Below are 57671 nucleotides of genomic sequence, written 5' to 3'. Positions count from 1 at the left end.
AAAATGCTTGAGAAAGAAGTTAACGTCAGAGATAGTTTGCACTCAAAACAGCCTGGGGGCGGCAGCGATCCGAATAGTTTTGATTGTAAAGAAACATGGTATCCCATCCATTACCTAGAGGACTTAGACAAATCAAAACCAACGCCTTTTACAGTGCTGGGAAGAGATATTGTAATTTGGTGGGATAGACTTGCCCAATCTTGGAGAAGCTTTGAAGACCAGTGTCCTCATCGTTTAGCACCGTTGTCTGAAGGCAGAATTAGTGACGATGGGCTTTTGGAATGTCCCTATCACGGTTGGGCTTTTTCTGGAGATGGGAATTGTCAAAGGATTCCTCAACAAGTCGAAGGTGGAACAGCAGAGACATCAAAACGAGCTTGTGTGGCATCATTACCAACTATTGAGAAGCAAGGACTACTGTTTGTATACGTTGGTGAATATGAAAATGCTGCCAAAACCGAAGTCCCAATAATTGAACCATTAGAAGAATCTCCAGAAGGATGGGTTGTAATTAATACATTTAGAGATGTACCTTATGATGCATTAACCCTATTAGAAAATATACTAGACCCTAGCCACATATCGTTTACACATCATAAAACGGTAGGAAATAGGGCAAATGCAGCACCTCTGGAACTTGAAGTGATTGAATCTGGGAAACATGGATTCAAAGGGATTTGGAAACAAGGTTTGAAACCAGGGCAATCAGGAGAGTTATCTACAACCTTCGTCGCTCCAAGTTTAATGTGGCACGACATCAACTCCCAGCGCGGCAGAATTCTAACCGTTGTTTATGCTACACCCATACGTAAAGGAGAATGTCGTGTATTTGCACGTTTTCCTTTTAAGTTTCCTTCTAAACTTCCAGGTTGGTTTATTAAGCTCAGACCGCGTTGGTATTACCACATTGGACAAAATGGTGTTTTAGAAGACGATCAAATTTTTCTCCACTATCAGGAAAGGTATCTTGAAGCTAAAGGAGGTAGCCCGAACTTTACTAAAGCCTTTTACCTTCCAACCAAAGCAGATAGTTTTGTATTTGAACTGCGTCAGTGGGTAAACCAATATAACGCTGAACCATTTGGCAAAGAGACTTTTTCTCCCCCATTGGCAAAGTCCGTGCTGCTGGAGAGGTATCATTCTCATACGGAAAAATGTGCTAGTTGTAGCTCGGCGCTTTCTATTATTGAGCGATTGAGATTTGGGAGTGGAGTTGCAACAGTACTTACTTTGGCTTGGACTCCAATGCTTTTTTTATTTTTTCAGACAACATCAGTTGTAGTAGTTGTGATTGAAACTCTAGCTCCCTTAATCTTTGCACTAGCATGGATCGGACTAAGTAAGTTAGTTATTCAGTTTTATGATGGACGAACCTTACCCCCACGAAACCGACCGGAAAAAAACTGAAATCCAATAATACCAGAATAATATGACTAAGCTGATCTTAATTACAGGCATAAGTAAAGGTCTAGGTTATGCGATGACCGAGGGTTTTATTCAACAGGGACATACTGTTATTGGTTGCGCTCGTTCATCAGATGCTATCGATAAAATACAGCATAAGTATGGTGCGCCCAATGATTTCACATCTGTAGATGTGGCAAATGAACAACTTGTAAAAAAATGGGCCCAAGACGTACTTCAAAAATATTCACCGCCAGATATAGTGATAAATAATGCAGCAATTACTAATTACCTAGCACCTTTGTGGGAAATACCATCTGAAGAATTTTCTGAGCTTATAGATATCAATATCAAAGGAGTAGCGAATATAATTCGCCATTTCGTACCAGCAATGGTGAAAAACAAACGGGGTATTATTGTTAACTTTAGTTCTGGCTGGGGACGTTCGACTTCAGCCCAAGTAGCACCATACTGTGCTTCTAAGTGGGCAATAGAAGGATTAACTCGTTCTTTGGCACAAGAATTGCCAACTGGTATGGCAGCTATACCCCTCAATCCAGGTATTATTCATACAGATATGCTTTCTATTAGCTTTGGAGAAGAAGCTGCTAATTATACACCCGTGTCCGATTGGGTATTGAAAGCTGTTCCATTTATTCTCAATTTAAAACCCAAAGATAACGGCATTCCCTTGACTATACATTAAAGAGTGAATTTCAATTGCGTAGGCGTAGCCCGTCGTAGACATCGTTGCAATTAGGAGCCGACAGTTGAATTATCGAAGAATTACGTGAATACTGATATCAATTTACATTGAAGCTGCACAGAAAAGAGCTTCAAGAATAAAGTCATAGGAAGTTAAAGAAATAACACGCTCTGTTGTCAGATTACTGGTAACCTCGTGGAGGCGATCGCCTTCAATAGTACAGAAGTATTACTTTGATTCAGTTCTGAAAGCTTTGTATTCGGAATAGAAATGGTATTAGTGAAGTACTACAGGACTTGCGCAACTGGCACAGTGCGATCGCAATGACTCAATCTATGCTACAAATAGTTGCAATAAACTATTTGGTTTGTAAACTAAAAGTTGCATAATATGGCAAGTAGAGAAGATATGGAAGAGGTCGTGATGTTACCACTGACAGAAGTAGGTTCTATAAAATGGACAGCTGCGCGTGGGCAAAAAATGCGTGAGTTGCGTGGCGATATACCGTTGTTGAATTTATCCAAAAGGCTTACTGAATTTGAAGTAGATATTTCTCGCCAGTACTTGAACAGGATGGAGACAAATACAGATGTCAAAAACGCTTCTCCAGAAGTCCTTACTGCTTTGTGTAAAATATTTGGCTGTACATTAGCTGAGTTACTGTGCTTGAAATCAACCAAAATTGTGCAATTAGGGGTTGATGTTTGTAACTAAAAGTTGCACAATAAGCATCAAGGAGAGCAACCTACTTTCCTCAAACACGAAATCCGAGAGCAACTAAATTAAAACTTCAGTGCGGCAAAAGTAGCCAAAGCTAACCCGGAGTGGCCGGAAGTAAACTTCTAACGATCGCTAATAGTGTACTGGGTAAGTTCGACCCATCGCTGTTGCAGAATGATAGCTACATTCTCCGGTTAGAAGTTGCTGATAATGGTGGCCACATCAGTTATGTAGAGAATGGCACGCTTGTAAAGCTGAAATGCTTATAGTTAAACAGTTTGCAATTGTTTGCGTAATTCATGCCGGGGTTTGGTCATCAAGGGATAAATTTTTGGGCAAACCTACATCATCTTCCTATCTGCGATCGCCGCTTCTGATGCCATTAATGCTCAATGGGCATTACATGTAATACCGTTTCACTTTAAAGTTGATACAAATAGGAGGCAGGGGCAATAGTGTCAAATCTATCTTTTGCGCTAGTCAGCCAGTCGGTTGCTGAAGAGTGAAAACCGCTAATTGAGCGGCGAAAGCACGCTTGAAGGCGGGCCGCGCTTCACCACGGGCGACATAGGTAGAGAGATTTGGATAGTCGTCCAGCATACCCGAGTCTTTCAACCTGAGCAGCACTTCCACCATCATCAGGTCGCCTGCGCTGAATGCACCATCGAGCCAGTCGGCATCTCCAAGGTGACTGGAAAGTTCTAGGAGCCGGTTACGGATGCGACCTTCGACGACACGCAGGCGATGCTCGTACCAGGCCTCATCACGCTCTAAGTACGCGGCCATTTCCCGATCAACGATTGGCGGCTCCATCGTGTTAAGTGCGGCAAACATCCATGCGATCGCTCGCGTTCGACTATTGGCATCGTCTGGCAACAGCCCTGTATGGCGCTCCGCGATATGGAACACGATCGCCCCCGACTCGAACAGGGCGAGATCGCCATCCTCATAGGTTGGAATTTGCCCGAAAGGATGAAGCGCACGGTGCGCGGGTTGCTTCATCTCACTGAACGAAACAAGACGAACGTTGTAAGGTTGGCCCACTTCTTCGAGCGCCCAGCGAACGCGCATGTCACGCGCCAGTCCCTTGCCGCCATCAGGCGACCGTTCAAAGGCAGTAATAGTGGGTGTCATTGTCAGGGTCATGGTGATTTCTCTTTTTGGTTCAATTTTCTGCTTTGGGTGTGTGTGAATGGCACGCTTGTAAAGCTGAAAGCTCGTCTGGGCAGGGTGTTGGGGGTAGGGTGTTGGGTGTAGGGAAAAATCAAGAAAAGTGAACAGGGTGCAGGTTGTATTGGGTGTGGGGTGTAGGGAAATTAAGACAGACACTCCGGGTGGGGCTTTTACCTGCCTTGCGAAATAAGGATTTTTCGTGCGCGTGGGGCGAGGCTTTAAACCTGCACCCACTCAGCCACTCAGCCACTCAGCCACTCAGCCACTCAGCCACACCCCACACCCCACACCCTGTTTCTAGTAAATATGAGTGGGGATACAAATAAATTTCTGACTTACTACACCCACTCAGCCACACCCCACACCCAAAAGCCTTATATATAATGGGTTTGCCGTTAACAAGCGTGCCATTCGGGTGTGTGTTTTGTCCGACAACAACAGCAACTCTAGATATCAGCGTCAAAGCTGGTATTAAAAGCACCGACGGAACTATCGCAAAAAAACAGATGTAACACTATTATTAATAGTGTTACATTTTGCGCGGCTTGCATTGCGTCCTCATTTCATATCTCACGTCTTAAAATGTGGATTCCCTTACCCTTTGCTGATGTTTTTAATGTCTTCCTCTAGAAGTTCAGGTGCAGGAAAATCTGGCAGACCTTCTGTAGATTCATTAAACTGGATATCTTCTGGCCAATCGTCAGGATTTTGGTAAAGCCATTCTAGGTTTGCAATAACTTTCTTAGTATCCCAGTCCCACCAACGCAGTTTCAGCAGACGTTCAACTGTTTCAGGTCTGAATCGAGAGCGGATAACCTTAGCTGGGTTGCCTACAGCAACCGTATAATCAGGGATATCACTGGCAACAACTGCCTGAGAGCCGATGACTGCTCCGTTGCCAATCTTAACTCCTGACAAAATGGTTGCACCGTAGCCAATCCATACATCATTTCCAATTGAAGTAGTACCTTTGTGGCGTACTTCGTCACGCCGTTCTGCAAACTGGGTTTGAGAGAGAGGGAAGAACAGGCGAAATGGATAAGTAGTCGCCCTAGTAATGTGATGCTCTCCGCCACCGAAGATAGTAATATCTTTTGCTAGAGAGCAATATTTACCAATCTCAATTCTCTCATCAGGAAACCACAACGCAAAGGTAATGGAGTTGTCACAGGCGGTATATTCTCCAACACTCACTCGGCTGTCTTTGACTATCGATGCTAACCATAGAAGCGGAGATTTGTAGGTGTGATAAGCCATAGCTAAACTCCTTTATTTAGACTTACGCATTCTATAGATATATCTTTCGACTGCAAACAAACCTCGATCTCGACAAGCAATACGTGCATTGGTGGCACGGCCAACGATAATTTCTTCGAGAGCGTCCCATTCGTTATTAACTCTTACTTTACTCATCTGTTGTTCTAGTCCTAAATTTTATAGTTGGAAAAACTCTTTCAATAAACTGCATATATGCAGTGAGGTGATTGAAATAGGTGCAAAGCCCGATTAAAACCTAATTCAGGCGTTAAGGTTTTTGCTTAAAACACCACTCCAGAATCACTGAATCTTGTAAATTCCAAATTCTCAATTCTAAGTGAGAATCGCATTAATAATAGTGGCGTTTTGATTGAGATAAGGAGGATCGATCATCTCTCGATGAACACCATAGGCATAATGATTGATTCGTTCTCTTCTTGTAGCTTGTATCCAATCATCTTCGTAATCGTAGTTTCCCTCAGCACGTATAAGATGAATATTTCCCTCAATTTGCAAATTTTTTAGGTCTGAATGCCAGAGAAAATTAAAGTATTCCCAAACTTGATTGTAGGTGCGATCGCGTAACTTTTGGTTATCCATAAAGTAACGTCTTAATTCCTGACGTTTGGGATTTAATAAGAAACCATCAACACCTTCTATGATTTCTGACATTTGGGCTTGTTTAGCTTCACGACCGTCTCTGTAAGTATCTAATAAAATCACATCAGAAACTATGCGATCGCGACTTTCTAACTTTTGAGCCATCAACATTGCCAAAAAACCACCTGCTGAATGTCCCATCAATTTTATGTCTTGATTTGGTGCTAGGCTATCTATTAATTCTGCATATTTTTCTAAAGTTGCTTCATCGGCAATATATCTGAAAGTATAGATAGCATAATTTGTTAAATAATCAGCTAAATTTGCGTAAGCTGCTGCAAAACCAAGGGCTGGGGGAAATATAAAAATCGCTTTTTCTCGTGCTTTATTGAAAACTACATAAGGACGTTCTTTAGGTTGGATATTCATCTCTTTGAGGTAGATGATATACTCGCTCAATTCTGCTACTGTAGGTTTTTCATAAATTATTGACAAAGGAATGTCAATTTCCAGTTCTTGATAAATTAGTGCCATGAGATTCATGGCTTGTAATGAATGACCACCTATATCAAAGAAGTTATCATTTACTCCTACCTTTGATACTTGCAGAACTTGTTGCCAAATGTTTGCTAAAATACTTTCTGAGCGATTGCGTGGAGCTAAATATGGTGATTCTACTATCGATGTTTCATCGGGTTTTGGTAATTTTTTACGGTCTATCTTGCCATTCGGGTTTAATGGCATAGCTGACAACATTACAAAAGCTGAAGGTATCATGTAAGCTGGCAATTTATGCTGTAAGAAACGACGCAGATCGCTAGGGGTTAATGACTGGTCTTTTCTAACTACATAAGCTACTAACCGTTGGTTTTCATGCAGAATGACGACTGTTTGTTCTACTTGGGAATTAGTTTCTAAAACCGATTCTATTTCTCCTAATTCAATACGTAAGCCGCGCAGCTTGACCTGGTTATCGATCCGACCAAGATATTCAATATTTCCATTTGGTAAATAACGAGCTAAATCTCCAGTTTTATACAATTTGCCATTACCAAAGGGATTAAAAATAAATTTTTGGGTAGTTAATTCTGGTCGGTTGAGATAGCCTCTAGCTAAAGAAGCGCCCCCAATATGCAATTCTCCAGGAATGCCAATAGGAATTAGTTGGAGATGAGAATCGAGGATATAAATTTGGGTATTGGCAATGGGGCGACCAATAGGAACTATTTGATAATTAGACTGTGGCGTACACTGCCAGAAAGTGGCATCAACTGCTGTTTCTGTTGGGCCGTAAAAATTGTACAATTCACAATCAAACTGCTCAAAAAAGCGTTGAGTTAGTTCATAAGATAGTGCTTCTCCGCCACAAAATACTCGCTTTAAACAACGGCAGTTTTCTAAATTTGATTCTTGAAGAAAAACCCGCAGCATTGAGGGAACAAAATTGATTTGAGTAACTTGTTCTTGGGCAATTAAGTTAATCAAATAAGTAGTATCTTTATGACCTTCAGGTTTAGCTACTACTAAAGTAGCCCCAGCTATTAAAGACCAGAAGATTTCCCAGACTGAAACATCAAAACTAAAGGGAGTTATTTGTAAGATGCGATCGCTTGTTGTGAGTGGATAAGCATCAATCGTCCGCAATAAATTATTACAAATGCCTTGATGGATATTCATTACTCCCTTTGGCTTACCTGTCGAGCCAGAGGTATAAATGACATAAACTAAATTTTCCCATATCACTTGACTGATGGGATTCTGCTGACTATAGTTAGCAATTACCTGCCAATCACTATCTAAACACAGCACCTCGGCTTGATTTTCTGGTAAAGAATCTATTAAGGACTGCTGGGTAAGCAATATAGAAACTGCCGAATCTGAGAGCATATAAGCTAAACGTTCGGCTGGATAGCTAGGATCTAGAGGTACATAAGCTCCTCCTGCTTTTAAAATCCCTAATATTCCTATTACCATCTCCAGGGAACGCTCAACAAAAATTCCAACCAATACTTCTGGTTCTACGCCTTTTTCTCGCAAATAATGAGCTAATTTATTTGCTCGCTCATTCAACTGTTGGTAGGTTAATTTTTGACCTTCAAATATTACCGCAACTGCATCAGGGTTAAGTTTTACTTGTTCTTCAAATAGCTGATGGATACATTTATCTTGAGGATATGCAACTTCTGTGTTATTCCATTGAGTTAGTAATTGATAGCGTTCTTCAGGAGTTAGTAAATTAATATGTGACAATTGGCAATCGGGATTCTCAACTACTGCCTGAATTATTTGTAAAAAGTGACCGCTCATTCTGGCGATCGTCTCTTCTCGAAACAGATCGGCTTCGTATTCTATGACCAATCTTAAATCGTTGGCATCTTCAAACAGACTCCAGCTCAAATCGAATTGAGCCGTTCGTGGTTTCAGGGGGTATGCTTGATGTTCAATTCCCGGAATTTTCATCACTGCTTTACTATCTTTACTAAGCAGTGAAAACATCACATCGAATAAAGGATTTCGTGATAAATCTCGTTCTAAATCCAGGGCAGATACTAATTTATTAAAAGGATAATCACTATATTCATAAGCATCGAGGCAAGTATTTGTTACTTCTGCCAATGCTTCTTTAAAAGTTCCCGCTTCTGGGAGTGAAGTTCTTAAAGCTAGGGTGTTAACATAAAATCCGATTTGGTTTTCTAGGTCTGGATGATTGCGTCCAGAAATAGGTATACCAATGACTAAATCGTGCTGCCCTGTGTAACGGTAGAGTAATATTTTAAATAAAGTTAAAAGAGTTATAAATAGAGTTGTATTATTCCCAGCAGCAAAAGAGCGTAATTTATCGCCGATATTCTGACTGAAATTATAAGTATATACACCAGCTTGAGAAGATTTAAATTGCGGTCTAGGAAAGTCGGGAGATAAGTTGAGTATAGGTGGTTGTTCGGCAAAGCGATCGCACCAATAACTATGTTGTTCTTTTACCTCCTCACTTTCTAACCACTGATTTTGCCATGCAGCATAATCCTTATATTGCAATGGTAATGGAGGTAAGACGGGAGTTTTTTGCTGCGTGTAAGCAGAGTATAAAGTAACAAACTCTTGGAAAAGGATATCGAGCGATCGCGCATCCCCAATAATATGATGTATGGTCAAACCAAACAAAAATTCCTCTGACTCGATCTGCACTAATAAAACTTGCATCAGAGGTAACTTCTCTAAATCAAAGCGCGAGTTAGCTGATTCTTGAATTAAGGTATCAGCTACGGCCTCAACATCTTTTTGCCCTCTTAAATCTTGAAAATTTATTAATTTTTCTGTAGGCAATTTTTCATGCAAAATTTGCTGAATGTCACCTGCGACACTTGTAAAACTAGTTCGCAAAATTTCGTGACGACTCACAAGTTGTTGAAAAGCTTCTGTAAATGCCGAAATATCTAAGCTGCCATTGATTCTCATTGCCAGCCTAATATTGTAAGCGCTGGAATATTCATCTATATGGTGCAGAATCCACATCCGCCTTTGAGCGTGGGATACTTCGTAATATTGTTGATTCGGTAGTGACTTTATCATTTTTTTTGTCGTGATTGAATCAAATCAGCTTGAGCTTTTAAAGTATTTTGAGTAAATATTTCTCGTAATCGCAGTGCAACTCCAAAGCGATTGCGGATATGCGACACTAAGCGCATTGCTTTTAAACTATTTCCTCCTAATTCAAAAAATGACTGATTCGCGTCATTCACCTCTACCTCTAATAATTCACTCCAAATTGAAGCTAATAAAGCCTCTTGTTGATTAAGGTTAGTAATTTGATTGTTTGTTTGAAGAATATTTGCTTCTGTTTTTAGTAGTGCTAGGCGATTGATTTTACCATTTGGCAATAATGGAAAGTCAGCCAACTGCATCAAATAAGTTGGCTGCATATAAATCGGTAACACTTGTTTCAATTGGCTGCCGATCTGTTGATGATTTACAGCGTTTTTTGCTTGATAAAATGCAATGACTGTCACCGATTCTTCTTTTTTCTCTGCAATTACCAGTGCTTTTTCTACACCATCAATAGCAGCCAGTGCATCTTCAATTTCTCCCAACTCAATCCGTACTCCATTCAACTTCACTTGGTTATCGCTGCGTCCTATCACCTCCACCGTCAAATCGGGTAGCAGTCGTCCCAAGTCTCCTGTGCGGTAAACTACATCAGCGCCGTTATTCAAAGGATTGGGTACAAAAACAGAATTGGTTAAACTTTCATCTTGGTAATAGCCTTTTGTTAAATAAGGCGACTTGACAAAGATTTCTCCTACTTCTCCGACAGCACAGGGACGAGTTCCATCAATGATTGCAAACGCCGCCTCTGGCAATGTTTTCCCTCCAGGAACTCTGGCATAAGTGATTTTATTCGGGTCGGGAATTCGATAAAAATGTTTGACAAAAGTGGTTTCACTTGCCCCATAAATATTTACAAATTCTGTCTGAGAACCAAAAACTTGATGCCATTCGCACAATTCTTTGACAAATAAAGGTTCTCCTCCCAACACCAAAACTCGTAAATTCTTAAGCAATTGGTTAGCATTAGCTAAATTGCGACCAATATTTAAAAATAGGCGCATTACTGAAGGTACAGTATGTAGTAAGTTAATTTGCCATTCTCCCAATCTCAGTAATAAACGCTCCGAATCTTCGCGATCTATGCTATTAGGAATATAGAGAGTTCCTCCAGAACATAAAGTGACGAGAGTTTCTCTGAGATAAGCATCAAAGTTAATTTTTGCAATTTGCAGACAGCGCCAATTTTGATTAATTCCAAATTCTAGTTTTTCCCAATTGATGAAATGACGCAAACTGCCATGACTACCAAGTATGGCTTTGGGTTCACCTGTTGACCCGGAAGTGAACATAATATAGTTAGAATCATCAGCATCAGGTATAACTAAAGCTTTTCGATCGTTACTTGCGACTACAGGCAAGCATTGATAAATTGTGCCATTCCACTGATAGTATTGCTGAATTTCATGGGCAGTTGCGACTAATATATGAGGGGGTTTTGGTAATACTGCTAGTCGAAGTTTGATAGTCTCTAAATTTTCGCGATCGACCACTATCATGGTGGGGGATGTTTTAACCATCATACGTGAAGAACGTTCTTCTGGTTCATCCAAACGTAGAGGTAAATAAATTCCTCCAGCTTTAAATACTGCTAGCATTGCTAATACTTGACGATAATCTCCTTCAAGCATTACGCCACAAAGAATATCCTTTTGAATGCCTAAATCTTTAAAGATGTTAGCCCAAGAGTTAGTAAGTATATCTAATTCTAGATAACTAAATTCTCCACCCGGATAAATAATTGATGTTTTATCTGGTAAGGCTTTTACTTGGTCGATAAAATCATGGATAACTGTGCGTGTTTCTAAACGAGGAATTGGTTTGATAAAGCTTTCGATAAAAGATGTTTCTGCGGCTGACAAAAGAGGAATTTTACAAACTGGTTGGCTGGGATTCACTATCATTTCTAGAAGTAGTTTATCCAAATGTCTTAGAGCTTGTTGTATTCTCTCAGCTTGGAATATATCTGTGTTGTAAATTAGAGCTAAACTGAGTTCGTTGTTCTGTTCAAGAAAAACAAAAGAGAGGTCAAATTTGCTTGGAGAATTGAGCAAACCCAGGGATTTTATCTCTACTTCTTCTACAGGTTGACTAATGTTTTGCAGAAGTACCAACACATCGAACAATGGTGTGCGGTTAATTTCACTGGAATTTGCCAGTTCTTTTACCAAAATATCAAACGGATAAGCAGAATGTTCAAATGCCTCGGTAACAGTTTGACGAACTTTAATTAGCAGATTTTGATATCCTCGATCTGGTTCTATTTCGTCACGGATAACAACTGTATTCAAAAATTGGCTTGGAGATGCAAGTTGATAATTATTGCGAGTGGTAATTTCTGTACCAATAGTAATATCGTGCTGACCACTGTAGCGATAAAGTAATATTTTTACTGCCGCCACAAGTCCCATAAATAAAGTAGTTTCTGTTTGATTGCAAATCATTCGTAAACCAGAGACAATTTCTGGTTGGAATGTCCAGTTTAAACGAGAAACATTCAATGTTTTTATAGGAGGACGGCGGAAATCTGTAGGTAAGTGAACGCGGGGTAGTTGCCCATCGTTAAGTTGCTGTCGCCAGTAATATAGATGTTTTTTATGCTCTTGACTTGCTAAAATATTGCTTTGCCATGCTGCATTAGTATTCAACTCAATTTGTTGTAGTGAAATCTGGCTTTGTTGAGCATGAAATATTGCAGTTTTGTCTTGTTCTAGAAGATGTAAAGTGAAAGATTCATAACGTTGTGAAGGGTCACTAGCTATTGCCGCCAGGGTGCTAGTGTAATAATTGCCAATGGCGATCGCCTGTTCTTGACACAACTCGCTGGCATTGTATTTTAGGGTTAAATGTATCTGGGACGAAACGAGATCCAAAGTAAAGTGGACTCCCAGAGTGAAGTTTGTTTTTCCGAGAAATTTGCTATCTAATACCTGTAGACCTGGCAGCCCTAAGATACTTTGGTAAACGTGAAAATGGGTAAAGTTAAACGATGTTTCAAATAAAGGCTGACCGCCCAAATTCCACTGCAAATCAGCTAAGGGATATCGTCGGAAAGGTAGGGATTCTCGTTCAGCCTTGAATGTCTCTTGCATCAAGTCTATCCAAGTGCCTCCCAAGAGTTGTAAACGCAATGGCAAAGTATTCAGAAAAAGTCCCAATACTCGCTCTCCATCAGCTTCCTCTGGTCTACCATTAGATACCATACCTGTTAAGACATCAGACCGATCGAAAAGCACACTTAACACTTTCAGATGTGCGGCTAAAAGTACGCTTTTGAGGGTAACTTTTGCTTTATTTGCTACCTGTTTTAAAGCTTGAGAATCTTTTAGAGATAGGGTTACTTCTTGAGTACCCAATGCCCCTAATTCAGGTTCATGTAAGTGGTAGGATTGAGGCCAACGAGGCAACTTTGTAATAGTAATACCGTGAAGTTTTTCCAACCAATGTTGTCGGCACTCTGGGGAATTGAGAGCTTTTTGCTCCAAAGCAATAAAGTCTCGGAATGCGATCGCTCTTGGTGGATTGAGAGGTAGAATTTCTTCACCTAATAAGGATAAATATCTTTGCAGTAACTCAGTGAATAGTAAGCCTACACTCCATCCGTCGAGAATGGCGTGGTGTTCGATCAAAGTTAGCTGAAATGTCTCATCGCTGCGGCGATGAATATGAAAGCGTAATAGAGGAGGACTATCTAAACGAAAATTTTGTTTTCTTTCGGCTGCAAACCAAGCATTCAAAATACTTTCTTGGTCAGGGGCAGATAAATGGCGCAGATCCTCTACTACCAAAGGAACACGAACTATGCGCCTAACTAACTGCAACGGTTCACTGAAGTTGCTGACATCGAAGAAAGTCCGCAGTACAGAATGATTAGCAACAAGTTCTTGTACAGCTATCCGCCATTTTGATTCGTCGAAAACAACTCGCAGATAAAAACTGTTGACGTTGTGATAGACAGCAGAACCAGGACTGTACTCGCTGTGAAACAACATCCCCATCTGAAGTCTAGCAAGCGGATAAGCATCTTCAATATTGTCGGGTAACTTGAGGCGGTCTTGTTCAGAGACCAGAGCCAACGGCTGGATTTTTTCTGTGATTCTATTACTAGTCTTTGCTGTGGCGAGGTTTTGCGTCAGTTCGTAAATCGTCTGATGTAAAAACATCTGTTGAACTGAGAAGTGCAAACCTCTTTCTTTTGCTAGGGCTAAAACTTGAATACTGCGGATGGAATCGCCGCCTAAGACAAAGAAGTTGTCGTGGATACCAACTCGTTCCAGACCGAGAATCTCAGCCCAAATGTCGGCTAGTACCTGCTCTTCTAGAGTTCGAGGTGCGACAAAAGCTTTTTCCAAGTCGGCTCTAGTTGTTTGGGGTGCTGGTAGAGCGCGGCGGTCAACTTTGCCGTTGGATGTTAGCGGTAGTGCCTCCAACGTTACAAAGGCGGAGGGAATCATGTAGTCGGGAAGAGACTGTTTGAGGAAACTGCGTAGCCGTGGGACTAGCTGGCGAGTTAATTTACCCTGCAAAGGATTATTGGCATAGTGATTCCAAGGTTTGAGTTGGGGCGTTTCCTTAAGTAGAGGTAGTATTCCATGAGATATTAGCCCTAGCGATCGCCTGCTAAACACAACATCATAACAATCATTTGTCCCCGTATCCGACCAGCTAATGTCGATGCTGTAAGGTAACTCCTCACTCAAGCTCCAAAAGTCTTCAGGTTCTATCCCTTCTTGCTGGGTGAGAGCTTCTAAGTTTTGGAGTAGACCGCCGACTGTGGCTGGTTTTTCATCCCTTGCCAGTAGTTCTAAGAGCTTGACTTGTTGCCAAAGACGTGCATTGGGAACATTTTTGACGATCGCAATCTCTGGTGTCTCTAGTAAAAGTTGGCGAACCGAGGATAATGTCAACTCATCTTGCTGCCAGTCCCAACACTGAGGCTCGATTGAGGGAGAAACCCTGTCTCCTACATGGAGAATAACATCATAGCGGAACCGTGTTAGCTCATTGCGATCGCGACCTCGTTTGAGCTGAATTTGGACTTGGCTGATTTGCGGCAGATGTTGCACCAGAACATTAAAGAAGACCGGGTCAATTACCAGTTCTTGGTCTTCTTGGAGATTTTTTTGTACGCGCTGCCACCAATCTTCTGTAGGTAGCTCTTGGGATGTCTGGTACAGGATGACATCGGCATGGAAAGCTGACAGTAAGGGTAGACTACGCACATCCCCCACAAAGATAAAGCCCCCTGGCGCTACCATTTTCACTGCACCTTCTAAGACACTTACCAGATAATCAATGCTGGGAAAATACTGAACAACTGAGTTGAGGATAACTGCATCAAATGTTTTGGCTTCAAAACCCTCAAAGTCGTGGGCTGGTTTGTTGATTAGCTGCACCTGCGACCAAGGGCTGCCAGTTTTCTGCATTTCCATCTGCACATAACGGATAGCATTGTCGGAAATGTCAGTGCCACAGTAGCGCGAACATTGGGGAGCAATCCTAAACAGCAGCATCCCCGTACCGCTACCAATTTCCAGCACCCGTTGAGGCTGCAAAGCCAGAATCCGCTCAACAGTAGAGTCCAACCATTGACCCATTTGTTCTTGAGGAATCGGTAGACCTGTGTAGCTGTCGTTCCAGCCGATAATATTGAACGTTGAGTCTTGACTGGGAGCATTTTGGCGATAAGTATCGTTAAATACTTGTTGCCATTGTGATATTTGTTCGCTATGGGATTGGTTCTCAAATGCTTGATTTGAGGGTTTGGCAACTATATAAGCTACTAGGCGTTTGTCTCCTGGTTGGTCAGTTCGGGCGATCGCCACTGCCTCCCGCACCTCTGGATGTTTTAGCAGTGCAGCTTCAATTTCTCCCAATTCGATGCGGAAACCGCGAATTTTAACTTGATTATCGATGCGATCGAGATATTCAATGTCTCCATTTTCTAAATAGCGGGCTAGGTCGCCGGTTTTGTATAACCTTGCCTCTGGTTCGTCGCTAAACGGATTAGTAATGAACCGCTCTGCTGTCAGTTCTGGACGATTTAGATAGCCGCGAGCCAACCCAGCACCACCAACATACATCTCACCCCCGATTCCGATAGGTACAGGTTTTAGCTGTTCATCTAGAATGTACAATTGCAAATCGGGAATCGGGGAACCAATCAGGCTCTTGCTATTGTTAACATCTGCTTTTGTCAGTGGTCGATAGGTAACATGGACGGTTGTTTCGGTGATCCCGTACATATTTACTAATTGGGGAGAGCGATCGCCATATCGCTCAAACCAGGGCTTTAAGCTTTGCGGCTCCAGAGCTTCGCCACCGAAGATCGCTAGGCGTAAGCTGAGTTTCGATTCTTGATTTTCTGCCAGTTCTTCCACCCGGATCAGTTGGCGAAAAGCAGATGGCGTTTGGTTGAGAACCGTGACTTGCTCTTGGCGCAGCAAGTTGTGAAAAGCTGAGGAATCGCGGCTTACCCAGTAGGGGACGATCGCCAAACGTCCACCATACAGCAAAGCACTCCAGAGTTCCCAAACCGAAAAGTCGAAGGCAATTGAATGGAATAGTGTAAACACATCACTTGCACAAAAGTGATACCAAGACTGAGTAGCGGCAAATAAACGAGTCACATTTTGGTGATTAACTAATACACCCTTAGGTTTTCCTGTAGACCCAGAAGTGTAAATTACATAAGCCAAGTTATTTGGCTGGACACCACTAACTAGATTCTCCCGACTGCAAGAATTAATTACTTCCCAATCTGTGTCTAAACACACCACAATTGCCTGATTTTTTGGTATCGCCGTTAACAGCGACTTCTGAGCGAGCAACACTGGCACTGCTGCATCTTGAAGCGTGTAAGCCAGACGTTCTGCTGGATAGCTAGGGTCTAATGGCACATATGCTCCCCCAGCTTTTAAAATCCCCAACAGTCCTACTACCATTTCTAGGGAACGCTCTATGCAAATACCTACCAGTACCTCTGGTTTTACGCCTAGTGTTTGCAAGTAGCGTGCTAACTGATTAGCTTGCTCATTTAACTGCCGATAGGTCAATTGCTGATTTTCAAATACTAGCGCTACTGCATCGGGATTTTGCTCTACTTGCTCTTCAAATAGCTGATGGATACATTTATCTTGAGGATATTGAATTTCTGTATGATTCCATGTCAGTAATTGACTGCGTTCTTGTGTTGTTAGTATGTCAATTTCTGATAATTTCCGATCGGGATTTGCCGTAACAACTGTTAGAATTTGGAGAAAATGTCCCAGCATTCTCTGCACAAAATCTCCACCGAAAGCATCTTTTGGAAAAGTTACAGAAATAGAAGTATCTTGAGCATCAATTTCAAAAACTAGTTGAAAATTGTTTAATAAAGAACTGCGGCTACACAATCCCTCTTGAATCAGAGCGATATCAAAAATCGCTGCTGGATTTCCGCCTCTGGCAATAAATGTTTCCACAAGAGCGTTTACATCATAGCTTTGATGATGGTATCCTTCTTGTAGATTACTACGAGTTATTTTGAGTAAATCCTTAAATGAAATAAACTGTTGTCTGGAAAATCGGGAGAATATCAAGCTATCAGACTTGTCTAGGTTCAAAGCCCCCGTTGCCACAACAAACTCTTCTTGAGCAGTATATTTAAATATTAAAATTTTAATAGCTGATAGATATAAAGCCAGCTTGTTAACCGGAGAATTAGTAGTTAAATTGTAGATTTTCTCGCGTAAATCTCTATATATAAAAGCAGTTTTCTTGTCTCTAGATTCTATTGTATTATGAATTACCCCATTAACTAAAGGTGTTACTGGCTGGATTTCTCGCAGTTGTCTAATTTGGTAATCTATTGAAACAAGATGTGATTCCATCACTTCCATAAACTTCTCCGTACATTTGTGTTGCGCATTTAGAGCATATTTATAAAGTAAATATTGTCGGTATTACTTCATTATTGTTTATATCTAGTTTATATGGGTGGTTAAGAATATTAACTTCTAGTTTGAATACAGAAGGTATCATTTTTTTACTGAAATTAATAAAGGGAAAAATCATTATTTTTTTCGATTATTATTAATTTTATTAATATCAAAAAAATATTTATACGTTAAACAATCTGTAATAATATTTCGATCCTAAACTGGCTTTAAGTCTTAATAACGCAAAAATTACTCAACTTATTCTTTGGTCGAGTAGAATTTACCTATTAATTAAATTCTTAATTAACTATTGTGTTTGAAGAACTAGCTAGTAAATACTAGAACCATAGAGATTAAATTTACACCATAAGCGTTTGGGAAACAATAAGTAATTTAGAAAAATTTCATCTATTTTTGACACTAGGATTCAGCTGAGAGCCAAAATGCTTGTATGAATAGAATTGTATACAGTTCGCTTAGTTGTAAACTTTTTTTGAGTAGCGAGCGATCGCAAATTTATGCATACTCTATCTACTAAAGCTTACATAGCCACTAACACCAGGTTAATTAAATTGCTGGCGATCGCTCTAGGATATATAGTTATGTTGTTTTTCCTTTTTAGTCTAACTATGCTTCTACTCAAGCTAAGTTTAACACAACAGTTATTTTAACTATGATAATTGCGATCGATATTTCTGTATCGATTGCCTGCGAACTATTTAAGACAGTTAAGACAGTTAAGACATTTAAGACAGTTAAGACAGTTAAGACAGTTAAGGAAAAATAATTGATTGGTATTGCATATTTATCTTGGTAATGAGATTATATTTAAACTTAAATAGCAAAAAAATCCCAAATCATATATAGTATTTATGTACTACTAAGTTACATAAGTTGTAAAATGAGAAGTTAGCCTGTGTAGATAAATCTCTAAAAAATTTAATGATAAAAGTTATAAAGTTTTTCTGTATCAAACGGCTAATTCTGTAAGTTAATTTATAGATTTTATGTTGCTCGGACGAATGCGCCGTTGTTTTGGTTAATAAGTAATTTTGCCATAAACAATTTTTTGTAACATAACTTAAATAACTATGATGATTTCCATAACTGCCTACAAATTATTTATAAACCTATAAAAACAAACTTCTATAGATAAAATCAGATAAAATCTAGTTTCAAGTAATGAGAATGCAAGCTTTACAAAAATATAAAGTAGTAAGACACAAATATTGAGTCAAGTAATTACCTACCACTTGCCAAAATAAAGTATATGCATATCCCTCAAACCAAGAAACTCATCGAAACTCATTTGTATGAAAAATCGCCTCAGAAACCTGAGCAAGAAGGAATATTGAAAAATTCAATCAGTTTTGGTGGGCAATTAGAAGATAGCTGGCGGACTCTTTCAGAAGTATTGAATGATGCTGCCAAGTGTGAAAATCAAGGAATCACATATATTAGAAATGACGAAACCGAATATTTTCAGAGTTATAAAGATTTATATAACGATGCCCTCACTATTTTAGATGGACTTTATCAGCACGGACTGACATTAGGGGATAAAGTTATATTGCAAATTGGTAGAAGTCAAGATTTTATTCCCGCACTCTGGGCTTGTTTTTTAGGTGGAATTATTCCTGCACCTCTGAGCATTGCTCCCAATTACGATATAAAAAATGCCGCAGTTAAAAAACTTGAGAATGTCTGGCAGATTTTAGATCGACCTATTATATTATCCGATTGTGAATTAATTAGCGAAATAGAAAAACTAACTACTCAATCTAATTTAGAAGGATTGCAAGTAGTATCGATAGATGATTTACGAAGTCATCAATCTCCATCAAACCAACATTCGGCTGATGAATTACCTCATCTTGCACCACTAGATCCGGCATTATTACTATTTACTTCTGGTAGTACAGGTCTACCCAAGGGTGTGATGTTGCACCATCGTAACCTTTTATCCATGTCCGCTGGTACAGTGCGGATGAATAATTTTACACAACAAGAAGTTACGCTAAATTGGATGCCCTTAGACCATGTGGGGGCGATAGTATTCTTAGGAATTATGGCTGTGGATTTGGCTTGTCATCAAATTCATGTGCCAATTGAATTGATTCTGCGTCAACCACTCAAATGGTTAGACTTGATTCAAAAGCATCAAGTCAGTATCTCTTGGGCCCCTAACTTTGCATTCTCCTTAATTAATCAGTACGCCCAAGAACTTAACCAGTCTTGCTATGACCTCTCCTCAATCAAATTTTTAGTGAATGCAGGAGAGCAAGTTTCGGTCAAAACTATTCGCTTGTTTTTAGAACTTCTAGAAAAACATCAATTGCGAGATAGAGTAATTAAACCAGCATTTGGGATGACTGAATCTTGTTCTGGAATTACTTGGTCAGCAGGTTTAAGCAAAGATGAACTGATAGAAGAAAATAGTTTTGTATCTTTAGGACAGCCGATTCCTGGAGCTACTATTCGGATTATTGACCAAGAGAAGAATGTTTTGCCAGAAGGTGAAATTGGACGACTTCAGATTAAAGGCCCTTCTGTGACTGAAGGATATTATAATAACCCCGAATTAAATCAAGAAGTTTTTCAAGATAGAGGTTGGTTTACTACGGGTGATTTAGGTTATCTGCACAATGGTGAGTTAGTTATTACTGGTAGAGAAAAACAAGAAATTATTATTAACGGCATTAACTATTTTGCCCATGAAATTGAAACAACGATAGAAGAATTAGATGGTGTAGCTATTTCATATACGGCTGCTTTTGCAGTTTTCGACCATAATAGAGAAACAGATTTATTAGTTATTACTTTTAGTCCAGAATCAAATAATCTTGAGCATTCGGTAAAATTAGTCAGACAAATTCGCAGCCATTTAACCCAGAAAGTAGGAATTGCGCCTGCTTATGTCATAGCCTTGGAGGCTGAGTTAGTTCCGAAAACATCTATTGGTAAAGTTCAAAAAGCTAAATTAAAAAAAGATTTTGAACAGGGATTATTTGCCGATCGCATCCAAGCAATCAATGAATCTTTAGCTAGCGATCGCCAAAACAACCCCAGCTTACCACAGTCTGAAAATGAACGCCAAATTGCAGCCGTTTGGTGTGAAGTTTTGCAACTTTTTTCAGTCGGTTTACACGATAACTTCTTTGAATTGGGAGGTCATTCTCTACACCTAATTCGCGTCCAAAATCAATTAGAAAAACTTTTTGGTCGCCAGCTACCTCTAGCTGAAATGTTTAAAAATTCTACAGTTGCCACATTAGCTCATTTCTTAACTGAAGAATCTAATTCCACAACAGCTATAGAAGAAACAAGTCGCAAACGTGCTGAAAACCGTTCGCGTCATCATGACACTCATGATATTGCCATTATTGGCATGGCTGGTCGATTTCCTGGAGCTAACAACATTGATAGTTTCTGGGAAAATCTCAAAAACGGTGTCGAAACAATATCTTTCTTTTCAGAAGAAGAATTACTAGAGTCGGGAGTTTCTCCTGAACTTTTTCAGCAGCCTAATTATGTCAAAGCCAGACCAATTCTTGATAAAGCAGAGTGTTTTGATAGCGACTTCTTTGGATACACAGACAGAGAAGCAGAATTGCTCGACCCACAGCAACGTTTACTGCTCCAATCTAGCTGGGAGTGTTTAGAAAACGCCGGCTACAATCCTATCTCATATCAGGGAGCGATCGGAATGTTTGCTGGAGCAAGCATGAACACTTATTTTATCAATAACTGTTATCCAAATCGCGGTCAATTAGATAGCAATGACAAATTGCAACCCTTCACATTAGATTCGATGGGAGGGTTCCAAACAATGGTGGCTAACGATAAAGACTATGTGACGACGCGGATTTCTTATAAATTAAATCTGCGCGGCCCTAGCGTCAACGTCCAAACAGCCTGTTCCACCGGACTAGTAGTTGTGCATCTGGCTTGTCAAAGTTTGCTCAATGGTGAAAGTGACATGGCTTTAGCTGGAGCAGCTTCTGTCAACTCTCCCCAAAAGATCGGTTATTTGTATCAAGAAGGTTTGATTGTTTCTCCAGATGGGCATTGTCGCGCCTTTGATACCCAAGCCAATGGTACTATTTTTGGCAGTGGCGTTGGGGTAGTTTTACTCAAGAGATTAACAGATGCTCTAGCAGATAGCGATCGCATCTACGCTGTGATTAAAGGATCTGCTATCAATAACGATGGTGGCACAAAACTGGGATTTGCAGCTCCAGGAGGAGAAGGTCAGACTTCAGTCGCAGCCGAAGCACTAGCCTTTGCCGGAGTCGAGGCTGATACTATTGGCTTTGTAGAAGCTCATGGCACAGGTACAAAACTCGGAGACCCCATTGAAATCGATGCCTTGGCTAGAGCATACAGCGCCGCACATCAGGGCGAGTGTGCTTTGGGGTCTGTGAAGACAAATATCGGACACATGCAAATTGCTTCTGGTATTGTTGGTCTTATCAAAGCTGCTCTAGCTCTCAAACATCAAATTATTCCCCCGACTCTACACTTCAATACTCCCAACCCCCAAATTGATTTTTCCAAGACTCCTTTTTATGTCAATACCGCAGCCATCCCCTGGACTGCAAAGCAACAAGATGGTAAAGAATTGCCTCGACGCGCTGGGGTTAACTCTTTAGGAATTGGTGGCGTAAATGCTCATATCGTGTTAGAAGAAGCTCCCGCCATTAATCTCCAGCCCAATGACATCAAACGTCCCCAGCATTTACTCACACTCTCTGCCAGAACCGAACAAGCTTTGGGAGATTTAGCAAAAAGCTATGCAGAATTTCTCGAAAATCATCCTGAAAGCGATATCTGTGATGTCGCATTCACAGCCAATACTAGCCGAGTTAAATTCAGGAATCGTTTGGCGATAACTGGTTCTGAAATTGATGATTTTGTCACTAAATTGCATCAGTTTGGACAACAAGATATAGAGTCAGTAATTCACGCTCAAGTTGATGAAAAGCAGCCTCCCAAAATTGCCTTCTTGTTTACAGGACAAGGTTCTCAATATCCGGGAATGGCTCATCAACTCTATCAAACTCAACCAACTTTCCGGCGAACTTTAGACCAATGTGAAACGATATATCAAGAACTCACTGGTAAATCTTTACTGCAAGTTATATTTGCTAATTCCGATGCAGCTTTAAATCGTACATCTTATACCCAACCAGCTTTATTTGTTGTTGAAGTAGCACTGGCTCAATTATGGCGTTCTTGGGGCATTCAGCCGACTGCTGTTTTAGGACACAGTTTGGGTGAATATGCTGCTGCTTGTTTTGCAGGAATTTTTGATATTGAAAGTGGTTTAAAACTAATCGTACGCAGAGCAAATTTAATTGGGGAATTACCCGCAGAGCAAGGAGCAATGGCAGCCATTTTTCTTGATGAAAAATCTGTGCGCCAATTGTGCAGAAATCAGGGAATAAAAATTGCGATTGCAGCCATCAACGCCGAACAACATACAGTGATTTCCGGCGAACAAAAAATTATTCAACACCTTTGCGAACACTTTAGCAACGAAGGAATTAAAGTTCGCCAAATCAAAGTTTCTCATGCTTTTCACTCACCACTAATCGCACCCGTATGCGAAGAATTTAAAAATACTCTGCAAGAAATTGACTTTGCCAAACCTCAAATTCCCATCATCTCTAACTTGACAGGAGAAATTGCAGATGACAGCATTGTTACTCCTGAGTATTGGATTCAGCATTTGTTGCATACTGTGCAATTTCATCAAGGAGTTTTGTCTCTGCAATCTTTAGGTTGTGATACTTTTATTGAAATTGGCCCGCAACCTATTTTATTAGGAATTATCCAATCATCGATATCTTTATCTGACCCCCTAATATTACCGAGTTTACGCTCAGGATTTTCTAATTGGGAAGTTCTACTAGAAAGCCTTGGCAAACTTTATGTACGTGGTGCAGATATCGATTGGTTTGGTATTGATAAAGATTACCAACCTCGAAGATGCGCTTTACCAACTTATCCTTTTCAGCAACGCCGACATTGGATTCCTTTAAAGACTCAAGTATCGATTTCAGAAGAATCAGCTGTTGTCAAGATGCTGTCTCAAAAAGATACAAAAAGCTTGATGCAGACTTTACTAGAAACTGGCAATTATTCTGAAGGTGAAAAACAAACTTTATCAACAATTGTTCAACAATTAATTCAGCTACATCATCAAGACACTGGTAATTCTAATTTTGAAAACTTACTTTACCAGTTGGAATGGTTGCCTTATGCTTTATCAGCTAGCAAATTACAAAATCTAGAAACAATTCAAACTGCTTTAGATTCTTATTTGGGAGAACAAATAAAATTCGCACAATTTACAGGAGTTTCTCTAGCTTTTTCAAAGATGGAAAAACTCAGTGCAGACTTTATTGTGCAAGCTTTAAAAGATTTGCAACTATTTCAAATCAATACTATCTTCTCTTCAGAAAATAGTTTTCGTCAAGCTGGCATTAAAGAGGAGCATAGATTGCTGTGGCAACATTGCCTGAATATATTGGCAGAAACAGGCATTTTAGAAAAACAGGGTTCTAACTGGAAAATCATCAGTGAACCGCGACAATCCGATCCCGATCTAACAGTAGAAGATTTGATTGTTCAGTACCCAAATGCTCGTGTAGAATTAACACTGTTTAGGCGAGTTGCTGGCAATCTTGCAGCCATACTTACAGGTAAAATTTCTCCTTTATCCATTTTATTTTCTCAAGATGGGCAAATTGGAGCCGCAGAGTTTTATAAAGATACATCTTGGGCAGAAGTTCTCAACCTTGGTATCTCTAAAACTGTTGAACTTTTATTAGCCAAGTATTCTCAACTTGAACCAATCAGAATTCTAGAAATTGGTGCGGGAACTGGAGCCACTACCCATCAAATTCTCTCAGCTTGCGCTTCTGGTAAAATCACTTACACATTTACTGATATCTCGCCATTCTTTTTAGAAACTGCTAGAGATACTTTTGCTCAATTTTCCTTCATCGAATACAAAGTTTTGGACATAGAAAAAGACCCCGAACTTCAAGGTTTTTCACCCAATTCTTACGATTTGATTATTGCGGCAAATGTATTGCATTCTACGCAGGATTTACAAAGAGAAACCTTACCCCACATTCGAGGTTTGCTGCGTCCTGGAGGACATTTATTACTCCTAGAACTTACCAATCAGTCGCGGTGGATTGATTTGATATTTGGTGTGGCTCAAGGTTGGTGGCGGTTTAGCGAGCGCAATTTACGCCCAGACCATCCCATCATTACAGCATCTACTTGGCAATCTATCCTCTTAGAATCTGGCTTTGCTCAAGCTGAATTTATTTCTCCTGACGAAAAAATTGGCAGTCCTTTATTTCAGCAAAGTATTATTGTTGCCCAAAATACCGATCGAACTAGCGATATTTCGGGTAATTGGCTAATTTTTACCGATGAAAGCGACAATCTAGCTGTAGCAATTCAACAGCAACTAATAAAAGATTGTGGTGATTGTGCGATCGCCAATTCTAAAAATAGCTCTGAGCTAGAAACATGGTTAGCTTCATCTCCATCTTTGCGTGGGATTATTTATCTTGTAAATGCTGATGAAAGCCAGCAATATGAGTCTACTTTATTTAATCGCTGTAGCAATTTCTTAAATCTTCTCCAGGCGATTAAAAAAATACCATTACCGCCTAAATTATTCCTCGTCACCCAAGGCGGTCAACCTTTTAAATTAGATCGGCCCTCTTTTGTGATTCAATCTCCCCTTTGGGCTTTGGGGCGCGTGATGGCGCTAGAAGAACCAGAATTATGGGGGGGAATGATAGACCTCGACCCCCACGCCGATATTGCTCAAAATCTTGCCGCTTTACTCTCAGGATTGACAAATGTCACGGAAGATCATCTTCTCTTCCGCAACAGTCAAGCTTACGTTGCGCGTCTTTCTCCCCAAGAATCTCTACCGACAAAACCAGTCACTATCCAAGCTCAAGCAACCTATTTGATTACAGGAGGTATTGGTCATCTAGGGTTGCAACTTGCCCAGCATCTAGTTGATTTGGGTGCGAAAAATTTGATTTTGACTACGCGCCGCCAATTTCCATCACGATCTGAGTGGGAGTCACAAACCGAATTTGCAGAAATTATTCAAAATCTCAGAACTTTAGAACAAAGAGGAGCATCTGTAGAAGTTTGTCAGGCAGATGTTGGAGATTTTGAGCAAATGTCCCGCATCTTTGCTAATATCCAAAAAACATCTCATCCACTACGAGGTATTTTCCATCTCGCCGGAGTATCAGGACGCAAAGTTAGATTAAGCGAATGTACATTAGACGATCTCGCAGAGGTTTTTCAGGCTAAAGTTCGCGGTTCTTGGAATTTACACGAGTTATCTTTAGCAACGCAATTAGACTACTTTGTATTTTTCTCTTCCGCAGGTGCAATTTGGGGAGCCAAAGAGCAAGGTTTATACGATGCTGCTAATCATCTAATGGATGCATTAGCTCATTTACGTCATCTTCAAGGATTACCTGCTACTAGTTTGAATTGGGCATTATTAGCTGGAAACGGCATAGTTTCTCAAGAATATGAAGATTGGCTCAAACAAATTGGTATGAAAGAAATTCCTCTGAACAAAGCTTTGGCAGCGATGACCGCAATAATGGGGTCTGGAAAAACGCAAATTTTACTAGCTGATGTAGATTGGGTACAGTTCAAAAACATTTATCAATTTCATGGTAATAAACCTCTTTTAAATAAATTAGGACAAACCCAAGTTGATGTTAAATCAATTAAAGAATCAAGTAGTTCGCGCCGTTTGATAGAAGAGATTCCCCCAGGAGAACGTCGAGAACATTTATTTACATACGTTGGGAAACAAGTAGCTACTATTTTAGGGATAAAGGAGATACCTAATCCAGATCGAGGATTCTTAGAAATGGGAATTGATTCTTTACTTTCTATAGAATTAAAGAATCGTTTAGAAAAAGGATTGGAGATTTCTTTACCTGCTTCTCTAATATTTGATTTTCCCAATATTACAAAATTGGTTGATTATTTAATGGAACAGGTTTTTGGTTGGCAGGTTAATGTATCTGCAAATGTTGCTCCTATTCAGCAGGAGGTTGATGAGGATTTAATTTTACAAGAGCTTGCAGATTTAGAGGCTTTTTTGGGTAATTCGTAATTATTCGTAATTAATTCAGGTTTATGGATATATCAGATAACGACAAGTCTATCCAAGCGAGAGTGTTTAAGGCACTGAATGAAGCGAAGGAGAAATTAAAGGCTGTTGAAGCTCAACAAAGCGAACCGATCGCAGTTGTTGGTTTGGGTTGTCGTTTTGGTAAAAATATTTCTACTCCTGAAGGATTTTGGTCTTTTCTGAAAGCTGGTGGTAATACACTCAGAGATATCCCTGGCGATCGCTGGAATATCCCTGATTTTTATGACTCAGACCGTGGTAAACCTGGCAGAATCTATATATCTCAAGGTGGTTTTCTTGATGATGTCTCGATGTTCGATCCGCACTTTTTCGGGATTGCACCGCGAGAAGCTTTGCATATCGATCCCCAGCAAAGATTACTCTTAGAAGTTGCCTATGAGGCGTTAGAAGATGCTGCTATGGCTGCCCCTAACGCCAGAATCGGCAAAACTGGCGTTTTTATTGGCATCACAAACAACGATTATGCTCGTCTGATTGCACCAGGAGGAGATTATAACACAGTTGGTGCTTATCATATCTCTGGCAACCATCTAAATGCTGCTGCCGGACGCATTTCTTATCTTTTGAATCTCAATGGCCCCAGTCTGGCGATCGATACGGCGTGTTCTTCTTCGTTGGTAGCAGTTCATCTGGCGTGCCGTTCTTTACGGGCGCAGGAATGCCGACAAGCGTTGGTGGGGGGAGTGAACTTAATTCTCACGCCGGAAGTGCCGATCGCATTGTGCAAAAATCAGATGTTAGCTGCTGACGGTAGGTGCAAAACCTTTGACGAAAGCGCTGATGGGTTTGGGATTGGTGAGGGGTGCGGAGTTGTCGTTTTAAAAAGATTGAGTGAAGCCTTAGAAGATGGCGATCGCATTTGGGCGTTAATTCGGGGAACAGCCGTAAATAACGATGGTGCGAGTGGCGGCTTTACAGTTCCTAACGGCCCGATGCAGACAGATTTAATTCGTGAGGCTCTCGCTGACGCTCGTTTAAGCGCCGATGCTATCGATTATATCGAGGCTCACGGTACTGGTACATCTTTGGGAGATCCCATTGAAATTAAAGCGATGGCTGATGCTTTGTGCATCAATCGCTCTCCATCTCAACCTTTGTTAGTCGGTTCGCTCAAAACAAATCTCGGTCATCTGGCGGCGGCGGCAGGAATTTCTGGTTTGATCAAGACTGTATTATCTATCTACCATGCTGAAATGCCGGCTCATCTCAATTTGCAAAAACCAAATCCTCATATTAATTGGGATAGCTTACCGTTAGATGTGGTGACACAAACTCGTCCTTGGACTGTTAACAATGGCAAGATGAAAGCAGCCGGAGTCAGTTCATTTGGAGCATCGGGAACTAATGCTCATGTTATCTTGAGCGAACCTCCACAAGTACAATCTGCGACTACAAATACATTTCCTGTACTGGTTACTCTGTCTGCTAAAGATGATGAACGTTTGCGTCTATTAGCTGCTAACTTCGTTGATTATATTGACCAAAAAGGTGATGTTAACTTAACTGATATCGCTTTTTCTCTAAATACAGGTCGTTTTCACCATCAACAAAGATTATCTTTATTAGTTTCCAACACTGCCAATTTTCGAGAACAGCTTCAGGCTTTTGCTAGCAATAATAGTCGAGAAACTAATATTATTCACAACGAGGTACAAACAAATCCCAAAATCGCTTTTGTTTGCAATGATGTCAAGATATTCTCTGGGATTGGGAAAGAATTTTTTGTCAATGAACCTGTATTTCGTGATGCTTTGATTCGATCCGATCGCCTATTCCAAAATTATTTAAATTTCTCTCTAGAAGACTTACTCGATAAAAATCAAAATATAGACGATCCTTTATATGTTCAACCAGCAGTATTCACTCTCCAATATGCTCTTTGTGAACTCTGGAAATCTTGGGGAATTCGCCCTTCGGCAATTTTCGGTTATGGTTCGGGCGAGTATATTGCTGCTCAACAAGCTGGAGTTTTTTCGCTGGAGGATGCAGTTAAGTTAGTTGCAACTCGCGCTCAATTATCTGGAGAAAGCAAATTTTTAGCTTTTAAAAAAGTAGCTGAAGAAGTTTTTTATAACAATCCGCAACTCACTTTAATTTCCAGTTTGAATGGTGAAGTTGTGAGTAATTCTATTAAAACTGCGGCTTACTGGGTGCAACAGCTACGTCAATCAGGCAATATTGATAAAGGAATTGCCACTCTGCATCAGATGGGTTATAAAATATTTCTAGAAATTGGAAATCAGCCTACTTTAGCTAATATAGAGCGTAGTAATTTACCTACGAATGAAATCCTTTGCTTATGTAGTTTAGCGAAAGATTGCAGTAATTATCAGCAAATACAAACAGTCTTAGCCGAACTGTATGTACGAGGTATAAATATTAATTGGAAAGAATTTCATCGTTCTCGCTCAGGGCAGAAAATTAGTTTACCCAATTCTCCTTTTCTTCGCAAACGCTACTGGATAGACTCTGCTACTAAATCCGATCGCCCTCATTCTGGACATCCTTTACTAGGCGATCGCTTCTCCTCTCCTCTATCTTCTATTCAATATCGAGCTAGTATTAGTCAAAATAGCCCTGCATTTTTAGCAGAACATCAAGTTTTTGAGAAACCGATATTTCCCGGTGCAGCATTTATCGAAATGGCGTTAGCGGCGACAGAAAGTCAAGCAGTAAGTTTAGAAAATATTGAATTTAAAAAAGCATTATTACTGCAACAACAAGAAGATACACTACAACTAATTATTGACCGAAATAACTTTCAGATATATCATCAAAGTAATAATAGCTGGGATGAACTTGTTAGCGGAAAAATTGAGGATTTAAAGTCACTAAATGTAAATCGCCAAAATTTAGCACAATTAGCTGCTAATTATCCAGAACAGGTTGATATTAATTCATTTTATGAAACCTACCAAAAATCGGGAGTCAATTACGGTAGAAGCTTTCAAATAATCAATCAGCTTAAATCTGGTAAAAATAGTGCATTTGCTGAAATAAAATTAACAAATAGTCAGAGTTTAGAAGCGAAAAATTATCGTTTTCATCCGGCGATGTTGGATGCTTGTTTTCAGGCGATCGCTGCGATTTTATTTCAGCAAGAATCATCTGTAACTTATGTACCAGTCCGCATTGCTAAATTTCAATTCTTCAACTCTCCAGGTAATAGCGTTATCAGTACGGCTCGACTAACTAAAAGTTCTGATAATTTTATTATCTCTAATATTGATATATATTCAGAACAAGGCGATCTAATAGTAGCAATTACAGGATTTGAACTCAAATCTGTTCAGCGCCAAGAACTTATCCACCATGAAAGTCAAGCTCAATCTTACTTAGAAGAATGGATTCCCTTAACACCTTTATTACCCGATGGAAAAGATTATTTACTAAGTCCTGATGTCATTAAAACTCAAGTCCAACCACAGGAATTAGAACAGCAATTGGCAAATAAATTGTCCCAATACGAACGCTTGCTTGAAGAGATGGAAGGTTTAAGCGTAAGTTATATATGGGAAGGTTTAAAAGAGCTTAATTGGCAACCAGAATTAGGTCAAATTTATCAAGAAGAACAAATTGCTGTTCGAGGTGGAGTAGTTGATTTTTATCGCCCTTTATTATCGCGGTGTTTAGATATTCTAGCGGAGGAGGGTATTCTTAATCTGCAAAAAAATGACTGGTTATTCACCAAAGAACCAGAGATACTTGCATCTCAATTGCAAGTCCAAAACCTCCGCAGCGAATTTTCTGATTATCTGGCAGAAATTAATTTAATAGAACGTTGTGGTTCGGCTTTAGCTGCGGTAATGCGTCGCCAAATTGAGCCGTTAGAATTATTATTTCCTCAAGGCGATTTGAATGCGATCGCATCTGTATATTCTGATGCGGCTGGTGCTAAGTTGATGAATGAACTAGTTGCAGCCACAATTAAATGTGCAGTAGCAAATTTACCAATAAGTCGTCAGCTACGAATCCTCGAAATTGGAGGCGGAACGGGTTCTGCTACCGCAGGAATTTTACCACATTTACCTCCACAAATTGAATATGTATTTACCGATATTTCTTCTAGTTTTTTAACCAGAGCCAAAGAAAGTTTTAGTGATTATCCCTTCATTGAATATCAAACTTTAGATATTGAAAAAAATCCCCTGACTCAAGGTTTTCTCCCAGGAAGTTTTGATATTATTATCGCTGCTAACGTTCTTCATGCCACAACAGATATTAACAAAACACTTGAAAATGTCCGTTCTCTAATAGCTCCTGATGCTCTACTAATACTATTAGAAAGTACTGGGGGGCGTCGTTGGGTAGATTTAACCTTTGGTTTAACAGAGGGATGGTGGTTATGTAGTCAAGATCCACTCCGAAATGGTTATCCTTTAGTAGATACAGAAAATTGGCAAAATTTACTCGCTAATCATGGATTTGTAGAAGTTAACGTCATCGAACCAACCAAACCAGAGACACGCAATCTATTACGACAAAGCGTCATAATTGCTAAAGAAAATGGCGATCCTAAGTCTGTTTCTCATGAATTAATCTTTGCCGATAATAAAGGAATTGGTCGCAGTTTAATCGCCCCATTCCAACAAAGGGGAGTTGCTTGTTCTCTCATTTTGCCTGAAGAAATCGATCCTGATAACGCCGACAATTATCTATCACTATTACAAAACCTTTTAACGCCAGAAACTCGTGAAATAATCTACCTCTGGCCCTTACAAGAAATAGAAGGCGAAATTTATCAAGCAGTAGAGATTCATTGTAGACGTTTCCTATTTTTACTTCAGGCATTATTACAACAAGAAAATCCACCTGCACTTATTCTTATCACTCAAGGTTCTGTCCCAGCAAAAGAAATCACCACCTTAACTTCTCCAGCCCAATCTTCGTTATTGGGAATCGCTTTGAGCTTAGTTCTAGAGCATCCCGAACTAAATTTTAGAGCAATTGATTTAGATCCTCACGCCCAAGATTTAGGAGAAAAATTATTTAGAGAAATTTACAGCAATACCCAAGAAAACCGTATCGCTTTGCGGGGCGAACAACGCTTTTCTCCGCGTTTGGTAGAGCGCAAACTAGCAGATGGTAACATCAATTTCCGTCAAGATGGCTTTTATCTAATTTCTGGTGGTACAGGCGGGTTGGGTTTAGCCACAACCCAATGGATGATAGAACGTGGCGCTCGTCATTTAGTATTATGCAGTCGCAGTGGTGCAAAAGCTCTCACTCCTGAAATTCTGGAAAGCCTGCAATCAACTAACACAGATATCCAAATTAAAGATGTTGATGTCACAGATGCAAAGAAACTGCACGCCCTACTAGAAGAATGCCGATCGCAATATCCAGTGCGGGGAATTTTCCACATCGCTGGCACTTTAGACGATACAACATTACTGCGACTGACACCAGAACGTTTTAACCATGTTCTCGCACCCAAGGTGAAAGGAACTTGGCTACTGCATCAACTAACTCTGAACGATCCTTTAGATTTCTTTGTTTGTTATACCTCTGCGGTGTCGCTAATTGGCTCGGCGGGACAAGCTAATGCTGCGGCTGCAAATGCTTTTGAGGATGCCTTTACCTATTATCGTCATGCACGCAATTTGCCTGCAACAGTCGTCAATTGGGGGCCGTGGAGCGAAATTGGTGCAGCAGTCGATCGCAATGTTCTAGAAAGATTAGCAGCCAAAGGTTATGATGCGATCGCACCCGATTTAGCACTGAATACTTTAGAAAAAATCTTGTTAAACAAGATTGTGCGTGCTGGTGTTATTTCTATTGACTGGAAGCGTTTTCCATACATTAATCAAAGCTTTTATCAAAACTTCTTACCCCAAGGAAAAGCTAAATTTCAAACTGCATCAAATATTTTAGAGCAATGGCAAACCGTACCTGTAAAACAGCGCCGCGATTTACTTATCCGCCAGATTAGTTTGCGAGTTTCCACTGTATTAGGATTGTCAACTAAGGAAATATCTCCCCAACAAGGCTTTTTTGATATGGGGATGGACTCACTCACCTCTACAGAACTTCGCAATCTTCTACAAATAGATTTCAACTGCTCTTTACCCACAACAATTACTTTTCGGTTTCCCAATGTGGAAACTTTAGCAGATTATCTCCTGCGAGAAGTTTTAGATATTTCAGAAATACAAACTCCTGTACAAAAACTCAATCCTAATCAACCTAACCCCCCTTTCCTTGTAGAGAATGGCAGTTTCAAAGCCTCTCTCCCAGTGGGGGAGAGGTTTGGAGAGGGGTTATACGGTAAACTTGATGATTTTTCAAACATCCTCTCAGAAAAACCACAGCAAGCAGAAGATCCAATTGTGATTGTGGGGATGGCTTGCCGATTTCCTGGGGGTGCGGATGATTTGGAATCATTCTGGCAACTTTTAGAACAAGGGAAAGATGCAGTCAGAGAAGTTCCAGGCGATCGCTGGGATATCCAAGCGTGGTATCATCCCGAACCAGATACACCAGGAAAAATATATTCTCCTTACGGAGCATTTCTAGAACAAATAGATCGATTTGATGCGGAATTTTTTGGTATTATCCCCCGCGAGGCTGTCGCTATAGATCCTCAGCAACGCTTGCTACTAGAAACTACTTGGCAAGCTTTAGAATCAGCCGGACAAAATCCGCAGCAGTTACGCAACAGTCAAACTGGTGTTTTTGTGGGGGCGATGACTCAAGACTATGCCCAGTTGAGTTATGCACCAGAAGCAATCAACGCCTATACCGGTTCTGGAACTTCTGTAAGTGTAGCCGCCGGTCGTCTTTCTTATGTACTGGGCTTGCAAGGGCCATCAATGACGGTTGATACTGCTTGTTCTTCTTCTTTAGTAGCAGTACATTTAGCTTGCAATGCGTTGCGTAATGGTGAGTGCGATATTGCCTTGGCGGGTGGTGTCAACATCATGTTAACCCCGGTAATTTCCTTAATTGAAAGTCGCGCTCAGATGCTTGCACCCGATGGACGTTGCAAGACTTTTGATGCGAGTGCCAATGGTATGGTGCGCGGCGAAGGTTGCGGGATGATTGTTTTGAAGCGGTTAAGTCAAGCAATTAAAAATGGCGATCGCATTTTAGCTAGAGTTCATGGTACAGCCGTGAATCATGATGGCCCGAGTAGTGGGCTGACTGTACCTAATGGCGATGCTCAAGAAAAATTATTACAGCAAGCACTGAAGACAGCGAAACTCAAACCAGAGCAAATAGATTTTATCGAAGCTCATGGTACTGGGACTGCGATCGGCGATCCGATAGAATTAGAAAGTATGGCTGCGGTATTTGGCGATCGTCCTCAAAATCGACCTTTAATTATTGGTTCTGTCAAAACTAATTTAGGACATTTAGAAGGAGCAGCCGGAATTGCTGGGTTAATTAAAACTGTTTTAGCCTTACAACACCATAAAATTCCTCCCCATCTTCACTTTCAACAACCAAACCCCCGTTTTGATTGGAGTTCTCATATTTTTGAAGTTCCAGTACATGGGAAAGACTGGCATTCTAGCGAACGAGAACGCATCGCGGGAGTAAGTTCTTTTGGATTTAGTGGTACTAATGCTCATATTATTGTTGGAGAAATTGCATCTAACTCTCCGCAAAAATCCGAGAATAAATTTTACCTACTGCCGCTTTCGGCTCGTTCTGAAAAATCTCTCAAAGAGTTAGCCAAAAATTATCAGTACGCTTTGAATGAGTCTGTTAATTTAGCAGATGCTTGTTTTACTGCCAGTACAGGGCGGGCTGTTTTCCAGCATCGATTGTGTGTCTTAGCCGACTCAATTACTACAGCACAAACAGCACTTGCTGATTTCCAAACAGGTGAAGATTCTCATAATGTAATTACGCCAATTTCATCAGAAACTCAACCAAATGTAGCTTTTCTATTTTCAGGACAAGGTTCTCAATATTCAGGGATGGGACAAACTCTTTACAACCAAGAACCTGTTTTTAGAAATACTTTGGATCTTTGTAACAAAATCTTAGAACCTATTTTAGGAAAATCGCTGTTAGATTTAATCTTTCAATTGCAAAATAGCGAGTTGCTCGAACAGACTCAAATCACACAGCCAGCACTTTTTGCACTTGAATATGCACTTGCTAAATTATGGCAATCTTGGGGAATACAACCTTCTGCACTTTTAGGACATAGTATTGGTGAATATGTCGCCGCTTGTTTAGCAGGAGTCTTTTCTTTAGAAGACGCCTTGCAATTAGTCGTCCAACGCGGTCGCTTGATGGGAGAATTACCGCAGAATGGGGCAATGGCAGCAATTTATGCTGATTATCAAACAGTAGCAAATTATCTTACTCCATACAAAAATCAAGTAAATATTGCCGCAGATAATGGTGCAATTAATGTCATTTCTGGCTTGATTGAAATTGTTGATCGACTAGAGAAAAATTTTATAGAACAGGGTTATAAAACTAAACGCTTGGCAGTATCTCATGCTTTTCATTCTCTGTTAATGGAGCCAATTCTTGATGAATTCGCTAAGGTTTTAGATAAAATTTCTTTCCATGAACCAAGCTTGACTATTATTAGCAATATCACGGGTAAACCAATTGGTCAAGAAATTACTACTCCTGATTATTGGCTGCGCCATCTTCGCAACACTGTGCATTTTGGTAAAGGATTTAAATTCTTAATTGACAGTGGTTATCGCCATTTTTTAGAGTTAGGGCCGAAGCCTGTGTTACTGGGTATAGCACGGCTAACCTATCAAATCAAAGAAATATCATGGCTACCCAGTATCGTACCCGGACAAGATGAACAAACTCAGATGTACAGAAGTTTAGCGATACTTTTTGTTAATGGTTATTCTGTAGAATGGACAGAGGTATTTAAGCAAGGAAAGCGGATTCCTTTACCTACTTATCCATTTCAGCGAGAACGTTACTGGCTAAAAAATTCACAATTTTCTGTAGCCGATCTCAAAACTAAGTTGCATCCTTTTATTAGCGATGTGAAAAAACTAGCTACGGGAGAATTTATTTTTGAAGGAGAGATAAGTGCTGATAATCCAGAATATCTGGAAGAACACAAGGTATTTGGAAAAATCTTATTTCCGGCTACGGGTTTTATTGAAGCAATTTTAGTAGCTAGCCAGAAAATATTTACTGATAATTTGGCGATTATTCAAAATGTGTCTATTCATCAGGGATTACTTTTATCTCAATCTCCAACCAGATTACAAATGATTTTTAAGCCTAATAAGCCATTTGGCTATGGTTTTGAAATATTTAGTAGTGATTCGGCAAAAGATAACTGGATTCTCCATGTAACTGGTGAAATTAAACCCAACAATCAAAAAACACCCACATCTGTTAGTAATTGGTCTGATAAAAAAGGAGAATCTGTTGAGATTTCCAAATTTTATCAGCTTTATCAGCAGATGGGAATCAGCTATGGTAAGCGTTTTCAAGCTATTCAAGAACTAAATTATTTAAGCAATGGTTCTCAAGCTAAGATTAGTATCGATCGCAGTTTGACAGATCGGCGATATTGTCTGCATCCCGTGCTTTTAGATGCTTGCTTGCAAAGTGTTGGTGCGGCTTTCCCAGAAATTCACGGCCAAGAATTACATTTACCTTATGGTTTCTCTTCATTAGAATTATTTGGCAATCCTGGTACTCAAGCTTGGACGCACATTGATGTTAAATCTAATACTAACGGTGAAATATGCGTAAACGTAGATGTTTACGATGAGCAAGAACAGCTTTGCGCTCGGTTTACAGACTTAACAGCACGGCGTACTAATCCGGCGATTTTACAACGTTTATGGCAGGAAAATGAAAATAATTGGTTTTATCAGGTTCAATGGCAAAAGCTTGATACACTTCCAATTCTTACAGGAAACTCTCAAAATTCTTGGTTAGTGTTTGTCCATCCTGGAACAGCATTGAATCAGTCGAGCGATTTATTGAAAAAAGCTGGAGAACGAGTCATCACTGTAGAATTTGGTGATGAATATAAATGCCATTTTCAAAATGAATTTATCATCAATCCATCTCAAAAATCTGATTTTCAACGCTTATATCAAGAAGCATATCCATCGGGAGAATTTCCTACAGGTGTGATTTTTGCTTGGGAAAATGTACCTGATGAAGAATGTTCGGATACAGTTTACAAGAGTTGTCATGCTGCATTGCACTTAATTCAAACTCTTACTACTAGTTGGAAAAAACTACCTGATTTATGGTTAGTAACTCGCGGTGCAAATCGAGTGCTAGCTGAGACTGATTTGCAACCTCAACAATCTTCCCTTTGGGGATTAGGCGCAGTAATTAATAATGAATACCCGCAAATTCGTTGTGTATGTTTAGATTTATCGCCCACGGTAGAACTGAATGAAGCTGAATTTTTATTCAACGAATTCCACGCTTCTAGTAGCGAGTCACGCCTAGCTTTACGCCAAGGAAACCGTTATGGAGCAAGGTTAGTATCTGCAACAATTCCTACAGCCCAAAAACAGCAGCTAGTTAGCAAAGAAGGAACTTATTTAATTACTGGTGGTTTAGGTCAACTGGGCTTGCTAATGGCTGAGTGGTTATCAGAAATGGGAGCTAGACATTTAGTTTTGTGTAGCCGCAATGTTAAATCTCAACCAGAAGCGCTCGCCTCGTTAACTAAAAATGGTACACAGATTACAATTATCAGCGCTGATATTACCTCAGCAGCAGATATGGAACAACTTTTCTCCCGTTTTGGCACAGATTTACCTTCTTTACGTGGAGTAATTCACGCTGCGGCTGTCTTAGATGATGGGCTTTTGAGCAATCAAAATTGGCAAAGATATCAAAATGTCATGCGTCCCAAAGTAGAAGGTACTTTATTATTAGACCGCTACACCCGCAATCTATCTTTAGACTTTTTTGTTGCCTTTTCTTCTGCTGCTGTAATTCTCGGTTCGCCCGGTCAAAGTAGTTACGCTGCTGCGAATGCTTTTATGGATGCTTTAATGCAGCAACGACAAAGTTTAGGATTACCAAGTATCAGTATCAATTGGGGAGCATGGGATACAGGAAATGAAATTGACAAACAACGTTTTGCTAATTGGGGTATTCAAAGTATGTCTTCTGATACCGCCCTCAAATATCTCAGCCAGTTGATTCTGGCTAACGTTTCTCAAGGAGCTATTATTGATATTGATTGGTCTACTTTTTATCAAGCTTTTCAGATTAATCAACCATTTTTTGCTGAAACGATCGCAATCAAAGAAAATAGCAAAGAAGCAAAATTGTTAAAACAATTAAAATCTGTAGCTGTAGATGAGCGAACAACAACTTTAGCTCAAGGAATTGAGCAAGTTTTACGCGAAGTTACCGGATTAGCCCCAAGTACTGTTATTCCTCAAAAAACCTCATTTTTAGAGTTAGGTTTAAATTCGTTAATGGTACTAGAATTTAAAAATCGGCTAGAAATTAACTTAGCTTGCACTTTACCATCATCTGTAATATTTGATTACCCTAATATCACAAGTATTAGTAATTATCTGAAAGAAGAAGTCTTAGCTGATAGTATCGAATTTGAGGTAGAAATAAACTCACAAACATCTGCTCCAAATCCTTATGACAGCCTTGATGAAGACGAACTAGCAACACTACTTAATCAAAAGCTAGCAGAACTCGAACAATATGATGAATAAAGTACTTTTAACTAACACTTTGCGAACCTTAGCGTAAACCTCCGCGTCACTCTGCGTTAAAAAAAATTATATGACTCAAACTACAGATTATAAAAAACTCATAGCATCAACCTTAACAAAAATGGAGGCAATGCAAGCTCGCATTACCGAATTAGAAACCAGACAAAGCGAATCAATTGCTGTTATTGGGATGGGTTGTCGTTTCCCTGGAGGCATAAATTCCCCTGAAGGTTATTGGAATTCCTGTAAAGCCGGACTTGACGCAATTGTAGAAGTTCCTAAAAGCCGTTGGGATATCTCAAAATTTTATGCTCCAGAACCTACTCCCGGCAAAATGAACACTCGTTATGGAGGATTTTTACAACAGGATATTACAGAATTTGATGCCCGTTTCTTCTCCATATCTTCCCGCGAAGCAACCTCAATGGACCCTCAACAAAGGTTACTCCTGGAAGTGACATGGGAAGCTTTAGAAAACGCCAATTTACCACCAACCAATTTAGTAAGCGATCGCGTGGGTGTGTTTGTCGGTATAACTAGTGTTGACCACGCGATGACAGTCTACAAAAGCAACTATGATGAAATCGATTCTTTTTTTGGTACAGGAAACGCCCTGAGTGCCGCAGCAGGACGGCTATCTTATTTTTTAAACCTCCGCGGCCCTTGTATGTCTATTGATGCAGCCTGTGCTTCTTCACTGGTTGCCATTCACCAAGCTATTCGCAGCTTAAGAAATCATGAATGCGAACTAGCTTTAGTAGCTGGAGTAAATCTGATCTTAAATCCGGCAATTACGATTAACCTTTCCCAGTCGGGGATGATGTCTCCCGATGGTCGCTGCAAGACTTTTGATGCAGCTGCAAACGGTTATGTACGGGGAGAAGGGTGTGGGGTTTTAGTCTTGAAACGCTTGTCTGTCGCCCAGAAAAATGGCGATCGCATTCTCGCCCTCCTCCGAGGATCTGCGGTCAATCATAACGGTGCCGCCGCCGGGTTGACAGTTCCTAGCGGCCCCGCCCAACAAGATTTACTCCGCCAAGCCTTAGCTGATGCCAGAGTCAAACCCCAGGAGGTAGGGTATCTAGAAGCACATGGCACGGGAACTTCTTTAGGCGATCCTATTGAGATGAACGCCATCGCTGCTGTTTATGGAGAGCGATCGCAACCTCTTTACGTCGGTTCAGTTAAGACTAATATCGGACATCTCGAAGCCGCCGCAGGGATAGCAGGCACGATCAAGACAATTCTCGCCCTCCAGCATGGTGAAATTCCGCCTCATCTTCACTTTCAAGAACCTAATCCCCTGATTAATTGGCAAGGGTATCCAATTAAAATTCCCGGTCAAACAATACCCTGGTCTAACAATGGTGAAGTCCGCATTGCCGGGGTGAGTTCCTTCGGTTTTTCTGGAACAAATGCTCATGTAATTGTCGAACAAGCGCCTGTTGGCAACACACCAGAAATTAAGCTGCAACGTCCTAGTCATCTGTTGACGATTTCCGCTCATAACGAAACAGCTTTAAAAGAACTAGCGCGACGTTTTTACACCCACTTAGAATCTCATCTAGAAATCGGAGATATCTGCCATAGTGCGGCAATGGGTAGATCGCCTCTAGCTGAACGATTGGCGATCGTTGCAGATACATTACCAAAATTGCAACAAAAATTAGCGAATTTTGCTGACGAAAAAACTATTGATAATTTTACTTTTTATCAACGTTTCGCAGGAGAAAAACAGCCGAAAATTGTCTTTCTCTTCACTGGTCAAGGAGCTTGTTATGCAGGTATGGGTCATCAACTTTACCAAACCCAACCTACATTCCGTAAATATATTGACAAATGTGCAGATATTTTAGCGAATTATTTAGAGTATCCACTACAAGATATATTATTTGGCGATCGCACAGATTTACTCAATCAAACTGCATACGCTCAACCAGCTATATTTGCTGTAGAATATTCAGTTGCCATGCTGTGGCAATCTTGGGGAATCACACCAAGTTTACTAATTGGTCATAGCGTTGGTGAATATGTCGCAGCTTGTATTGCAAAAGTATTTAGTTTAGAAGCAGGTTTAGAATTAATTGTTAAACGTGGGCAATTAATGCAAACTGCGCCTACAGGAAAAATGGCTTCAATTTTTGCAGATGAAGCTACGGTACTTTATCTAATTCAAAACTATAGTAATACAGTTTCAATTGCGGCTATTAACCATCCTCAACAAATTGTAATTTCTGGAGAAAGTAATAGCGTTGATGAAATTGTAGCCAACTGCAAAAACCAAAAAATAGCTGTTCAATTACTATCAGTTGACGGTGCTTTTCACTCTCCATTAATAGAGTCAATTTTAGATGATTTTGAAACTGCTGCTCGTAGTATTTCTTACGAGCAGCCCCAAATTCCAATACTTTCAGGAATTAACGGACAAACTATAGCAAATACGCCCGATGCAAGTTACTGGAGACAACAATGCCGTCAACCCGTGCAATTTTTGCAAAGTCTGATTACGGCGTTAAACAAAGGATATAACCTGTTTTTAGAAGTCGGCCCAAGACCAATACTTGCAGAACAAGGTCGCCGTTATAACGATGAAGTTATCTGGCTGAGTTCTCTCAATAGAGGTTTGGATAACTGGCAGACTATGTTATCAACACTAGCCCAACTCTACATTCATGGAGTAAATTTTAACGCCGAAAAATTCAATGAAGATTACGGTTACAGAAATATTCAATTACCAAACTATCCTTTTCAACGAAAAAGGTTTCAATTTAAATCTGCTATTTCAGTCGAATCAAGTTCAATTAAAGAAGTGTCTGTAGAAAACGAGCTAATGGAGACCAAGATGACTGTAGCAAAAGTTTCAAATATCCAAAAACATCAGCAAGAAATCGGCAATCAGTTAAAGTCTATCTTGGCTCTGCTTCTAAAAGAAGATGAAAATGATATTAGAGATGATGAAACTTTATTAAATCTAGGAGCAGATTCAATTATTTTGACTGACTTTGCTCGTAAAGTTGAAGAAAAGTTTGGTGTAAAAGTTAAGATAGATCGATTATTTACCGATTTGCAAACAATTGCTGACATAGCTAATTATCTATCTGATTATATTGAACCAAAACCATTAGAAATATCTTCAGTAGCTACTATATTAAATGAAACCTCTAATAAAGTATCTAATTCTGAGTCAGAATTAAATAATTATCTCTGGGTAATTTCCCAATTACAACCGATTAGTATTGCCTATATCTTGAAAGCTTTAAAAGTATTAGGTAAAAAACTAAAGATAGCAGAAAGTTGGACAACAGAAAACTTATTACAAACTTTGCCTATTGCCCCAAAATATCATGTTTTAATTACTCGTTATTTAAAAACTTTAGAGCAAGCTGAAATTATTCAAAATCAAGGTAACATCTGGATAGTACAAAACCTACCTACGCCTTTTTCTTTACCAGAAGCTATAGAAAATCTGCAAACTACTTGTCCAGCAGCAAAACCTGAGTTAGAAATGCTGCAACGCTGTGGAGAAAATCTAGCAGAAGTATTGAAAGGAAATATAGATCCTCTAGAGTTAATTTTCCCAGCAGGTTCCGTGATTCATGCGGAAAGCATATATGGTAATTCTCCGGTATCTCGTTTAATGAATCAACGAGTAGCTCAAGAAATTAACTTCATTTTAAAGAGTTTTTCTAGTAGCGATCGCCCTTACCAAATTATCGAAGTAGGAGGTGGTACAGGTGCGACTTCAGAAGCAATTCTTAATGATTTAAATCTCAACCATGCAACTTATTCTTTTACCGAACTTTCTCCTGTTCTCCTGAATAAAGCGCGACAAAAGTTTAAACACAGAGATAATCTCAACTTCCATCAATTAGATATAGAGAAATCACCAGTTTCTCAGGGACTAACAGCACATTCTTATCACATAGCTGTCGCTGCTAATGTGCTTCATAGTACCCGAAATATTACAGAAACACTAAATAATATTCGAGAATTACTACTACCTGGTGGTTATTTAGTACTACTAGAAACAGTAGAAAATAATTCCTGGCTTGATTTAACCTTTGGACTTACGCCCGGATGGTGGCGCTTTCAAGACAAAGAGTTACGTATAGATACTCCATTGTTAAGTGGAGAAAGTTGGTGTGGTGTTTTAAAACGCTGCGGTTTTGCTACTGCGGATAGTTTTTCTCAACAGAATAATACCAGCATCTACAATGGACAAGAGTTAATTATTGCTTCCACCTCTGCTGAAAGCACTATTGTTAGCCAAGTTAAAACAGTACCATTATCAACACAAACCTCTAGCAAAGAAGCTTTGATGATGGCTCAACTACAATCTTTAAAAGACCTCAAAGATGTACATGAAAAAACCATTCTCAAGCAATTAGAAATACTCCAATCTGGATCTGTCGCACCAAGCAATACATCAGAAGTTTTAATTAACCAAACAGTTTCTAAAACAAGCAAAATAGAAACTACACCTTTGCCTCAACAAGTTAAAACTGATTCGCCTCAAAAAACTAGTTCTCCTAGTTTAAACCCATTAGCCTTAAAGCTGACTGAGAAGAAATCTTTAACAGAACAACAGCAAGCTTTTATCCAAAAACTAGAGATTATTTATAATCAAAAAACAGCAAAATCTAAGGCATATTCGCAAAACAGCCGAAAGACAATGGTTGATGTTAAACCTACCATTGATTTCCGCATGGCTTTAAAAGAATTTCAGTATCCCATTGTCTCAGAATCAGCCCAAGGTGCATATTTTCGTGATATCGATGGCAATGATTACATCGACTTAGCAATGGGGTTTGGTGTTAACTTTTTTGGGCACAGTCCTGATTTCGTTATAGAAGCAGTTCAGCAGCAAATGCAACACGGAATCGGATTAGGAATGCAGTCTAATATTGCAGCAGAAACGGCTGCTTTAATTTGTGAAATGACAGGTGTGGAGCGAGTCGCTTTTAGTAATACTGGTACAGAAGCAATTATGGCAGCAGTTCGTATTGCTCGTTCGCGGACAAAACGCCAAAAAATTGCTTTATTTTCTGGTTCTTATCACGGTACTTTTGATGGCATTTTAGCAAGAGTTGGAGAGGAGCCAGGAACCGCTCAACCATTAAGTCTCGGTACACCATCAGGAATGGTTGAAGACGTAATAGTTCTTACTTACGGAGCCGAAGAAAGTCTAGAAATAATTGCTGCTCAAGCTGAGAATTTAGCAGCAGTTTTAGTAGAACCTGTTCAAAGCCGTAAACCCGATTTGCAACCTAAAGAGTTTCTACAAAAATTACGAAAATTGACTCATGAAAAAGATATTGCGCTAATTTTTGATGAAATTATTACTGGATTTCGGATAGCTCTAGGAGGAGCGCAAGAATGGTTTGATATTGACGCAGATATCATAGTTTACGGTAAGGCTATTGGTGGTGGTTTGCCTATCAGCACGATCTGTGGCAAAGCAGATTTTTTAGATACAATTGATGGCGGTTTCTGGAGTTATGGAGATAATTCCCATCCACAAACAGAATTAACTGCTTATGGTGGAACTTTTTGTCGTCATCCTTTAGCTTTGGCAGCTTGTCGCGCAGTAATGCTACATTTACGCGAACAAGGTGCAACGCTTCAAGAAAGGGTAAATCAATTAACTAATCGATTAGCTACTGAAGTTAATCAGTTCTTTCAAGAAATAAGAATTCCTATTCGCATTGTTAATTTCGGCTCTTTATTTCGCTTTGAACCTTTTGGAGCTTATAGTCTTTTCTTACAACCTATTGAATTACCACTCTTTTACTACTTACTGAATGTGAAAGGTATTTATACATGGGAAAAACGAGTTTGTTTTCTCTCCACTTACCATACTAATGAAGATATAGATAAAGTAGTAACTGCTGTCAAAGAAGCAATTATAGAACTGCGACAAGCGGGTTTTTTTGAAAATGCTAAACCACCGCAAGCCAAGAAAAGAGAAGAAAGCGATCGCTCTGACGATGAAGATGGTAGGAATAATTTAAACCAGACATTTTCTACCAATGAAGCGCAACGTCAGCTTTGGTTATTGGCAGAATTAGACACAACCGCTTCAGCATCATATAACGTTACTACTTCTTTAGAATTGCATGGTGATTTAGATATTTCATCTTTGCAGCAAGCGATTAATGAAGTAGTCAACCGCCACGAGGCATTGCGAACCCAAATCTTAGAACAAGGCGAACTCCAAGAAGTTATCAATAGTGTCAAAATTGACCTACCGTTAATTAATTTAATAGATGAAGATAACCCTGAAGCAAGTGCTTTAGAATTAAGAACTCAGTTGTCTCAAAAACCTTTTGATTTGAGTATCGCTCCTTTATTTGCAGCTGTACTGATGCGTTTAGCACCCGAACATTATCTGCTATCTTTAAAAACTCATCATATCGTTGCAGATGGTTGGTCATTAGGGCTAATTTTGAATGAAATTGGCAAACTTTATTCAGCAAAAATTGGTGTTGTTACAGACTCTTTAGCGCCACCAATGCAGTTTCGCCAATATTTAGCTTTGCGACAGCAAGAAGCACAAAGTTCACAAATGCAAGAGCATCGTGATTTTTGGTTAAAAACTTATGAGGGAGAAATCCCTGTATTTGAGCTGACTACTGACTTTCCTCGTCCTGCTGTCAAAACTTATACAGGGGGTAGAGAAAGCAAAATTATTGCTCCTCAACTGTGGCAAAATTTGCAAATTGTAGGACGCAAAAATCAAGCGACATTATTTATGACAATGTTCGCTGCTTACACAGCTTTTCTGCGTCGAATTTCCGGTCATGATGATTTAGTAATTGGTATTCCCATTTCTGGACGACAATTTGAAGGCAGCGAAACATTAGTTGGCTTTTGCTCGCAATTTTTACCAGTTCGTATTCAGACAGATATTACTACTTCTTTTGTTGCACATCTTCGTCATACAAAAGAAACACTCATAGCCGCTTTTAAACACCAAAGTCACGCTTTAGAAGAGTTATTAGCAGCCTTGCAATTACAACGGGATTTTTCTCGTTCTCCCTTGATATCCGTATCTTTCAATATGGATCCTAATTTAACTCTACCTAAGTTTGAGGGATTAAAAGTATCGCTACCACCAGAGCCAATTGGCTACACTCCTTTTGATTTAGGCTTTAATTTCATTGAAGTCAATGACGCACTCATTATCTACTGCAACTATAATACAGAACTTTTTAAACCGGAAACTATCAAACAGTTTCTAGAAAGTTTTGAAATTTTAATGGAGGGGATAATTAAAAATGCCAATGGTTTGCTTTCTGAGTTGCCTTTATTAACACAAGTGCAACAGAAACAATTATTGGCAGAATTAATCGGCCCAACAATAGAATTACCTGAAAATTCTACCATCGTTGATGACTTCATTGCTAAAGTCAAATCTACGCCAAATGCACCAGCATTAATCGTTGGAGAAACGACTCTTACATATCGAGAATTGAATGATAAAGTAAATCGTTTGTCTAATTATTTACATGAGATATATCACATTACTTCTGGGAAAGCGATCGCATTAGCGCTCGGACGCAATCAAAACTTAATTATCGGCATTCTGGCTACTTTTAAAACTGGGGCAACTTATGTGCCGATAGACCCCCGATATCCTAGTAGTCGCATCGATTTTATTTTAAAAGATAGTGGCTGTGATATTTGTCTCACGGAGAGTAATTTTGTCTCCCAATTACCTCAAGAAATCGAAGCAATTTGTTTGGATCGAATCGATAATATTTTGGCAGATTTTGATATTACTGAACCGAAACTCAAACCAGACTCTAGCCAAATTGCTTATATTTTATACACTTCTGGCTCAACAGGAAACCCTAAAGGAGTTATGGGTCGTCATATCTCTATTTTGAATGTAATTCGGAGTTTACGACTCACATTTGACTTAGATAAACATCCTGAATGGCGCTATATTTTCACTGCACCTGTCACCCACGATCCATCTTTTCGTAATATCTTTTTACCTTTGACAATAGGTGCTGCTTTATATATGTACGAAGTACAGCATATAGGGCATTTAGTTTCCTTTTTACAAGAAAACCAAATTAATGCACTGCACACAACGCCATCTATCTATCGAGAAATCTTAAATGTACTCGAACCTGAAGAAACTATCCCTAGCTTAAAATATATCTCTTCAGGGGGAGAGAAATTAGATAAAGCAACTGCGATCGCTTTACGAAAACGCTTCCCAGCGAAAATTATCAGCAATGTCTATGGTTCCACAGAAACTTGTGTTGGCGTATCTCAATATACAATCGATGAAAATTTAAATACAGACGTACCTCTTGGTCAGGTTTTCTATAACAATCGATTATTTGTCCTGGATGAATTCAATAACACCGTACCTCTGCATATAGTAGGTGAAATTTGCGTAGAAGGTGCAGCATTAGCCGCTGGTTATCGCAATCTTCCCCAAATCACCAAGGAAAAATTTAAATCCAGCTTTCTCAATCCAGAAAAAATTCTCTTTAGAACAGGAGATTTAGGTAAACAAATTGTCCCAGGTGTGATTGAATTTATGGGGCGAAAAGATAATCAAGTTAAGGTAAATGGCTATCGTATAGATCCAGGTGAAATTGAATACCAACTTAGCCGTTATGCCCAGATTGAGAGAGCAATTGTGTTACCGACATTAAATAATCAAACTCAGTTATCTGCCTATTGTCAAACTGATAAACAGATAGAAATTTCAGAAATCAGAGAATTCCTCTCGAATTTTCTGCCAGTTTACATGATTCCTACTTCCTTTATCTTTTTAAAGCAATTCCCTTTAACTAGACATGGCAAAATTGACTTGCGATCGCTTGTCGAAATCAAGGAAACAGGTAAATTAACCCAAATAGCTTACGCCGCACCGCGTAATACTTTAGAGTCAAAGCTAGTCAATATCTGGGAAAAGATTCTTACTAAATATCCCATCGGTATTTTTGATAACTTCTTTGAAATTGGTGGACACTCTCTGTTACTTTCGAGAGTAGTAAATCACGTTCATAAAGAATTAAATGTGTTAATCAAATTGGCTGACTTCTTTAAAGTTCCCACAATCGTCGGATTAGCAGATTTAATCTCTAAAACCCAATACAATTATCAAAAACCCATACCAGCAATAACTCAGCAAACATCTTATCCTATGTCTTATGGGCAACGCCGCCTTTGGGCTTTAGAATTTCTCGATCGCAACCATAATGCCTACGGAATGCCCAGTGCTTATCAATTCAACGGGGATTTAAATATTGCTGCCTTTGAAAATGCTTTTCAACATTTGATTCAACGCCATGAAATTTTGCGTACTACGTTTACCTTAATAAATAATGAACCGCGTCAAGTAGTACACGAGAAAATGGATTTTGTAGTCAAACAGATAGATTTAATGGAATATGAAAAACAAGAAGATATCATTGTTGAAGCTATTTGCAACAACGCCAAAACTACTTTTGATTTGGAAACAGGGCCTTTACTCAAGGTTAACTTACTAAAACTCAGTGAAGAGAGTTATATAGTTCTGTTTAATATGCACCACATCATTTCAGATGGGTGGTCAGCAGGCGTTTTAATTAAAGATTTCCTCGCACATTATCATGCCTACGGACAACAAAATGTAGAATTACCGCCACCTTTGAGGATTCATTATAAAGACTATAGCTACTGGCAAGACCAGCAGTTGCAAACGTCAAAACTACAAGCACAACGCGATTACTGGTTAGCTAAATTAACTCCTACTCCGGCGCGTCTTGACTTACCTTTAGATCGTATTCGGCCAGCAGGGCAAAGTTTCTCAGGAACTGCGACGATTTGGAAGCCAAAGCCAGAATTAATCAAGGATTTTGAGTTATTAATCAAAACTCAAGAAGCCAGTTTATTTATGGGCTTACTGACTTTAGTCAAAAGTTTTCTCTTTCGCTATACCGAACAAAATGAGATTACAGTCGGCTCTCCCATCGCTGGACGAAATCATCCCGATTTAGAAGAACAAATAGGCTTTTATGTTAATACTTTAGTTTTACGCGACCAAATAGCAGCAGACGAGAGTTTTGCTACTTTACTTGCAAAAGTGAAAAGAACAACAATAGAAGCGTATGATAACCAAGAATGTCCCTTTGACAAACTAGTATCAGATTTAAATTTCAAACGCGATCCTAGCCGTAATCCCCTATTTGATATTGCAGTTGTACTGCAAAACAATCAAAATGTAGATTTAGCTTTAGATGGAATTACTGTTAACTCTATTGCTCAAGAAATTGTCACTGCTAAATTTGATTTAGAATTCACTTTTGTAGACGAAGGAGAACTATATCTGAAATTAATTTACAACACAGATATATTTGCCAACGAACGTATTTCCTTGATTCTAAAGTTGTTAGAAGCTCTTCTAGAAGAAGTAGTAAAATCTCCTGACACACCATTATTAAAGCTATGCGATCGCACAGAGAACTCCGAACGTGAAGATAACAACCTTTTCGCTACCAATTTTAATTTTTAGTCATGTACACAGTTCAACCATAGTAATCACAAATTTTGAGGATATTTATGAATAAACTACCAGTTCTTGGAGTTTTAGGCGGAATGGGGCCTGTAATTACTGTTGAATTTCTTAAAACCATTTATGAATACAACCAGTATATCGACAACGAACAAGAAGCACCCAACGTTATTGTTTTCTCACTTCCCTCTGCACCAGATCGCACGACTTCAGTTCATAGCGGAAATGAAAGAGAATTCATTGATTTTGTGCAAATACATTTAGAAAAACTTAATCAATTAGTCGATCGCATAGTGATTGGTTGTTGTACTGCTCATTATGCTTTGGCTCATCTTCCAGAGCATCAGACTAATAAAGTAATCTCCTTAATTAAAATTGCAGACCAACAACTGCAAGAACATGATGAGCCTGCCCTTTTACTTGCAGGTACAGGTACTTACAAAAAAAAATTGTTTGAACGAGGTTGTACTGCTGCGAATCAAATTATTTCTCCAGATGAAAAAGATTATCGTTTGATTCATGAGATGATTTTTAAAGTATTAAAACGAGGACAAAACCCACTAGCAATTCTTGAAGACGTTCAAAAGTTGTTAAATAAATATAAGACTCGTTCCTTTATTTCTGGTTGTACAGAATTTCATATCCTAGCCAAATATCTCAAGTTAAATGGCATTGATTCTATTCAAGCGATCGACCCTTTAATTACCATTGCTCAAAACTTGTCTCAGCTATTAGAGCCAACCGCATCTAATTCTAATAATTCTAATTTAATTCTAGAAAGTATGAAACTACCTCAACAATTATATCCATCGCCCATAAACTCTTTTGTGTGAAATAATTTAATCTAGGAGAAATTGTATGACAGCTATTTTCCCCCAAATTTCAGCAACGAATACTAAAACTCACAAAGTTCTTTTAATCGGGAGAATGTATGACGAAACAGGCGAAAAACTCCTTGAGGAACACACTAATATCGAAATTATCAAAGAACCGACTAAGAATAATATCAATGATGCTATTCAAGACGCATCTGGCGTATTTGTCCGTTATCCTACTAAATTAGATGCCCAATCAATTCAATTGGCAAAAAAATTAAAAGTCATCAGTACATCTGGATTTGGAACTGATGCCATCGATATTGCTGCTGCAACAGAACAGGGAATTGTCGTAGTCAACAACCCAGGGTTGTCAACAACTGCTGTTACAGAACACACGATTTGCATGATTTTATCTCTTGCAAAAAATTTGAGTTTCCTCAATCAGTGTGTGAAAACAGGAAACTATTTAATTCGTAATCAGATACAACCAATTCAAGTAGAAGGAAAAACACTTGGTATTGTTGGTTTGGGAAGAATTGGTAGTGCTGTTGCTAAAATTTGTAGTACAGCATTTCAAATGCGAGTTTTAGCCTACGATCCTTATGTTCCATCCAATAAAGCCGAAACAGTAGGTGCAACTCTAGTCAAAGATTTAGATTATCTTCTGGCTGAATCTGATTTTGTATCTTTACATCCTGAGCTAACCGATGAAACTCATGAAATGTTTGCTCTGGAAGCTTTTAAGAAGATGAAATCTACTGCTTTCTTGATTAACACCTCTCGTGGGAAGATAGTTCGTGAAAAAGATTTGGTTGTAGCTCTACGCGAAAAATGGATAGCTGGAGCTGCACTAGATGTGTTTGAGCCTGAACCCCCATCTATAGATAATCCTTTATATAACTTTGACAATGTAATTTACTCACCTCATCTAGCTGGAGTTACACCTGAAGCTGGTATGGCTGCTGCACTTTCCGCAGCTAATCAAATACTTCAAGTGCTTCAAGGTGAAAAGCCGCTTCACATCGTCAATCCTGAAGTTTGGAACAAGTTTCAAAACTTGTAATGGTATTACTTGCAAACTGCCGTAATCTAAATGGAAAAATAGTTCCAAGTGCTGAGTCATGAGTGATAAACTTCACTTATTACTCAGCACTAAAAATTACTAAGTTTAGCAAGAAAGACAGAAGGAATACTGTCCTTGTATAGCTTGCCACGATCGCTTGCAAGCAAGGATTTAAGCCCCATCTGCAATCAATGTAAGTTTAGAGCCTACACTGATTGCAGCCTCCTGCCTCCTGCCTTATTCACTCAAACAAGATTTCCGTTTATTGATAAAACATGTCAACCCAAGTTATTCAAAATCAATCATTAACAAATACTTCTTCCGGTTTTACTCGATTTTGGGAAAATGTCAAAGCGATCGCCGGGCCTTACTGGTATCCCACAAATCTCAACGGAAGAGCATTCTCAGATGTGATTCAGGCATGGGGAATGCTCGTTCTCCTAATCTTATTAATAATTGGACTTGTGGGCGTAACTGCCTTTAATAGCTTCGTTGATCGCTATTTAATCGATGTCATTATTCAAGATAAAGATACTTCTAAATTTTTTAGTACGTTATCACTTTACGGTCTTGGACTGCTCTTAATCACGTTCTTGACAGGATTGACTAAATTTGTCAGAAAAAAAATTGCCCTTGATTGGTATCAATGGCTGAATCAGCAGATTTTAGAAAAATATTTTAGCGATCGCGCTTATTATAAAATCAATTTTAGCTCCGATATCGATAACCCAGATCAACGTCTATCCCAAGAAATCGAACCTATTGCCAGGACTGCTCTAAATTTTTCAGCTACTTTGTTTGAAAAAATCCTGGAAATGACGACTTTTTTAATAATTCTTTGGTCAATTTCCCAATTTGCTGTAGCATTTCTGCTTACTTATACGATTATAGGCAATTTGATTGCTGTTTATTTGAGTCAAGAATTAGATAAGATTACTCAAGAAGAACTTGAATCTAAAGCTGATTATACATATAGCTTAACTCATGTTCGTAACCATGCTGAATCGATAGCTTTTTTCCGGGGAGAAAACCAAGAATTAAATATCATTCAGCGGAGATTTAATCATCTTTTTAAAAATTCTGAAAGTAAGATTGATTGGGAAAGAAATAAAGACATTTTTAACAGAGGATATCGGTCTATTATCCAAATATTTCCTTATTTAATATTTGCACCTGTATATATTCGAGGTGAAATTGATTTCGGACAAGTTAGCCAAGCAGTTGTAGCTTGCAGTATGTTTGCTAATGGGCTGGCAACATTAATAGATGAATTTGGAACTTCTGGACGATTTTCCAGTTATGTTGAGCGTTTAGCTGATTTTTCAGATGCTTTAGAAACAGTAACTAAACAACCAGAAAATGTCAGTACCATCAAAACAATCGAAGAAAATCATCTCGCTTTTGATGATGTCACTTTACAAACACCGGATTACGAACAGGTCATTGTCGAAGATTTGTCGCTGACTGTTCAAGCAGGAGAAGGTTTATTAATTGTTGGCCCTAGTGGTCGAGGTAAAAGTTCTCTGTTAAGAGCGATCGCTGGTTTGTGGAACGCAGGAACCGGTCGTCTGGTGCGACCTCCCCTAAAAGAATTGTTGTTTTTGCCTCAACGTCCTTACATCATCTTGGGAACTTTGCGCGAACAGTTACTCTATCCGAATACAAACCACCAGATGACCGACGCAGAACTTAAAGAAGTATTGCAACAAGTTAACTTGCAAAACTTGCTTAGTCGAGTAGACAACTTTGATACAGAAGTTCCTTGGGAAAATATCTTATCGCTGGGAGAACAACAACGCCTAGCTTTTGCAAGACTATTAGTTACCCGTCCTAGCTTTACTATATTAGACGAAGCAACCAGCGCTTTAGATTTGAAAAACGAAGGAAACTTGTATCAACAGTTACAAGAGACAAAAACAACGTTTATCAGTGTTGGGCATAGAGAAAGTCTATATGATTATCATCAATGGGTTTTGGAACTTTCACAAGATTCTAGTTGGCAACTTCTAACCGTGCAAGATTATCGAAATCAAAAAGCAAGCATTACTAAACCCGCCACAAATACTCAAATCAAAATAAATGAGTCTTCTAAGGATAAACCCCAATAGCAGTAAGCGGTCAGAAGGTATAAGCTTTACGGTCAATTGTGCCAATTAGTGAAAAATTAAAAGCGATCGCTGGGAAAAAAGCGATCGCTTGACTATCTCAACCGAACAGAATGGTTAGTTGCTTGTTATTAGCATACTATCTTTTGCTTACACAACTCAAAAAACTTGCACAGAAACATCGTTCCAATATTTCTAGAATATGGAGGGAATATGGCTACAATTAGTTCAGAAAACCAGCATTTAACTGAATGGCAAGGCAGTGGCGTTGACGAAGAAATCTTTCACCTCAATGTGCGATCGCCGCTTTTGTTCAGTATCCTTTGCGATCACGTAATCGCCATCGCTGCGCCTGCTAGTGACAGTACTGCTTAATCCTCTTGTGTTTCAGCTTTACAAACGTACTATTCGTCACTTTATCCTTTAAGCTACATATAAAGTATTGGGGCTGTGGCGGGATTACTCTTACGGAGGCCTAAATGGATCTAGTAAAGCGTCGTATTGGTCTTGAGCAAGAATTTTTTCTGGTAGATGAAGCTGGTCATTTGAGCGATCGCGCCGATGAGTTTTTAACAAGTTGCCAGTTAATGGCTCAAGCACAAGGTTTAAACCCAAAATACTTTGTGGCAGAGTTCGTCAAAAGTATGGTAGAAATTAACACGCCGCCTGCGGACACTGCCAAAGAATTAGGAAGAGTTTATCTTACAAATCTCAAATTAGCACTCTGTGCAGCGCAACAGATTGGTTTACGCCTTTATCCTTTGTCTAGCTATCCTTTGCATACTATGCCAGTTATGCGGGATCAGCCTAATTACCATATCCAAGCGCGGACTGTGGGCTATGAACAATTTTTACACGCCGGAAAATGTACAGGTACGCATCTGCATTTAGAAGTTCCGCCTGGGGTAATTGACCCTCGTGTTGCAATATCCTACAGCTCAACATTGGCAGAGCGAGAAGAACTATTAAATATCTTTAATTTAGCTACAGCTTGTGACTCTGCACTGATTTCCCTGACGCGGGCGTGTCCCTTTTATGAGGGACAAGCGATTGGTCTAGCCGCGCACACAATTCGTTATCGGGGTAGCGAAATCTTTGGTTGGGAAGGAGTTTACACTCATTTACAGCCTGTTGGCTCCCTTATGTCTTATGCCGAAAGTGTCGAAGGTTTAGTTGAACAGCAATTTGCTCGTTACTATGCTTGGTTACAAGCAATGGAAAAAGCCTCAATTGAACCGAATCTGTTCAAAGAAGCCGGAGGGGACTTACTCAAGTCAGCTTGGAATCCAGTTAGACTCAACAAACTCGGCACGGTAGAAATAAGATGTATAGATAGTAACTATCCATCAGTAATATTAGCAGTGATTACATTGCTTGAAAAAGCGGCTCATCGAGTCAGGTGCGAAAAGTTAACAGTCAGACCAGCTCAAGGGATGCAGATATTTGAACTAGTTGGCGATCGCCTGTATGTACCAGATTTTGAATATCTTAATGGGGAATTGCTCTATACATCAGCTACCGAGGGAATTAAAAACCCCAAAGTTAGAGCTTACGTCGATTCCATTTTGCAGTTTGCTATCAAAGATGGTGGTGAAGGAGCAAATTTTCTCCTAAAACTCAGCAGGCACCTCGATCGGTATCAGACGATAGAAGCCAGCATCTTGCAAGAGTTTACCCCAACAAATACTCAACTTTCGTTAGATGTCGGTTTGCGTTTAGTACGTTCTTGTTGTGACAAGCTAGAAGAACAGGTTTCATGGATAGATATAGAAAATCCCCTAGCAACCTTGGATACTGATGAACGATTGTTGCTACAGCATTAAGGGACTTGTTATGGGGAGACGTAAACGGTTATGTTTGGGGCAAAACGAGCGAACGAGTATCAGTTCCTGTAGCCAACGCTCGTTGTAAACAAACTTATTTCGGGGCATTAGACTATAAAACAAAAGAATTTTTGATTTCCAAAGCAAAAAAAGCTAATTCTCAGACGACAATAGGTTTTTTAGAATATCTTCAGTCACAACGAAGAGGTGCAAAAATTTTAATTATTTGGGACGGTGCTAGTTACCACCGTTCCGGGCAAATTAAAGAGTATTTAGACTCGCTCAATGCAGAATTAGAAAGAGAACAATGGTTGATAACTTATGAGCGTTTTGCCCCGAATGCTCCACAACAGAATCCTGTAGAAGACATTTGGTTACAAGCAAAAAGATTAGACTTCTTGCATAAGTCGGGATAAGGGGCGGGGGGAAGGGGAAAAAGTTCTGTATCGTCCCCTTCCCCTTTAACCTTTACCCTTTTCCCTCTCTTGCAAAAAGCACTTTTGCAAGAGTCCTAAGGAATAGTCTCACTGGACTAGAATTGCAGTGCTATTGTGTGTTATTTGTATTTTCGACAATTGAAAAATTAGGTAATTAAACGTGCAATTGGCACTTAATTGCCTACTTTAGGAGGAAGATTAAGACTGACCCAGCGCGATAGGATGAGGCTGACCTAGCACATTGCCTTGAGTTTGCGCCAATTATTTTGGCAAAAGATAATCAAAACCCCCGTTAATAAAAGGATCTCTGCCTTCTATCCATGAATTTCCCCCCCCCCAGAGAAAATTCATTTGCACTGCCTCCAGGTGAACCGATGAATCCAGAGCAATTCCTCAAAATTGATGCTCCCTTTCCGATTGTTGGCATCGCCGCTTCCGCTGGGGGATTAGAGGCATTTACAGAACTCATTGGTAACTTGCCCGCTGATACGGGCATGGGGTTCGTGCTGATTCAGCACTTAGCTCCTGACCACGAAAGCTTGCTGTCTGAAATTCTAAGCAGAGTCACTCCCATGCCAGTGCAGCAGGTGCAAGACCGGATGATGGTCGAGCCAAACGAAGTGTATGTGATTCCACCTAATACTGAGATGACGATTGTCGATGGTATGCTGCACTTGGCTTCGCGTCAGAAGATTGACGGCAAATATCTGCCGGGGGATGCGTTTTTTAAATCATTGGCAGCCGATCGCGGCAGCAAAGCGATCGCCATCGTGCTATCGGGTATGGATGGAGACGGTTCTCAGGGGTTGAAAGCGATCAAAGTAGCTGGTGGGGTGACGTTTGCTCAGTGTGAAGACACGGCAAGATTTGACAGTATGCCGAGTACTGCTGTGGCAACTGGGAACGTTGATTTTGTGCTGCCGCCAAAAGCGATCGCTAAACAAATAGCTGCCCTCAGTCGCAGCACCTTTTTGTTATACTCAGAGCCACTGCAACTTATAGAGAATCTGACTTTTCCCGTTAAGTCTCTTTTGCAAGCTGCCAACCTTCACAGAGGTCGTGTAATTTTAACCAACCTCGCCACAGTACCTGGATACCAATGGGTGTTTTGCTTCGATGTTCTAGGTAGCCACCAAGACGAGCGATCGCTTCCACAGCCCAACTAACTGTAAAAACCTTGGGTAGTTTCGGAAATTTAGCTTTCAAAATCCTCAGTTCAAGGGGATTAAGAATTTCGATGGCGGAAGCTAAAGGCTGGGTGCGGTGGAGATAAGTCAACCGTAAAAGTTCAACAGCAATTACACTCAAAAAACCAATGAGGGTTTTCATACCATCAGCAGCAAGTCTGTATCGTTCCACCTGACATCCAGACTTGAAAATTTTATGGTATTCTTCCACACGCCAGCGATACGTGTACCAGCGTAAAATCATCGAAGCTGTTTGGATATCTGCAACAACTTCTGTGGTGAGCAGCATCCATTCCACTGGTGATTCACTATCTGGACAACCAATCTCAGTGGCATAAACAGCGTAGATGGGTAGAGGGTCACGGTTATCAAAACGATAAGGTGTACGGAGATTTACTTGACAAAATCTTATCGCCAACTTGGTTTGCCGAGCAGGTCTGTGGTTCGTGGATGGTAATTCAAATCCCTGTTCAAAACTAATGGGTAGTGCTTCTAATTTCGACCAAAGACGCTCGCTATGAGAATCTAAACTACGGTTATGAGCCGCACGCACAAGGACTCCAGTGTGCTGAAGTTGACGAGTTTTATCGAAAACTTCTGTCATATCACCTTCGCGGTCAAACACATGAATCACTCGCGTGTGCTGAGTTACAAAATTCTCTACATGGGTCAAGGCTTCAACCCATTTATAAGATTCTTTTTGTTCAAACGGGCGGCTTCGAGCTTCTTTACGGGCTTGGACTTGTCGTTGTTTTTTCTGTATTGGGGTTTCATCTTGTGGCGGTTTCGGCTTTGGTTCTCGATTCCAGAGTTTTTGCCACAACAAGCCCAAGGATTGACCATTCTCTGGCTCTATGGCTAAGGTGCTGTGCAAGATTAAACCGTTACCTCCCTTACCAATCTGACTTTTCACGGTATCTGGAAAACCTCTCTCTAAATTTCTCTCCTTTTAGGCTTATATGAAAGTAAGTACGGTACTCTCTCCAGTATTCCAATGTCATCAACAATTGGTCTTCTAAGCTTAATTTACCCGGCCGCCCTGTTTTCTGTTTTGGCTGGCTGTGTGATCGCACTACCTCTACCATCTCGTTAAAAGTATCTGGACGTACACCACACAAGCGTTTAAAGTCCTCTGACTTCAGGCTCTTTACTTGTTCGTAGGTCATAGATGCTACCCAACTCTAACCTACTTGTCCCACGCATTTAGGACTTTTGCAAGAGGTCTATTGATTCGAGAAGTTTACTTTTTTTGCCATTCGTTCTCTGTGGTCAAAGGGTTATTTGAGTTAGCGATTGATTGTCAAATTTTTGACTTTCCAAAGCTGCATGAATATAGTGTTTTCTCATGAATCATTTAGGATTTGTATTCACCCTGTTTGACTCAGTGTTATAAGCTGTCGCATCTGTAATTTTCCAGAGCATTACAGAGTTACCAATGGTGGCAGACCCGAAAA

19 protein-coding genes and 4 pseudogenes are annotated in these 57671 nt (G+C 39.7%); 16 read left to right on the top strand and 7 right to left on the bottom strand.

Annotated elements, in window-relative coordinates; genetic code table 11:
* The first annotated feature begins 3 nt into the window (after positions 1–3).
* From RMX89_RS23740 to RMX89_RS23720, 5 genes are all read left to right on the top strand, one after another.
* Positions 4–1407 (top strand): Rieske 2Fe-2S domain-containing protein, encoded by a 1404-nt coding sequence (locus RMX89_RS23740; protein WP_322690683.1) that lies wholly within the window; start codon positions 4–6, stop codon positions 1405–1407.
* A gap of 22 nt (positions 1408–1429) precedes the next feature.
* Positions 1430–2110 carry an SDR family oxidoreductase gene (locus tag RMX89_RS23735; protein WP_322690682.1) on the top strand — a complete coding sequence of 227 codons (681 nt, stop codon included), beginning with the start codon at positions 1430–1432 and terminating at the stop codon, positions 2108–2110.
* 390 nt (positions 2111–2500) lie between these two features.
* Positions 2501–2824 (top strand): helix-turn-helix transcriptional regulator, encoded by a 324-nt coding sequence (locus RMX89_RS23730; protein ID WP_322690681.1) that lies wholly within the window; start codon positions 2501–2503, stop codon positions 2822–2824.
* A gap of 110 nt (positions 2825–2934) precedes the next feature.
* The gene (locus RMX89_RS23725) at positions 2935–3099 is read left to right on the top strand and encodes a hypothetical protein (protein ID WP_322672388.1); all 165 of its coding nucleotides are present in this window, start codon (positions 2935–2937) and stop codon (positions 3097–3099) included.
* Entirely contained in the window at positions 3090–3239 is a 150-nt protein-coding gene (locus tag RMX89_RS23720; protein ID WP_322690680.1) for a hypothetical protein, read from the top strand. Before RMX89_RS23725 ends, RMX89_RS23720 begins: the two co-directional genes overlap by 10 nt.
* 71 nt (positions 3240–3310) lie before the next feature.
* On the opposite strand, the gene RMX89_RS23715 is transcribed toward RMX89_RS23720, so the two are convergent.
* The 5 genes from RMX89_RS23715 to RMX89_RS23695 form a co-directional block, all read right to left on the bottom strand.
* The gene (locus tag RMX89_RS23715; protein WP_322690679.1) at positions 3311–3976 is read right to left on the bottom strand and encodes a glutathione S-transferase family protein; all 666 of its coding nucleotides are present in this window, start codon (positions 3974–3976) and stop codon (positions 3311–3313) included.
* Positions 3977–4253: 277 nt separating this feature from the next.
* Positions 4254–4484, bottom strand: a complete 231-nt coding sequence (locus tag RMX89_RS23710) for a hypothetical protein (RefSeq protein WP_322690678.1) — start codon at positions 4482–4484, stop codon at positions 4254–4256.
* Between the two features lie 113 nt (positions 4485–4597).
* Positions 4598–5260 (bottom strand): CatB-related O-acetyltransferase, encoded by a 663-nt coding sequence (locus RMX89_RS23705; protein ID WP_322672386.1) that lies wholly within the window; start codon positions 5258–5260, stop codon positions 4598–4600.
* A gap of 333 nt (positions 5261–5593) precedes the next feature.
* A complete protein-coding gene (locus RMX89_RS23700) occupies positions 5594–9430 on the bottom strand; it encodes an amino acid adenylation domain-containing protein (protein ID WP_322690677.1) in 3837 nt (1278 codons plus the stop codon).
* Positions 9427–17343, bottom strand: coding sequence for a non-ribosomal peptide synthetase (locus RMX89_RS23695; protein WP_322690676.1), 7917 nt, complete (start codon positions 17341–17343; stop codon positions 9427–9429). The genes RMX89_RS23700 and RMX89_RS23695 overlap by 4 nt, the downstream gene beginning before the upstream one ends.
* Positions 17344–18652: 1309 nt before the next feature.
* On the opposite strand from RMX89_RS23695, the gene RMX89_RS23690 reads away from it, so the two are divergent.
* From RMX89_RS23690 to RMX89_RS23645, 10 genes and pseudogenes are all read left to right on the top strand, one after another.
* Entirely contained in the window at positions 18653–26569 is a 7917-nt protein-coding gene (locus RMX89_RS23690) for a type I polyketide synthase (protein ID WP_322690675.1), read from the top strand.
* A gap of 23 nt (positions 26570–26592) precedes the next feature.
* Complete coding sequence (locus RMX89_RS23685) at positions 26593–38265, top strand: SDR family NAD(P)-dependent oxidoreductase (protein ID WP_322690674.1); 11673 nt, start codon at positions 26593–26595, stop codon at positions 38263–38265.
* Between the two features lie 70 nt (positions 38266–38335).
* Positions 38336–48784: a non-ribosomal peptide synthetase/type I polyketide synthase gene (locus tag RMX89_RS23680; RefSeq protein ID WP_322690673.1), complete on the top strand. Its 10449-nt coding sequence runs from the start codon at positions 38336–38338 to the stop codon at positions 48782–48784.
* A 47-nt stretch (positions 48785–48831) separates the two neighbouring features.
* The gene (locus RMX89_RS23675) at positions 48832–49617 is read left to right on the top strand and encodes an aspartate/glutamate racemase family protein (protein ID WP_322690672.1); all 786 of its coding nucleotides are present in this window, start codon (positions 48832–48834) and stop codon (positions 49615–49617) included.
* Positions 49618–49642: 25 nt separating this feature from the next.
* Entirely contained in the window at positions 49643–50665 is a 1023-nt protein-coding gene (locus RMX89_RS23670) for a hydroxyacid dehydrogenase (RefSeq protein WP_322690671.1), read from the top strand.
* A gap of 275 nt (positions 50666–50940) precedes the next feature.
* Positions 50941–52773 carry an ABC transporter ATP-binding protein/permease gene (locus tag RMX89_RS23665; protein WP_322672377.1) on the top strand — a complete coding sequence of 611 codons (1833 nt, stop codon included), beginning with the start codon at positions 50941–50943 and terminating at the stop codon, positions 52771–52773.
* Between the two features lie 210 nt (positions 52774–52983).
* Complete coding sequence (locus RMX89_RS23660; RefSeq protein ID WP_322690670.1) at positions 52984–53145, top strand: hypothetical protein; 162 nt, start codon at positions 52984–52986, stop codon at positions 53143–53145.
* Positions 53146–53249: 104 nt separating this feature from the next.
* Positions 53250–54593 carry a glutamate-cysteine ligase family protein gene (locus RMX89_RS23655; protein WP_322690669.1) on the top strand — a complete coding sequence of 448 codons (1344 nt, stop codon included), beginning with the start codon at positions 53250–53252 and terminating at the stop codon, positions 54591–54593.
* Positions 54594–54598: 5 nt separating this feature from the next.
* A pseudogene (locus tag RMX89_RS23650) lies at positions 54599–54985 on the top strand (transposase); the annotation flags it as partial.
* Positions 54986–55350: 365 nt separating this feature from the next.
* Positions 55351–55917 (top strand): annotated as a pseudogene (locus tag RMX89_RS23645) (chemotaxis protein CheB); the annotation flags it as partial.
* Positions 55918–56050: 133 nt separating this feature from the next.
* Here RMX89_RS23645 and RMX89_RS23640 read toward each other — a convergent pair.
* A pseudogene (locus tag RMX89_RS23640) lies at positions 56051–57115 on the bottom strand (IS4 family transposase); the annotation flags it as partial.
* Positions 57111–57302 carry a helix-turn-helix domain-containing protein gene (locus tag RMX89_RS34595; protein WP_416212002.1) on the bottom strand — a complete coding sequence of 64 codons (192 nt, stop codon included), beginning with the start codon at positions 57300–57302 and terminating at the stop codon, positions 57111–57113. The gene RMX89_RS34595 and the pseudogene RMX89_RS23640, both read right to left, overlap by 5 nt.
* A 141-nt stretch (positions 57303–57443) precedes the next feature.
* Here RMX89_RS34595 and RMX89_RS23635 point away from each other — a divergent pair.
* Positions 57444–57566: pseudogene (locus tag RMX89_RS23635) on the top strand (IS630 family transposase); the annotation flags it as partial.
* Between the last annotated feature and the right edge of the window lie 105 nt (positions 57567–57671).

It is taken from the genome of Nostoc sp. DedSLP04 (genome assembly GCF_034530775.1).
Taxonomy (GTDB): domain Bacteria; phylum Cyanobacteriota; class Cyanobacteriia; order Cyanobacteriales; family Nostocaceae; genus Nostoc.
Note: the sequence above shows the minus strand (reverse complement) of the source record. Positions and strands in the feature narration are given on the sequence as shown.

Bases quoted from the DNA above. Each gene is read 5' to 3' on its own strand.
- RMX89_RS23740 (WP_322690683.1), top strand. From the start codon at position 4: ATGCTTGAGAAAGAAGTTAACGTCAGAGATAGTTTGCACTCAAAACAG.
- RMX89_RS23735 (WP_322690682.1), top strand. From the start codon at position 1,430: ATGACTAAGCTGATCTTAATTACAGGCATAAGTAAAGGTCTAGGTTAT.
- RMX89_RS23730 (WP_322690681.1), top strand. From the start codon at position 2,501: ATGGCAAGTAGAGAAGATATGGAAGAGGTCGTGATGTTACCACTGACA.
- RMX89_RS23720 (WP_322690680.1), top strand. From the start codon at position 3,090: ATGCTTATAGTTAAACAGTTTGCAATTGTTTGCGTAATTCATGCCGGG.
- RMX89_RS23715 (WP_322690679.1), bottom strand. From the start codon at position 3,976: ATGACCCTGACAATGACACCCACTATTACTGCCTTTGAACGGTCGCCT.
- RMX89_RS23705 (WP_322672386.1), bottom strand. From the start codon at position 5,260: ATGGCTTATCACACCTACAAATCTCCGCTTCTATGGTTAGCATCGATA.
- RMX89_RS23700 (WP_322690677.1), bottom strand. From the start codon at position 9,430: ATGATAAAGTCACTACCGAATCAACAATATTACGAAGTATCCCACGCT.
- RMX89_RS23695 (WP_322690676.1), bottom strand. From the start codon at position 17,343: ATGGAAGTGATGGAATCACATCTTGTTTCAATAGATTACCAAATTAGA.
- RMX89_RS23690 (WP_322690675.1), top strand. From the start codon at position 18,653: ATGCATATCCCTCAAACCAAGAAACTCATCGAAACTCATTTGTATGAA.
- RMX89_RS23685 (WP_322690674.1), top strand. From the start codon at position 26,593: ATGGATATATCAGATAACGACAAGTCTATCCAAGCGAGAGTGTTTAAG.
- RMX89_RS23680 (WP_322690673.1), top strand. From the start codon at position 38,336: ATGACTCAAACTACAGATTATAAAAAACTCATAGCATCAACCTTAACA.
- RMX89_RS23675 (WP_322690672.1), top strand. From the start codon at position 48,832: ATGAATAAACTACCAGTTCTTGGAGTTTTAGGCGGAATGGGGCCTGTA.
- RMX89_RS23670 (WP_322690671.1), top strand. From the start codon at position 49,643: ATGACAGCTATTTTCCCCCAAATTTCAGCAACGAATACTAAAACTCAC.
- RMX89_RS23665 (WP_322672377.1), top strand. From the start codon at position 50,941: ATGTCAACCCAAGTTATTCAAAATCAATCATTAACAAATACTTCTTCC.
- RMX89_RS23660 (WP_322690670.1), top strand. From the start codon at position 52,984: ATGGCTACAATTAGTTCAGAAAACCAGCATTTAACTGAATGGCAAGGC.
- RMX89_RS23655 (WP_322690669.1), top strand. From the start codon at position 53,250: ATGGATCTAGTAAAGCGTCGTATTGGTCTTGAGCAAGAATTTTTTCTG.
- RMX89_RS34595 (WP_416212002.1), bottom strand. From the start codon at position 57,302: ATGGTAGAGGTAGTGCGATCACACAGCCAGCCAAAACAGAAAACAGGG.